We start from the raw sequence: 55,275 nt of genomic DNA, 5'->3' as shown, positions 1-55,275 counted from the left end.
TCGGCGAACCCGAGGTCGTCGAGGATGCGTCGATCGTCGAGAACTCCGCCGCCTGGGCGCAGCTCAAGCAGGCGGCGATCGCCATCCGCGAGCTGCAGATCAAGGACGGCTCGATCCCTGGCGCTTCGACGAGCTCGGCGACCCTGGACCAGGCGACCGCGCTCGTCGGGGAGATCACCGCCGCGATCCGGGCCCTCGCCCCCGCCTTCCCCCACGACGCGGAGTACCTCTCCGCCTCCATCGCCGACTTCGAGCGCTGGGCGGCCGAGGGCTTCGGCGTGCCGGACTTCCTCGACTCGCTCGTGGGCTTCCAGCCGCAGCAGCATCGCGTCGACGGCATCCGCCACCTCGTGGTCTTCCCGATGTACACCCAGAACGGCTCGAGCGACCGCCTGGTCGAGGCGCTCATCGTCGAGACCATCTGGCCGGAGTTCATCGCCGCGCTCGAGGCCGGCGACTACGGCAACAAGCTCTTCGTCTCGCTTCGGCTCGTGGACTTCACGCCCGGCTACGACACGAACTCCGCCGTGCTCTTCCCGGAGACCGTCGCCATGCGCGAGATCCCGACGTTCACCTGGGGCGCGATCTTCCAGGACCGCGAGGCCGCCCGCTACCGCCGCGTGGTCCGTGCGGCCTCGGAGATCACCAACCTCGACCTCCCCGAGCGCGCGGCGGCGATGCTGGAGGACCAGGAGGTCGCCGAGAAGACCTTCGTGATGTGGGACATCATCCACGACCGCACCCACATGCGCGGAGACCTGCCCTTCGACCCGTTCATGATCAAGCAGCGGATGCCGTTCTTCCTCTACTCGCTGGAAGAGATGCGCTGCGACATGACGGCGTTCCGTGAGTCGGTGAAGATCGAGCGGGCGCTGGATGCCCGGGTCGCCGCGGGCGAAGAGCTCACGGAGACCGAGCGGGAGATGCACGAGTACGCGCACCTCGTGCAGTACGCCGTGATCTTCGACCGCATCTTCCGCTTCGCCATCACCGGCACGCGCGTGCGCAACTACGACGCGGTGGGCGGCCAGCTCCTGTTCGCGTGGCTGCACCAGCGCGGCGTGCTGCACTGGACCGACACGGCGCTCGCCTTCGACTGGGAGAACGTGCCGGACGCCGTCGTGGCGCTCGGTGACGCGATCGACGACCTGTACTGGCACTCGATCGACCGCCCCAAGGTCGCGCACTGGCTCGCCGCCTACGAGCTGGTCCGCAGCACGCTGACGCCGCACCCCGCGTCGCAGTGGGCCCGCGGACTGTCGGACGAGATCCTCGCCGGGGCACCGAAGGGCTACACGGACGCGGTCCTGGACGACGAGTTCCCGCTGTCGATGTTCTTCGAGACGCTCGACAAGAAGATGAAGCCGGTCATCGAGTCGACGGTCGGCATCCGCGGCACGGACGACTGATCCGCACCGCTCCGTTGTGACGCTGGGGCGCACCACCTCTGCGGCCGGAGACCCGGATCCCGGGTCCGGCCGCAGAGGCATCTCCGACCGAGAGGACACCGCATGACGACGCCGACGAGCCGGGAAGCGCAGGGCCGCGTGGTCGTGCTGGCGGGGGCCACGAGCGCAGCGGGACTGGCCGCGACGAGGGCCTTGCGCGATGCCGGCGCCCGGGTGGTCGCCACCGGCCGTACGTCCGAGCGACTACGCGCCCTGGCCGAGGCGGGCGCCGAGACGGCGGTCGCCGACGCGACCTCCCTCGCCGACATGACGGCGCTCGCCGGGCGGCTCGAGACGGTCGATGCGGTCGTGCCCCTCGTGGGCGGCTGGCGAGGTGGAGGCGGACTCGCCGGGCAGACCGACGAGGACTTCGCGGCGCTGCTCCCGGCGCTGGAAGCGGTGCGGGCGACGAGCCGGGCCTTCGACGGCCGTCTCCGCGCCTCGGCCGCCGGACGGTTCGCGATCGTGTCGTCCACCGCCGTCGCACGGCCCCTCGCCGGCGGAGCGAACTACGCAGCGGTCAAGGCGGCGAGCGAAGCCTGGACCCGTGCCGTCGCCCAGGGGTACGCCAAGATCGCCCGCGAAGCCGACGAACCGCTGCGCGCCGCTGCCGTCGTGTTCCGCGCCAAGGCGCTCGATCCCGATGCCCTCGCCGCGCGTCTCGTCGGGCTCTGGGACACCAGCGCCGCCGACCTCAACGACCGCGTGCTCGACCTGGGCTGAGTCCCGGTCCGCGCCGTCACCGGGACTCGGGCGGTATCCCGGGGACGATCGGCGGGGCGTCGCGATGCGTGTCCGGCCTGTCCTTCGCCCCTTCCGCGTCGTCGACGGCGGAATCCTGAGCCTGCGCCTCCTCCGGTGCCGGATCCGGGGCGGTGGCGTACAGCTCGGTGAGGGTGCGGTACGACCGGGTGAAGAAGGCCAGGCTCGCGGCGACCACCATGATCAGCCCCGCGAAGAGGCAGATCAGTGCGATGCCCCGCGCCTCGCCTTCGCCGAGGAGCCACCCCCACTGCCGCTGCCCCTGCGCGCTGTCCATGTACGGGATCACGAGGAACTCGGCGATCGGGGCGATGAGGAAGGCGGTGATCGGAGCCGCCGCCGCTTCCATCGCGGCCGCAGTACCGAACACCCGTCCCTGGCGCGCGAACGGCACGACCTTCTGGATCACGGTCTGCTCCGCGGCCTCGACGGGAGGCACGAGCGCCATGTACACCCACATGCCGAGGACGTACAGCGGCCACCACTCGCGCAGCATGAAGATCGCGCCGAGGAGCCCCATCGCGATCACGACGAGGAGCATCGTGCGGACGGGCTTCCTCCCGAGGCCGAACTTGGCCACCAGTCCCCCGCCGATGAGGAAACCTGTCGAGGCGAAGGCCAGGGCGAACCCCCACATCTGCGCGTCGAACAGCGTGAGTCCGTACGGATCCATGAGCGCCATGTAGACGCCGCCGATGAGGTTGTTGAAGGTCGAGAAGACGATGAGCGCGAACAGTCCGGGCGCCTGGCGAATCGCCTGGACGCTGCCGCGGAAGTCCACGGCGCTCTTCGCCTCCGGATCGACCTCGGGCTCCGCCTCCGGGATCCGGATGAACAGCAGGTGCGCGAAGGTGAGGGCCATCGCCGCGATCGCGATTCCCAGCGTCCACCCCATGCCGAGGAAGCCGATCGACAGGCCGGAGAAGACGCTCGTGACGAGGAACGCGATCCCCTGCACGGTGCCGACGAGACCGTTGGCGTTGGCCCGTTTCTCCTCCGGCACCAGCAGCGTCACCGTCGTGGACAGCGCGATGTTGCGGAGCTGCTCGATCACCCCGCCGAACAGGATGACGCCGGAGAAGAGCCAGAACCACGGTCCGCCGAGGTCGAGCAGGGAGGCCTCGGGCTGCCAGAGGTAGAGCACGCCTGCGACGAGGAATGCCGCCGCGGAGATGACGCTCGACAGCAGCATGACGCGGTGCTTGCGGTGCCGGTCGACGATGGTGCCGAACATCATCGCGAAGAACGCGACGAACAGCATGTACGCACCACCGATGATGCCCGTGGCCAGCACGGACCGGGTCTCGATGTAGACCCAGAACGTGAGGGCGAACCACAGGAAGCTCGTCGTGACGTTGGCGATCAACGTGTTGACGAGGACGTTCGCGAAAGCGGTCTTCGCCGCGCTGCGCTCCATGGGTTCGAGGGTAGAGCGGGCTTCCGACATCCGGTAGGGGAAGGCGATTAGGCTTGTCCGGTGAGCATCCCGCACGACCCCGCCATCCGGGGCTTCGCCAGTGACAACTACTCCGGCATCCACCCCGAGGTCCTGGCGGCCCTCGCGGCCGCGAACGGGGGCCACCAGGTGGCCTACGGCGAGGACGCCTACACCGCCCGCCTGCAGGAGGTGTTCCAGGCGCACTTCGGCGACACCGCCGCGGCGTACCCGGTGTTCAACGGCACCGGGGCGAACGTCACCGGCCTGCAGTCGATGCTGCCGCGCTGGGGTGCCGTGATCGCGGCCTCGACCGCCCACATCAACGTCGACGAAGGCGGAGCGCCCGAGAAGATCGGCGGCTTCAAGCTCCTCACCGTCCCCACCGATGACGGCAAGCTCACCCCCGACCTCATCGACCGCGAGGCCTGGGGCTGGGGCGACGAGCACCGCGCGCAGCCGCTGGTGGTCTCGATCACGCAGTCCACCGAGCTCGGCACGCTGTACACGGCGGAGGAGATCCGCACGATCGCCGATCACGTCCATGCGCGCGGCATGAAGCTCCACGTCGACGGCGCGCGCCTGTCGAACGCGGCCGCCGCCCTCGACCTCCCGCTGCGGGCGTTCACGACCGACGCCGGGGTGGACGTGCTGACCTTCGGCGGCACGAAGAACGGCGCGATGCTCGGCGAGGCCATCGTCGTGCTGAACCCGGAGGCCGCCGTCGGCCTCAACTACGCGCGCAAGTTCAACATGCAGCTCTCGTCGAAGATGCGGTTCGTCTCGGCGCAGCTCATCGCCCTGCTCGACGGCGACCTGTGGCTGCGCAACGCCCGGCACGCCAACGCCATGGCGGCCCGGCTCCGCGGGCGGATCGAGGACGGTCTCGCCGACGGGTCGATCGTCGGAGTGGAGTTCACGCAGCCGACGCAGGCGAACGGCGTGTTCGCGACTCTGCCGGAGGGCGTCGCCGATCAGCTCCGCGACGTGTTCCGCTTCTACGACTGGGACGCGGCGCGCCGCGAGGTGCGCTGGATGTGCGGCTTCGACACCGAGGAGTCCGACGTGGACGCCTTCGTCGACGCCCTCGCCCGCCTCACGCGCCCCTGACACCCCGGGTTCGCGTCGAGACCCCGGGGTGCTCGCGCGTCTACGCCGGGGTGTGGGCGCGAAACCGGGGTCTCGGCGGGAGAAGGTCGCCTAGCGCTTCGACTTGCGGTAGCCGGCCTTGACGGCGGCGCTCTCCGTGGAGAAGCACGCCTCCGGCTTCGTCTTCGCGTAGTACGCCCCGCTCCGCACGTGATAGATCATCGACTGCGCGTTGCCCTTGATGGGAGCCCACGCGGGGCAGTTCCAGGTCGAGATCGGCGTGGTGCGCCCCGGATAGACGACGGCGGCCGTCCGAGCCGATGTGCGCGCGGCGGAGATGTAGCCGCTCTTCGTGCCGGTGACCCGGACCGTGATCCTCGCCTTCACCATCGCCGGGGTGACGACGAGTGTCGAGCCGGTCGCACGGGAGATCGCCCGCCCGTTCATGTACCACTGGTAGCTCAGCCGGGTGCCGCTCGTCCAGGTGTACGGCACGGCCGTGAGGCGGGAGCCCACAATCGCGGATCCGGTGATCCGAGGCGTCGGTGCGGACAGGATCCCCTTCACCGCGGCCGTCGGCTTCGAGCGCCGCGATGCGGCGGCGTACCCGGCTTTGGTCCCGGAGACGACGACGGTCACCGTCTTCACGGCCGCCGACGACGGAAGCGTGAACGAGGCCGCGGTGGCTCGTGCGACAGCGGCACCGTTGATGTACCACTGATACGTCAGCCGTGTTCCCGCCGTCCAGGTTCCGGTCCTGACCTTGAGGGTCTGCCCGACGGTGGGCGTGCCGGTGATCGACGGTGTCGGGGCGACGAGCGGGCGGAGCACGGCGGCCGTCGCGGCCGAGGCGACCGTCGCCGACGCGAAGGCGGCCTTCTTCCCGGTCACCCTGACGGTGATGCGCGTCCCCGCGTGCGCCGTCGTCAGCGCGAGGGAGGAGGCCGTCGCCTTGGCGATCGCCTTTCCGTTCGCGTACCACTGGTAGCTGAGCGCGGCACCCGCGGTCCAGGCCCCCGGAAGCGCTCGAAGGGTCTGTCCGACGACGGGCGTACCGCTGATCGTGGGCACCGAGGTCTCCATGCGGTGCAGCGCCTCGAGTGCGGCATCGATCCCCGGCCGCGCCTCCCCTGCAGCCAGCACGAGCGGCCGCGCCTTCTCGAATCGAGGTGCGTCCTGCCACCACTCCGAGACCGCGCCCGCGACCGACGATACGAAGGCGACGCGATACTCGCCCGCCGGCAGCCCTCCGACGGCGAACGTACCGGCGTCCGTCACGACGTTGGCGGCGGCGACCGCGGCTCCGGCTCCGGCCGCCGGGTAGACGGCGACGACGACCCGCTGCCCGGTGATGTCCACGCCGGTCGGCGCGGTGACGCGCCCGGAGACGAGGGCGGAGCGCTCGAGCACCACGTCGCGCACGAACCCGTCGGGCCCCACAGACACGACCTCGCCGACCTGCGGGCCCCCCTGATCGAAGACGGCGCGTCCCTCCGACACCACACCGAGGACGACGTCGCCCTGCGGGACGCGCAGGGAGTACGACCCGTCTGTCACGCCGACGGCCGCGAGCGGGGAACCGGCATCCGCCCCGGGTGCATAGGCCGCGACGAAGGTCCGTCCCGCGCTCAGATCGGTGCCGTCAGGGAACGTGACCTGTCCGGAGACGACGGCGGTGCCGTCCGGATCCGTCTCACCGGGAGCGGCGGCGATCCCCGCGGCCGATTCCACTGCCGTGGGAAGCGCTTCGGCGACCCCGGGGAAGGCCGGGTCGGGCGCAACCGCCGCGCCGGCGGGGGCCGCGACGAAGACGAGCCCGGAGGCGAGGAGCGCGGCGGCGACCGTGACGGCCAGCGCGCGGAGGGTGCGGAGAGGAGCGGCGAACGCCATGAGCATCCTTCGGGACGGACGCGGTCGACGACCGCGCGGATCAGGGCGTTCTGAACAGATCACCTTCGTCATGAATACCGCTCCCGCGCTCCGAGGACAAGCTCGGATTCCTGCCCCTTTCGCCGAGACCCCGGGCCGCCGTCGAAACCCCGCGTTCCGCACGGGTCAAGCCCGGGGTCTCGACGCGAAGCCGGGGTCTCGGCGGGGAGGGCGCGAAGAGGGTCAGCGGAGGAGGCCGAGGCTGGCGAGCGCGTGCCGGATGAGGGTGCCGCGGCCGCCCTCCATCTCGGCGGCGACGGCATCGGAGGCCGCGGCCTCCGGGGAGAACCACGTCACCTCCAGCGCGTCCTGACGCGGCTCGCACGTGCCGGTCACAGGCACCACGAAGGCGAGGGAGACGGCGTGCTGACGGTCGTCGTGGTACGCGCTCACTCCCGGGATCGGGAAGTACTCGGCCACCGTGAACGGCAGGGGCTGCGGCGGCAGGAGCGGAAACGCCATGGGTCCGAGGTCGTTCTCGACATGACGGAACAGCGCGTCGCGGATCGTCTCTCCGAAGCGCACGCGGCCCGACACGATCGTGCGCGTGATCTCGCCGAGCGGGGTGGAGCGCAGCAGCACGCCGATCTCGGTGACCTGACCGGAGCCGTCCGTGCGCACGGGGATCGCCTCGACGTAGAGCATCGGCAGGTGGCGCCGCGCCTCCTCCAGCTCGACGTCGCTCAGCCAGCCGGGGTTCGCGTCCGGGCTCGGCGGGTTCGCGTCGCGGAACGAACCGAGGCCCTCGTCTTCGGGCTCCGGCTCCGGATCGGGTGTGCGCACCGCCATGCCTCCTTTCTACCAGCCGTCCTCGCGGATGGGCAGCATCGGCGCGAGCCCTGGCAGGATGACGGTGTGACCGAGAACCTGACGATCGACGCAGCCGCGACGCGATGGTCGCCCCCTGACCCCGCCGGGCTCCCGCTGCTCGTCCTGCTGCACGGCTACGGCGCCGACGAGCACGACCTCTTCGGCCTCGTCCCGTATCTGCCCTCCGGCATCGCCGTGGCCTCGGTCGCCGCTCCGCTCGCCCCGCCGTGGCCGACCCCCGGTCGCTCCTGGTACCCGATCGAGGGGCTCGACGGACGCAGCTCCGCCGCCGTCACCCTCGCGGCCGAGGCGTTCCTGCGCTGGCTCGACGAGGCCGCGGCGGACGCGCCGTCGGTGGCGCTGCTCGGGTTCTCCCAGGGTGCCGCGGTATCCCTCCAGGCCCTGCGGCTCGCGCCCGAGCGGTTCGGTGCGGTCGTCGCACTGAGCGGGTACGCCGCCCCGGACGCCCTTCCCCAGGACGAGCATCTGGCGGAGGTCAGCCCTCCGGTGTTCTGGGGCCGCGGCACGCACGACGACGTCATCCCCGCACCGCTGATCGCCCACACGGCGCAATGGCTCCCCGCGCACACGACCCTCTCCGGTCGCGTCTACAGCGGTCTCACCCACAGCATCTCCGAGGAGGAGCTCGGCGACGTCCACCGCTTCCTCACGACCTGGGTCGCGGGGATCGACGCGGATCAGGCGGAGGGGCCTCGGCCGTCCTGAGTGTCGTCGCCGGAGTCCGGGCCGTCGACGGCGTCGGCGCCGTCCGACCCTTTCTCGACGCTGCCTCCCGATCCGCGGAAAGCCACGGACAGCGCGATGCCGATGGCGACGCCGAAGACGAGGCCGAGCGCCCAGTTCTGCAACGCGATGCCCATGGAGACACCGATGGCCATGCCGACCGCGAGACCGATGCCGCGGCCGGTCCTGGCGCGCATCTCCTCTGGGCTGGGGTTCCGATCGTCTGCCATGCCTCCACGGTAGAAGCTCGCGAGCGCCCCCGCATCCCCCGCGCGACGGACCCGCGACACGCCCGGGAGTTGCACGACGCGACACGCCCGGGTATCGTCGTGGCGTCCTGTCCGCCGTGTCTGGAAGTCCTTTGATCTGAATCGTCGCCTCCGCGCCCCTCTTCTCGCGCGCTGACCCGACGATCGCCGACTCCCCGGCAGACGCCCTCCTCCGCTTCCGTGACTCCACGGCCCGGCAGGGGCTCGGTGTCAGTGCACCCTCGCACTCGACAGGAGACACCCCATGTCACACCCCTCTTCCTCGCACGCCTCGGTCGTCCTCGACCGGCTCTCCTTCACCTGGCCGGACGGCACGGTCGCGCTCGACGGCGTCTCCGGAGCCTTCGGTGCCGGGCGCACGGGCCTCGTCGGCCGCAACGGCGCCGGCAAGTCCACCCTGCTCCGACTGATCGCCGGGGAACTCGACCCCACTTCCGGATCCCTCAACACCTCGGGCGAGGTCGCCTTCCTCCCCCAGCAGCTCACGCTCGACGTGGACCGCCGGGTGTCCGACCTGCTCGGAGTGACGGCGGCACTCGACGCCGTGCGCGCCATCACGGCGGGCGACGTCGACCCCGCGCACTTCGACGCGGTCGGCGACGACTGGGACATCGAGGCACGGGCGGAGGCCTCCCTCGCGGAGGCCGGGCTCGTCCCCGCGTTCCTCGACCGCACGGTCGGCGAGTTGTCCGGCGGGGAGGCCGTGCTCGTCGCGATCGCCGGGATCCGGCTGCGGCGGGCACCCATCACGCTCCTCGACGAGCCGACGAACAACCTCGATCGCGACGCCAGGGCCACCCTCGCCGCGATGGTGCAGTCGTGGAAGGGCACGCTCATCGTCGTGAGCCACGACCTCGCACTGCTCGAGCTCATGGACGACACCGCCGAGCTCTACGGACGGAACCTCTCGGTGTTCGGCGGGCCGTACTCCGAGTGGCGCGCGTGGCTGGATGCGGAACAGGACGCGGCGAAGCAGGCCGAGGTCGCCGCCGCCCAGGTGCTCCGCAAGGAGAAGCGGCAGCGGATCGAGGCCGAGGTCAAGCTCGCTCACCGGGCCCGCACCGCCAAGAAGGCCGAGGTCGAGAAGCGCGTTCCGAAGATCATCGCGCACGGTCGGAAGATGGCCGCCGAGGTGTCCGCAGGGAAGCTGCGCACCGAGGTCGGCGCGAAGGAGGACGCGGCACGTGCGGCACACGATGCGGCGGGACGGCGGGTGCGGTCCGACGCGTCGATGAAGATCGAGCTTCCGGACCCCGACGTGTCGCGGAGTCGGCGGATCGCCGAGCTGAGCGGGCCCGAGCGGTCGTGGGTGATCCAGGGTCCGGAACGCGTGGCCCTCGTCGGGCGCAACGGCGCCGGCAAGACGACCCTGCTGGAGCGGCTGGTCGACGGGGCCGTGCACAACTCAGGAGCAGAGGCGCCGGAACGTCCGAATCCGACGCCGGAGGCGGAGATCGGGCGCGATCTCCTGAGTTGTGAACGGCCGGAGCTCCGGGCGGAGGCGCTCACTGACCGGATCGGCTACCTCCCGCAGCGCGTCGACGGTCTCGACGAGCGCCTCTCCGTCTTCGCGAACGTCGCCGCCGCGGCACCGCAGGTCCCGGAGAAGGAGCTCCGCAACCGGCTCGCGCGGTTCCTCATCCGGGGCGGGACGGCCGACCGCCCGGTGTCCGCGCTGTCCGGCGGGGAGAGGTTCCGGGTCGCTCTGGCCAGGCTGCTCCTCACGGATCCGGCTCCGCACCTCGTCGTCCTCGACGAGCCGACGAACAACCTCGACCTCGACACGGTCGACCAGCTCGTCGAGGCGCTGCGGGCCTACCGCGGCGCGGTGCTCGTGGTGAGTCACGACGACGCCTTCCTCGCCCGACTCGACCTCGACCTCACGCTCGAGATCGACGCGGACGGCGTGCTGCAGGAGGTCGTGTGACCTCGTCATCCATTCCGTCTGCACGACCCTTGACCGCCCGCACGACCGGAACCACGGTTCGGTCGTGCGGGCGGGACCGGGTCGTGCGGGCGGGAGAGGGGGCTGTCAAGGTCCGAGCCGGATGTCGGTGGGGTCGGGAATGATGGAGGCATGAGCGACGTGCTCGACCGCTTCACCCCGGCCACACAGGACTGGTTCCGGGGTGCCTTCACCGCACCCACACCGGCCCAGGCGGGCGCGTGGGAGGCGATCTCCGCCGGCAAGCATGCCCTCGTCGTGGCGCCGACAGGATCCGGCAAGACGCTGTCGGCGTTCCTCTGGGCCATCGACAGCGTGTTCCGCGAGCGCGCCGACGCGCCGGAGGAGCCGAAGAAGGACGGGTCCCGGACGCGGATCCTCTACATCTCCCCGCTCAAGGCCCTCGGCGTGGACGTGGAGCGCAACCTGCGTTCGCCGCTCATCGGCATCGGGCAGTCCGCCCGGCGGCTCGGCCTCACCGCCCCCGGCATCACGGTGGGCGTCCGCTCGGGCGACACGACATCGAGCGATCGGCGCAAGCTCGTGTCCGATCCGCCCGACATCCTCATCACCACGCCCGAGTCGCTGTACCTGATGCTCACGAGCAGGGCGGGCGAGACGCTGCGCGACGTGCACACCGTCATCATCGACGAGGTGCACGCCGTCGCCGCCACCAAGCGCGGCGCGCACCTCGCGGTGAGCCTGGAGCGCCTCGACGCCCTCCGTCGCTCCCACGGTGCGGAGACCGCAGCGCAGCGGATCGGCCTGTCCGCCACCGTGCGCCCCATCGACGAGGTGGCGCGCTTCCTCGGCGGCGGTGATCCGGTCGAGATCGTCGCCCCGCCGGCATCGAAGACCTTCGAACTCGGTGTCGTCGTGCCGATGGACGACATGACCAACCCGCCGCCGCCACCCGGGGCCCCGCCGGAGGCGCCGGGCATCGACGCGGAGTACACCGAGGTCACCGGGTCGGTGTGGCCGCACGTCGAGGAGGCGATCGTCGACCGCATCCTCCAGAACAACTCGACCATCGTCTTCGCGAACTCCCGCCGCCTCGCCGAACGGCTGACCGGACGGTTGAACGAGATCTACGCGGAACGGAGCGGCGTCGCGCTTCCGGAGCCGACCGTGCCCGCCGCGATGATGGCGCAGGCCGGGTCCACCGCGGGCGCCGATCCCGTGCTCGCCAAGGCCCACCACGGCTCGGTGTCGAAAGAGCAGCGTGCGCAGGTCGAGGAGGAGCTGAAGTCGGGCGTGCTCCGGTGCGTCGTCGCCACGAGCAGCCTGGAGCTCGGCATCGACATGGGCGCCGTCGACCTCGTGATCCAGGTGGAGGCGCCGCCGTCCGCGGCCTCCGGACTCCAGCGCGTGGGTCGCGCCGGGCATCAGGTCGGCGAGATCAGCCGCGCGGCCCTGTTCCCCAAGCACCGCGGCGACGTGCTGCACACCGCGATCGTGACGGAGCGGATGCTGGCGGGGAAGATCGAGGCGATCCAGGTGCCGCGGAATCCGCTCGACATCCTCGCCCAGCAGACCGTCGCGGCCAGCGCCCTCGGCGCCATCAGCGTCGAGGAGTGGTTCGAGACCGTCCGCCGTTCCGCCCCCTTCCAGTCACTCCCCCGTTCCGCCTACGAGGCCACGCTCGACCTGCTGGCCGGCCGTTTCCCCTCCGACGAGTTCGCCGAGCTGCGGCCGCGACTCGTCTGGGATCGCGATGCCGGCACGCTCACCGGCCGCCCGGGCGCACAGCGGATCGCGGTCACCAGCGGCGGCACCATCCCCGACCGCGGGCTCTTCGGCGTCTTCGTGGCGGGCGAGTCCACGGGCGCCCGAGTGGGCGAGCTCGACGAGGAGATGGTCTACGAGTCCCGCGTCGGCGACGTGTTCACCCTGGGGACCACGAGCTGGCGCATCGCCGAGATCACCCATGACCGGGTCAACGTCATCCCCGCCTACGGCCAGCCGGGAAAGGTCCCGTTCTGGCACGGCGACGGCATCGGGCGTCCGTTCGAGCTGGGCGAGGCACTGGGGGCGTTCTCCCGCGAGGTGTCCGCGGCGAAGCCGGAGAAGGCGGAGCAGCGCCTCATCGCCGCCGGACTCGACGAACAGGCGCGCGCGAACCTCCTCGCCCACCTCTCCGAGCAGCGGGAGGCCACGGGCACCCTGCCGACGGACCGCACGCTGACCGTCGAGCGCGGACACGACGAGGTCGGCGACTGGCGCGTCATCCTCCATTCCCCGTACGGCATGAAGGTGCATGCGCCGTGGGCGCTGGCGATCAACGCACGGGTGCGAGAGCGCCTCGGCGTCGAGGGCTCCGCGGTGGCGAGCGACGACGGCATCATCGTCCGCATCCCCGACGCCGAGTCGGAACCGCCCGGCGCGGAGCTGTTCGTCTTCGATCCGGATGAGCTCGAACAGCTCGTCACGCAGGAGGTCGGCGGCTCGGCGCTCTTCGCTTCCCGGTTCCGCGAGTGCGCCGCGCGGGCCCTGCTCATGCCGCGCACGAACCCCAACCGCCGGACGCCGCTGTGGCAGCAGCGCCAGCGCTCGGCGCAACTCCTGGAGGTCGCACGCCGGCATCCCACCTTCCCCGTCATCCTGGAGACCCTGCGCGAGGTGCTGCAGGACGTCTACGATCTGCCGTCGCTGCGCAAGCTCGCGACGAGCATCGCCGACCGCCGCATCCGCCTCGTCGAGACGCAGCCGGGGCAGCCGTCGCCCTTCGCGCGCGACCTCCTCTTCGGCTACGTCGGGGCGTTCATGTACGAGGGCGACTCACCGCTCGCGGAACGCCGCGCCGCCGCTCTCTCCGTCGACCCGGCGCTGCTGGGCGAGCTGCTGGGCACGGTCGAGCTGCGCGAGCTCCTCGACCCCGACGTCATCGCCCAGTTCGAGCGCGAGGCCCAGCGGCTCGATCCGGAACGCCGGGCGCGCGGCCTGGAGGGCGTCGCCGACCTGCTCCGGCTGCTCGGCCCGCTCGATGCCGACGAGGTCGCCGCGCGCCTCGATCCCGACTCCACCGCCGGGGCGACCGCGGCGGCACTGCTCGACGACCTCGTGACCGCGCGGCGGGCCATCCCGGTCACGATCGCCGGGGTGTCCAGGGTCGCCGCGATCGAAGACGCAGGGCGCCTGCGAGATGCGCTCGGGGCCGCCCTGCCGACCGGCATCCCCGTCGCGTTCCTCGAGCCCCTGGCGGATCCCCTCGGCGACCTCGTGGCCCGTCATGCCCGCACCCACGGCCCCTTCACGACCACGGCCGTCGCCGAGCGGTTCGGCCTCGGCGCCGCCGTCGCCCGGCACACCCTGCAGCGCCTGGAGACGAACGGCCGCCTCACGAGCGGGTACTTCCTCCCCACCGCGGCCGGCAGCGGCGACGACCTCGAGTGGTGCGACACCGAGGTCCTGCGGCGGCTGCGGATGCGGTCGCTCGCGGCGATCCGCGGATCCGTCGAACCCGTCTCGCCCGAGGCGTACGCGCGATTCCTTCCGGACTGGCAGCATCTCGGTCGCCCCCTGGAGGGCATCGACGGCGTGCTCACGGTGATCGAGCAGTTCGCCGGCGTCCCGATCCCGGCCAGCGCCTGGGAGTCGCTCGTCCTGCCATCGCGGGTGCGCGACTACTCCCAGGCGATGCTCGACGAGCTCACGGCCGCGGGCGAGGTGATCTGGTCCGGACACGGCACGCTCCCCGGGCGTGACGGGTGGGTCTCGCTGCACCCCGCCGATCTCGCCCCGTTCACGCTGCCCGATCCGGACGCGGAGATCGCCGCGGAGTCGCTCGAAGCGCGCCTCCTCGCGGCCCTCGCGGCGGGCGGCGCCTACTTCGCGGCGCAGCTCAAGGAGATGACCGGCGCCGATAACGAGCAGTCCGTGCTGGAGGCGCTGTGGTCTCTGACCTGGTCGGGGCATGTGACGAACGACACGTTCGCGCCGATCCGCTCGCTGCTGACCGGCGGCTCCCAGGCCCATAAGGTCAAGCGCCGTGCTCCGCGTGCGCGCACCTATCGCGGCATGTCCCTCACGCGCACGGCTCCTCGACCGACCTCGATCGGCGGACGCTGGTCGTTGCTCCCCGAGGTCGAGACCGACCCGGCGCGCCGCGCGACCGTCACCGCCGGCCTGCTCCTCGACCGGTATGGCGTCGTCACCCGCGGGGCCGTGCAGTCGGAGGGCGTGCCAGGCGGGTTCGCGCAGGCATACCGTGTGCTGGCCGGGTTCGAGGAGGCGGGGCACTGCCGCCGCGGCTACGTGATCGAGAAGCTCGGCGCCGCACAGTTCGCGGCATCGGCCACGGTCGACCGTCTGCGGACCTACGCCGGTCTCGCCGATCCGCCGCCGCGGAAGGCCGTCACCCTGGCGGCCACCGACCCCGCGAACCCCTACGGCGCGGCGCTCGGGTGGCCGAAGCTCGAGGGCGTCTCGCATCGCCCGGGGCGCAAGGCCGGCGGGCTCGTGGTGCTCGTCGACGGCGCGCTCGTTCTGTCGCTCGAGCGCGGCGGACGGACCGTGCTGTGCTTCACGGACGACGAGGAGGTGCTGCAGGCCGCCGCCGCCGACCTCGCGACGACAGCCAGGGACCGCCGCCTCGACACCCTGACCGTCGAGAAGGTGAACGGCGAGGGGGTGTACGGCACGATCCTCGGGCGGGCTCTGCAGGAGGCGGGCTTCGTGCAGACGCCGCGCGGCTTCACCCTCCGCAAGGCCGTCTGACCCGGCCTCACCACGACCACCACCGATCCACCCCTACCCTGGAGCCATGATCCGAGAGTTCGCCGCCGGCGTCCGCACCCTGTTCCGCGGGTTCGGCGTGTGGCGCACCCGTCCGGGGCTGATGGCGCTCGGACTCGTCCCCGCGATCATCGCGCTCGTCCTCCTCGCCGCCGTCCTCGTGCCGCTGATCCTGTCGATGCCCTCGCTGACAGCCTGGCTCACCCCGTTCGCCGACGGCTGGGTGGAGCCCTGGCGCGGCGTCCTGCGGACCGCGGTCGGCCTCGTCGTGGTCGCCGCCGCACTCGCTCTGGCCAGCTCCGTGTTCAGCGCTCTCACCCTCACGATCGGCGACCCGTTCTACCAGCGCATCTGGCACGCCGTCGAGAAGGACCTCGGCGACCCGCCTCCTGCGGATGGCGGCAGCTTCTGGACGACCGTCGGCGAGGGCCTCCGGCTCGTCGTGCTCGGCATCCTGATCGCGCTCCTCGTGCTCCTCATCGGCCTGGTGCCCGGCGTCGGCGGTGTCCTCGGAGCGGTCTCCGGTGTCGTCCTCACGGGCCGCCTGCTGGCGCGGGAGCTGACCGGTCGCGCCTTCGACGCCCGTGACCTCAGCCCCGCCGCCCGGGCCGCGCTGTTCTCCGGCAGTCGCGCCCGCGTGCTGGGCTTCGGCGTCGCGACCCAGCTGTGCTTCCTGATCCCCGGGGGTGCCGTCGCCGTGATGCCGGCCGCGGTCGCGGGGAGCACGATGCTGGCGCGAGACATGCAGGCACGCACCCCACTCGCCGCCGTCCAGCCGACGGCGAGTGCGGCCGTGCCGCACGACCGCACACCCGGGATCGCCTGATGCCCGAGGGCGATACCGTCTTCCGCACCGCACGCCGCCTGGACGAGGCCCTCGCCGGCGGGCAGGTCACGCGCTTCGACCTCCGCGTTCCGCGCTTCGCGACCCTCGATCTGACCGGCCAGCGGGTGCAGGGCGCCGTCCCCCGCGGGAAGCACCTGCTGCTGCGGATCGGCGAGAGCACGCTGCATTCGCATCTGCGCATGGACGGTGCGTGGTTCGTGTACCGGCCCGGTGAGAAGTGGCGGCATCCCGCGTTCAAGGTGCGGGCGATCGTCGGCACGGCCGAACGCGAGGCCGTGGGCGTGGACATCGCCGAAGTCGAGGTCGTCCCCACCCGCGACGAGGACGACCTCGTCGGCTACCTCGGCCCCGACCCGCTCGCGGCCGACTGGGACCCGATCGAGGCCGCACGGCGGCTCGGCACCGACACCCGGGCCATCCACGTCGCCCTGCTCGATCAGCGCAACGTCGCGGGGTTCGGCAACGAGTACGCGGCAGAACTCCTGTTCCTCCGGGGAATCCTGCCGACCACGCCGACTCCCGAGGTCGACGTGGCCGCCCTCCTCGACCTGGGCGTGCGGACCATCCGCGCGAACCGCGACCGCCGCAACCGCACCTTCACCGGCATCGACCGCCCGGGACAGTCCACGTGGGTCTACGGACGCGCCGGACGCCCCTGCCGACGCTGCGGAACGCTCATCCGTCGCGGGGAGCTGGGGGCGGATCCGACCCGTGAGCGGATCACGTTCTGGTGCCCTCGGTGCCAGCGCTGAGCGGTATCCATCCGCGGGAATGAATCTCCCCCTCTCGTGGTTGTTGATATATCCGGAGAACTCCGGAGCACGGGAGGAATCGTGGGCAAGAACTACGTCGACATCGAGAACGACCACGGAGCGACGCTGCGGTACCGCAAGCACGCCAACGGTCGCGGTCTCGTCGCGCATGGCGCCAAGGTGCATCCGAAGGCGCACATCGAGGCGGGGGCCTACATCGAACCGGGAGCACGCGTCGGAGCGGGGGCCATCGTCGCCCGCGGTGCGTGGGTGGACGAGGACGCCGTGATCGGCGAGGGCGCGTACATCGACGCCCACGCGCACGTCGGCCAGGGCGCGGCGGTCGGCGACCACGCGCACGTCGGGGTCCGCACCGACATCGGGGCCGGGGCCCGCATCGTGCGGGGCGCCCGCATCGGCGACGACGAAACGGTCGCGGCGGGGCTCACCGTCGCCACCGATCAGAAGGGTCTCTGGCTGGCGGCCTGACCGCTCTCAGAGCAGGCGCCGCTCCGACGCCCACGCGGTGAGCTCGTGGCGGGAGGAGAGCTGCAGCTTGCGCAGCACCGACGACACGTGCGTCTCGACGGTCTTGATCGAGATGAAGAGGGCGGTGGCGACCTCCTTGTACGCGTAGCCGCGGGCGATCAACCGCATCACCTCCTGCTCGCGCGAGGAGAGGCGGTCGAGTTCGTCGGTCGCGGTGGCGGTCTCGCCGGCCACGGCGCCGAACGCGTCGAGCACGAATCCCGCGAGCCGCGGCGAGAACACCGCGTCCCCCTCGGCGACGGCGTGCACGGCGGCGCTCACCTCGCCGCCTGACGAGCCCTTCGTGATGTAGCCACGCGCCCCGGCCCGGATGACCCGCACGACATCGGCCGCGGCATCGGAGACGCTGAGGGCCAGGAAGCGCGTGGTCGTCGGTCCCGTCCCTCGGATCACGGCTTCCCCGCCGGTCGCGTCGTCACCCTCGCCGCCCGGAAGGTGCACATCGAGGAGCACCACGTCGGGCGCCGTCTCCGCGATCACGGCGATCGCCGTGGGCACGTCTGCGGCCTCCCCCACGACCTCCACGCTCGCATCGAGGTCGGCCCGCAGGCCTGAGCGGAAGATGGAGTGGTCGTCGACGATCACGACGCGGAGACGGTCAGCCACGGGGCTCCTGTCGGCCGGCGCCCCGCTCCGGGGACGAGACGGTGGGCAGGCGCAGATGCACCTCGGTACCGGCGTCGTCGCTGCGCACCGAACCCGTGCCACCCGCGCGACGCAGGCGCCCGATGATCGACTCCCGCACACCGAGGCGATCGCCGGGCACGTCGGCGAGCCGGAACCCGGGACCGCGATCCCGGATGAACACGTCGACCCCGTCGATGCGCCCCTCGATGTACACCGAGATCTCGCCGCCGGCGTGCCGGGCGGCGTTCAGCATCGCCTCCCGGGCTGCGGCCGCCAGCTCGCCGCTCGCCCGCTCCGCAGACAGCCCGGCCGAGACCACGTCGATCCGGACCGGGTGGTCGATCTCCAGCGCCGCTGCGTAGTCGCGCAGGTCGGTCGGCAGGTCGCTGTCCGCCGGGGCGTCCCCGTCGTAGAGCCACGCGCGCAGCTCCCGCTCCTGCGCCCGGGCCAGCCGTGCCGCCTCGCTCGATGCCCCGGCCCGGTTCTGGATGAGGGCGAGCGTCTGCAGCACCGAGTCGTGCAGGTGGGCGGCCATCACGCTGCGCTGCTCCTCCCGGATGCGGCGCACCCGCTCTCCGGCCAGCTCCCGCCAGCGCGGAATGAGGGCCGAAGCCACCACCGCGACCAGCCCGGTCAGCGGGAGCAGCACGAGCACGACGCCCGAGCGGGCGATCGGCCACGAGAGGAGCAGGAGGACCACGAGGCCGAGGATGAGCACCGCGAGGATGCGGACGGTGGTGGTGTGCCGGGGGCCGCGCGCCGTGTCTGTGCGATCGATGAGCGTCGCCCACAGCCCGGAGGCGGTCGCGCACAGCGTGGTCCCGCCGACCACCACGGCCGCCGTCCCCGGAGGGATCGAGCCGTTCAGCCAGTCGCTGCCCCCGCGCCACACCACGATGACGAGGGCGCCGACGGCCGCGGGGACCAGCAGGAGCCAGGCGACCGGGAGGCGACGCGTCGGCGCCGTCGTCCCCTCCGTCCACGGCATGAAGGTCCAGCACCAGGCGTACAGGAGCACGCCCGCACCCCCGCAGAGCGTCAGGGCGACGAACAGCGCCCGCACCAGGCCCACGTGCACTCCGAGGTGCCGCGCGAGCCCGGCGCTCACTCCGGTCACGAGAGCGTCGCGGTCGCGGGTCAGCGCCGGACGCACGGTCGCCGGCGCGGGGCCGGGGAGCGTGGAGACGGCGGAGGACATACCGTCATCCAATCATCCTGTCCCCCGCTCGGGGTCCTCCCCGGCGCGGAATCAGGGTGCGCTCAGGGGATCCCCCCATGGCCTCACGGCGCCGGCGACCGCGAGGATCGACTCATGACGATTCCGACCGCTCCGCCGCCGCCCGCCGAGCCCGCCCCGTCGACGCCGGACACCCCTCGCGCACCGCGCGGCGCCGACCGCTTCCTGCTGTGGGTCGCCGGCCTCGGCGTCGTCCGCACCGACGGGTGGCTCGGCGGCGTGGCCGCGGGCATCGCGATCCGGCTGCGCATCGATCCGCTGATCGTGCGCGGGGTCCTCGTCGTCGCGGCCCTCTTCGGTCTTCCGGCCCTGTTCCTGTACGCCCTCGCCTGGGCCGTGCTGCCGGACGTCGACGGCCGCGTGCACCTGCGCGATCTGCTGCAGCGCCGGTACGACCCCGTGCAGCTCGGCATCCTCGCCCTCGCCGTGATCGGCCTCTTCCCGACGGCCCCGCTCACCGGGCGCCTGTTCGGACTCGGCTACGACGGCTGGTCGGCACTGTCGACCTTCACCTGGGTGGTCGGGCTCGTGCTCGCCGCCGCCTTGCTCTTCCTCATCGTGCGTGCCGCGCGCCGCACCCCGGGCGCTTCCGCGCCGGATCTGCCGGGGGCTTCCGCAGATCCGGCGGCCCCGGCCGCGTCCGCCCCCCTCGCGGGTTCGGGTCCCGCCACGGGGGCGGACGCCACTCCTCCCCCGGCGGCGGACGCGCCTCCCCCGCTTCCGCTCGCCGACGCCGTCGGGCACGACGTCCTCGCCATCCCCGCGCCTCCGGCCCCCCTGCCACCCGGCACGCAGGACCCCGCCGCGCTGGAAGCCTGGCGCGCCCAGCACGCCGCCTGGAAGGAGCAGGATCAGGCGTGGCGCCGTCAGCAGCAGGATGCGGAGCGCGCCGCACGCGACCAGCTCCGCCGGGAGCGTCAGGCCGAAGCCGCCGTGTTCGCCGCCGAGGCCGCGGAGCGCCGACGCCTTCGCCGCGCATCGAACCCGCGAGCCGGCTTCCCGTTCGTCATGACCGCCCTCGGCCTCGCCATCGTCGTCGGCGCCGGGGTGGGACTCGCCGTCGGAGAACCCGTCGGTGGGGCGCTGGGGCTGTTGTCCGGCGCACTGGTCCTGGCCCTGGCGATGATCACGGCCGGAGCCCTCCGTCGCCGCAGCGGCGCCCTGGCCTTCCTCACCGTGCTGACGCTGGCCGCGGGTCTCCTCACGGGCTTCCTGTCCACGATGCCCGGTCTCACCCTCGGGTACGCCTCGCTCACGAACAACCAGGAGGCGCACGTTCGACAGCCGTTCGGTGATCTGTACCTGCAGCTCCACCCGCACGACGGCGGCCCTCGCCCCATCGAGATCGAGAAGGGGTCGGGGCGGACCGAGATCTTCGTGGCTGCAGGCGTGCAGCTGCAGCTCCGCGGCACCGTCGGCGACGACGTGGAGGTGAGCTGGCTCCGCGTCGATCCGGACGATCCGATGGTCATGGACACCGGCGTCATCTCGACCCGGCCACGGGGCGAGGAGAACGTCCTCACCGCGAACATCTCCGCCGAGGAGGGCAGCCCCTCCACGATCCAGCCCGTGACCATCGACCAGTCGAGCGGCGTCATCGTCGTGACCCTGCAGGAGCCCGAGGAGGGCCAGGAATGAGCACCGAGACCATCACCGCACCACGGGTGCGCTGGGCATCCATCATCTGGGGCACGACCTTCGCCGCGATCGCCGCGGGGGCGCTGTGGTTCCTCGGCGACGCGGATCGCCGCGCCGCGCTGGCCGACGGCGTGGGGACGATGACTCCCGCCACCCTGCTCACGATCGTGCTCCTCACCGCGGGAGCTCTGTTCCTCGTGGGCGGTGTCACCGGGCTGGTCCGCCGGACTCAGCGGAACTCCCCCGCCGAGGACTCGGAGGACCCCGAGTAGCCTGGATCCCATGGCGCACCAGGGACGACGACCCGCGAAGGGCTCCGGCAAGGGCTCACCCGCCCACCGGGGCCGTGCCGCGGGCGGCGGCTCACGCCAGGGGAAGCCGGCTCCGCGCCGCTCGCCCCGCGCCGAGAAGGTCGTGTTCGACGCTCCGACCGCCGCACCCGAGGAGCCGCGGACGTTCCGCCTCGGCGCCGTGCCCGGAGCGACGCCGGGCAAGTGGATCGACACGTGGAAGCGGCGCCTGCCCCACGTGGCCCTCGAGCTCGTCGCGATCGAGGTCGCCGCGCAGCGAGAGGCGCTCGACGATCTCGACGCCGCCCTCGTGCGCCTCCCGCTGGACGACGACGCCCTGCACGTCATCCCGCTGTACGACGAGGTCCCCGTCGTCGTGGCCTCGACCGATTCGCACCTGCTCGCGGCGGACGAGCTGACGACCGCCGACCTCGACGGCGAGGTGCTGCACTCCCTGTCCGACGACGTGCTCGGGCCGGTGGAGGTGCCGGGCACCATCCCTGCACGCGTCGGACCCCTGTCGACCGCCGACGCGATCGCCACGGCGGCGACCGGTGTGGGCGTCGTCCTCGTCCCGATGTCACTGGCCCGACTGCACCACCGGAAGGACGCCGACTATCGGGTCCTCGCCGACGGCCCGGTCTCGACCGTGGCCCTCGCCTGGCCGCGCGACCGAACCACGCCTGACGTCGAGACCTTCGTCGGGATCGTCCGAGGACGCACCGCGAACTCGTCCCGCTGAGCCGTCGGGCCGGGACGCTCCCCCTCGTTAGACTCGCCTGATGGCCTCGCTTCTCTACGTCTGCGTGCGACCCGAGACCGGGGCGGCGGATGCCGAGCACGCTTCGTTCCGGCGGGCCCTCGGGGTCGACGTGGTCGATCGTCTCGACCTGCTCCACGAGCCGCTGACCGCGGCCCACCTGGATCGCTACCGCGGCGTCGTCATCGGCGGTTCGCCGTTCAACGTCACGGACGTCGAGAAGACCCCGGTGCAGCGGCGCGTGGAGGCCGATCTGGAGACGCTCGCCCGCGCCGCACGGGAACAGCGGATCGCCGCCTTCTTCACGTGCTTCAGCATCGGGGTGCTCACCCGCCTCCTCGGCGGCGAGGTCGTGACGACCATGCCGGAGGCGGCGAGCGCGACCGTCATCGACACGACGCCGGAGGGCGCCGTCGATCCCGTGTTCGGCCCGTCCGGTCCGGCACTCACCGTCTTCACCGCGCACAAGGAGAGCGCCGCCTCGACTCCGCCGGGAGCCGTGCTGCTCGCCACCAACGCGACCTGCCCCGTGCAGGCCTACCGGGTGGGGACGCACCTGTACGCCGCGCAGTTCCATCCCGAGCCGACGCCGCGCGACTTCGCCGACCGCATGACGTTCTACCGCACGACGGGGTACTTCGATCCGGCCCAGTTCGACGCGGTGCAGCAGGAGGTCCTCGCGGCCTCGGTCACCGAGGGTGCCGCCCTGCTCCGCCGCTTCGCCGAGCTGTTCGGCTGAATTCAGGTCGGCGCGTCGCCGCGGAGCAGCGGGACGCGCTCGCGCAGGTAGGCGTCCAGCGGCATGAAACCACCCGCCTGACTCCAGCGCACCGACGGCACGCCGTCGATGAGCGCGAGCGGACCGGAGGAGCCTCCGGCATCCACCGCGTCGACGTCGATCACGCTCCACCCGACGTGCACGACATCCCCCTCATGGAAGCCGCCCCGGAGCGCGAGGGCCCGGCGCTCGGCCCGTGCCCGCGCCGACTCGGCGGTGTATCCCCGACGCCCCGGGTCCGCCGCGCGGAGCACCTCCGCCGTCGCCAGGGCATGCGTGTCGGTGAGCAGGATGACGCCGAGGTGCCAGGCCTCGCCGACACGGACGATCCGCCGCCCGCGCCAGCGCGAGTCCTTCTCCTCGCCGAGGCCCTCGCGGGGTGCGCCGGCGAGCTCCTGCACGGCCTGGGTCAGCAGGGCGGAGGCGGTGGTCACAGCTCCCCCAGCGTGGTCTGGTCGGCGAGGCGCGGGCCCGCGACCTGCGCACGATCGCCCCGCAGCGTCATCCCGATCAGCGGGTACAGGAGCACCGACAGCATGCCCGCCCCGACGAGCGCGGCCGCGGTCCCCGAGTCGAGCATGTCCTGGTCCACGCCGATCGCGGTGACCGCGACGATGATCGGCAGCCCGGTGGCCGCGAGCAGGCCGAGGGCGGCACGGTCGCGTCCGCTCGCGCCCGCCGGGGCGGACAGCTGGGCGGCCGATCCGCGGATCACCAGGAGCGCCAGCAGGAACACCGGCACCAGGGACATCGCCGAGGGAGACGTCAGCAGCGCCTGCAGGTCGAAGGTCACGCCCGTGTAGAGGAAGAACACCGGGACGAGGAAGCCGAACGCGAGCCCCTCGATCTTGCTCTCGACCTCGGCCGCGTCCTTCTCGGGTGCCCGCGCCATGATGATGCGCCAGATGGCCCCCGCGACGAAGGCGCCGAGGAGCATGTCCAGGTCGAGCATCACGCTGAGGCCGACGAGGGCCGCGATGAGGAGGATCACGAAGCGCACCCCGAACTGGTCGGAGGTGTGGAGGGTCGCGCGCACGATGCCGTGCAGGCGCCCGTGCGGCACCCGGTGCGCGACGAGGACGGCGAGCCCCGCCAGCACGACGAAAGTCAGCAGCACCGCCGTGGCCAGGGGTGTCGTCCGGGTGCTCAGGAAGATCGAGATCGCGATCAGCGGCAGGAACTCCCCCACGGCGCCGATCGTGCTGATGGCACGGCCGAACGGGGTGTCCAGCTCCTTCGCATCGCGCAGGATCGGCATCAGCGTGCCGAGGGCGGTCGAGCTCAACGCGATCCCGATGACGACCATGCCCTCCCCCGGGGCGAAGAAGAAGCCGAGTCCGATGCCCAGCACCACGCTGAGCAGCCAGCCCAGCGACGCCCGCGCGAGCGGCTTGCCCGCCACCTGGCGGAAGTCGATCTCGGAGCCCGCGACGAAGAACAGCACGGCCAGGCCGAAGTCGCTGAGCTTCTCCAGGAGGGGCCCTGGCTCCACCCAGCCGAGCACGGCAGGACCGACGAGGATGCCGAGGACGAGCTCGAACACGACGATCGGCACCCGGACGAGCGGACGGACGCCGCGTGCGAGAAGCGGTGCGGCCACCGCCAGCAGCGGGATCAGCACCAGTCCGACGTCGCTCGCATCCACGGTCTCAGGGTAGCGACGCCGCGGGCGATTCGCTCCCCGCCCGCGCGACACGGCAGAATCGATGCACACCCCGAGGAGCAGCCATGACCCAGCCCGATACCGCCCGACTGCTGATCGCCTGCGACGACCAGCCCGGCATCGTCGCCGCGGTCGCCGGCGTGCTCGCCCGGCACGGGGCGAACATCATCTCGCTCGACCAGCACTCGACCGACTCCGAGGGTGGCCGATTCTTCCAGCGGACGGTCATCCACCTCGACGGCCTGTCCGCCGCGCGCCCCGCCCTGGAGGCCGACATCGCGGCGGTCGCGGAGCGCTTCGGCATGGAGTGGTCGCTGCACGACGTCGCCCGGCGCAAGCGCGTGGCGATCTTCGTCTCGAAGTACGACCACTGCCTCATGGAGCTGCTCTGGCGCACGCAGCGGGGGCAGCTCGACATCGACATCACCATGGTCGTCTCGAACCACCCCGACCTCGCCGAGGCGGTCCGCTCCTTCGGAGTGCCGTTCGTGCACATCCCCTCGACGGACAAGCAGGCGATGGAGGAGCGTCAGCTCGACCTCCTCCGCGGCAACGTCGATCTCGTCGTGCTCGCCCGGTACATGCAGATCCTCAGCGACGACTTCATCACGCGCCTCGAAGCCCCGGTCATCAACATCCACCACTCGTTCCTGCCCGCCTTCATCGGCGCGAACCCCTACGCCAGGGCGAAGGAGCGCGGCGTGAAGCTGATCGGTGCCACGGCGCACTACGCCACAGCCGACCTCGACGAGGGGCCGATCATCGAGCAGGACGTCACGCGGGTCACGCACTCCGAGTCCGCGGCCGAGCTGCAGAGCCGGGGCGCCGACGTCGAGCGTCTGGTGCTCGCCCGTGCCGTGCAGTGGCATGCCGAGGACCGCGTGATCGTGCACGGCCGCTCGACCGTCATCCTCTAGCGCACCGGCCGCTCAGCGGTCGGCGTTCCTCACCGGCCGGGGACTCCGGCGGCGAGCTCTGCGAAGACCTCGGCGGCGGTCGTCCCGCGCGCGAGCGGGGCGGCCTGCCCCATCCACAGCGACTGCAGCTCGCCGAGATTCTGCTCTCCTGCCGCCGCGCGGAAGCGTCCGGTGAGCCAGTTCTGCATCGGGAACGGGGCGATCGTGTCGCTCGCCTCGATCGCCCGCACCGCGCGATTGCGGGCTCCGCGGGCGAGGCGTCCGCTCATCGCCTTCGTCAGCACGGTCTCGTCGGCGGCAGTGGTCCGGATGGCGTCGCGGTGCGCTGCGGTCGCGGCGGACTCGGCGGTCGCGAGGAACGCCGTCCCCACCTGCACGCCGGAGGCACCGAGGGCGAAGGCCGCAGCGACCCCACGGCGGTCGGCGATCCCGCCGGCGGCGATGACCGGCACGTCGACGGCGTCCACGACCTGGGGCACGAGCGCGATGGTGCCGACGAGCGACTCGGTCGCGGGGCGCAGGAACGACACGCGGTGCCCGGCCGCCTCGGCTCCGGACGCGACGACGGCATCGACACCGGCTTCGGCGAGCGCGACCGCTTCGGCGACCGTGGTGGCGGTGCCGACGACCCGGATGCCGCGGTCGCGGGCCTCGGCGACGACGGCGGGCGACGGCACCCCGAACACCACGCTCAGCACGGCGGGGGCGACCTCCCAGACCGCGTCGAGCTGCTCGTCGAGGTCGGGCATGTAGCGCTCGGGGCGTGCCGGCACCGGAACCCCGACGGCCTCGTAGAACGGCTCCAGCGCCTGCGCGAAGACCGTGTGCTGCGGGTTCGGCACGGCCTCGTCACCCAGGGGCAGCCAGATGTTCAGCGCGAAGGGGCGGTCGGTGGCGCGGTGCAGCTCGGCCCCGACCTCCCGGATCCGGTCCCCGTCGTAGCCGTAGAGACCGTAGGATCCGAGCCCGCCGGCCGCGCTCACCGCCGCCGTCAGCTCCACCGACGAGGTCCCCCCGAACGCCCCCAGCACGATCGGATTCTCCACTCCCAGAAGTTCTTCTGTCGCCATACCCCGACGGTACGCCTTCGAATCGCCTGAATGGCTCCATCGGCGGCCCGGATACAGCGATTCAGGCGATTCGAACGGGGTAAGCTCGCGGCATGAGCGAGTGGTTCGGGCAGATGCTCGGCTTCGTCGCGGCCGCGATCGGCCTTGTGACGATGCCGGATGCCGCCGCGCTCGGGCTCGCGATCGCGCTGCTCGCCGTCACCGTCCTCACGCTCGCGCTCGTGCTGAGCGTGCGCCACCAGGCCTCCGCCGATGCCCCGCACCCGCTGCGGGCGATCGATGTCGGAACGCTCCTCCCGCAGAGCGATCCGGATGCCGCCGGGCACCCTCGTCCGCGAGCGCCGGGAGTCGCGACCGCCGCGTAGTCCGTCCGACCGGGACCGCGCGGCCTTCGCCGACCCTTCCCGACCTCATCGAACGGACCTTCCCGTGGACATCTTCGCCTTCCCTCCGCTCGCCGCGCTCCTGGACGCCGCCTACGGTGCCTTGAACGGCCTCTCCACCCTTCTCGAACCCCTCGCCGGCCCCTCCGCCGCCGCCCTCGCCGTGGTCCTGGTGACCCTCCTCGTGCGCGCCCTCCTCATCCCTGTCGGCATCTCCCAGGCCCGAGCCGAGCAGACCAGAGCCCGCCTCGCCCCGAAACTGCGCGCGCTGCAGCAGCGCCACCGGAAGAACCCGGAGCGCCTGCAGCAGGAGATGATGGCGCTTTACCGGGCCGAGAACACCTCGCCCTTCGCGGGGATGCTGCCCGTGCTGGCGCAGGCACCCGTCGTCGGGCTGCTGTACACCCTGTTCCTGCGACCGGAGATCGCCGGACACCCGAACGAGTTGCTCACCCACGACCTCTTCGGTGCCCCGCTCGGCACGAGCCTGGTGTCGGCCCTGTTCGGCGGCACCGCGACCCCGGCGACGTTCGCGGTCTTCGGCGTGCTGCTGGCCGTGATGATCGCCGTCGCCGAGGTCACCCGGCGGGTGTTCCGGCCGGTCCCCGTCGAAGGCGACGACTCCCCGCTCAGCTCCCCCGGCATGCTGCGGATGATGTCGGCGCTGCACTATCTCACCGCGGTGTTCGCGGCCTTCGTCCCCCTGGCCGCCGCGCTCTATCTCACGGTCACGGTGGTGTGGACCCTCGTGCAGCGGGTGATCCTGCGCCGCCGCTACCCGCTGCCGCAGCCGGCCGTCGTCCGGGCGTGAGAGCCGCTCGGCCGGAGGGGTCAGTCCGGAAGCGGGATCGGAGCGGTGAACGGTCCCGCGGCACCGTCGCCCCTCCGGTCGCGGCGCACGCCGAGAGTGGTCCCGACGCTCGCCGCGATCACGAGCGCCACCGCGAGCAGCCGCAGCGGCGTGGCGTCCTGTCCGAGGATGAGCCACCCGGCGAGGGTCGCGAACGCCGGCTCGAGGCTCAGCAGCACCCCGAACACCCGCTGCGGCAGCCGTCGGAGCGCCGCGAGCTCGAAGCTGTACGGGATGACGGACGAGAGCACCGCGGTGACCGCCGCGAGCAGGAGGAGCTGCGGGTCCAGCGCCACGGTGGCCGCCGCGGGCACACCCACGGGGATGAGGAGCACGGCCGCGACGACGAGCCCCATCGCGAGCCCACTGCTGCCGGGGATGAGGGCGCCGACGCGCGCGCTCATCCTGATGTACATGACCCAGAATCCGGCCGCGATGAGGATGAAGACCACGCCGAGCGGGTCGAGGGGCTCGGCGCCGACGAGGCCGTCCAGGCCGAGCAGCGCCATGCCGAGCAGGGCCACCCCCACCCACACCGCATCCCGGAGACGACGGGTCAGCACGGCGGCGAGCACGAGCGGCCCGAGGAATTCGATCGCCACCGCGGGTCCCAGAGGGATGCGGTCGATGGCGGCGTAGAAGAATCCGTTCATCGCGGCCAGCGACACCCCGAACAGCACGGCGGCGAGCCACTGCGACCGGGTCCAGGCGCGGGGCCGCGGTCGCACGATGACGACCAGCAGCAGCGCGGCGATCGCGACGCGGAGCGATGTCACGCCCCACGGCCCGAGGACGGGGAAGAGCTGCGCGGCGACGGCGGCGCCGAACGGCAGGGAGAGGCAGGATCCGATGACGAGGGCGACGCCCACGAGGGGTCCGGATGTCGCGGGTCTCTGCACCAGACAAGCTTAGGCGGCGGGGTCCTGCCTCCCCGCCGCCTGCGCCCTCCTCACGCGGATCAGAGCGGCTTGCCGCCCGTCACTGCGAGGACTGCTCCGGACACGTACGACGACTCCGCCGAGGCGAGGTACACGTAAGCTCCGGCGAGTTCCGCGGGCTGGCCGGCGCGCCCCAGCGGCGTGTCCTGCCCGAACGTCTCCAGGCGCTCCGGCCCCCATCCGGTCGCGGGGATCAGCGGCGTCCAGATCGGACCGGGCGCGACGGCGTTGACGCGCACGCCCCGCGGCCCCGCCTCCTCCGCGAGCGCCTTGACGAACGCGACCTGCGCCGCCTTCGTCATGGCGTAGTCGATGAGCCCCGGCGACGGCTGCGCGGACTGCACCGACGACGTGACGATGATGCTCGACCCGGGCTCGAGATCGGGGAAGGCGGCCCGTGCCGAGAAGACGAGACCGGCGAGGTTCGTGTCGAACACGCGACGCATCTTCTCGGTGTCCAGGTTCTCGAAGCCGTCGATGTCGTGCTGGTAGGCCGCGTTGAGGACGAGCACGTCGAGTCCGCCGAGTTCGCGGCGCGCGCGGTGCACGGCGTCGGTCGCGAAGGCCTCCTCGCGGACGTCGCCGGGGATGCTGACACCGGTGCGACCGGCCTCGCGGACGAGCGCGAGCGTCTCCTCCGCATCCTCCTGCTCCTCGGGCATGTGCACGATGGCCACGTCGGCGCCCTCGCGGGCGAAGGCGATCGCGACGGCACGCCCGATCCCCGAGTCGCCGCCGGTGATGAGGGCACGCCGCCCCTCGAGCCGCCCGTGGCCGACGTAGGACTGCTCGCCGTGGTCGGGCTCCGGGGTGGTCTTCTCGGTGAGGCCCGGCTGGTCCTGGCTCTGCGCCGGGAACCCGTCCTCGTGGTGCGCGTGTCGGGGGTCGGTGAGGCCGCCGTCGCGGGTGGTGTCGGTCATTTCCGCTCCTCCTGTCATGGGGCTGACGATCAGGTCGTGATCGAGCCTCGCGGCTTCGGAGGGCGGACGGCAGGGGGTTGACAGCCCCGGGCGGTCTCCGGGAAACCGGCCTCAGCCGGCGGAGGGGGCGTCGCCGTGCGGGGGCTCAGCGTTCTCGGCGGGCTCGGGAACCAGGTAGAGCCCGGTGGGAGCGTTGGCGGTGAAGGCGAGCGCCTCGATCCAGGCCCGGTTGACGGCGGGCTGCCGGCTGCCGAAGTACTTGAAGACGAGCGAGCTGCCCGGCTGGATCCAGACGGTGGTCCGGCCGCCGCCCACGCTGGCGTCCTCACGCCAGCTGAACGGGAACGGCTCGCCGCGGCGCAGCTTGGCCGTGATCACGAGCTGCAGGTGCGTGAGCGCCCGATCCTCGATCTCGGTCTTCACGCTGCCTTCGTAGATGAACTTGCCCATCGGGTGATGCTCCTCGGTCGGGTGGTCCTCAGCCCGGCGGACACTGCCGGGATCGGCCTATGGGTAGAGGGTAAGCCCTCGGACGGGGCGCGCGGCAAATCGGCCTCGAAGGGCGACGTGGGCGTCGAAGTCAAGGCCCTGCGCACGATCCGCGCGGGGGTTAGCCTCGAATCATCGACACCCGAGGAGGGCACCGCCATGACTGAACGCCACATCGACGACCGTCCCGAGGAGGGCTACACGCCCGGCACCACCCACGCCGAGCGCGGCGCGGGCAACCCGCGACTGCGCGTGCGGCGCGACGACGAGCGCACGGAGTTCGCGCTCGACATGGAGGAGGTGCGCATCGGTTCCGCCGCAGGGAACGAGCTGCGCCTCGCCGACACCGAGCCCGTGCACGCGACGGTCGTGCACGACGACCGTGACGAGTACGTGGTGACCCTGCACGCCGACGGCGAGATGAACTCCAACCCCGACGCGGACGCCACCCACCCCGGCGAGCGCACCGAGACGCTGCGCACCGGATCCCGCTTCACGGTGGGCCCGTGGGAGCTGGTGTTCGCCCGCGAGGAGTTCGCCGACCACGGCCGGCCCTTCGGCGGACGCCTCGGTGGCGAGTTCTCCGACCAGCCGCTGCAGGAGGCGCGTCCGGGCTACGACGCCGACGACGAGCGGCTCTCGCAGGCCGACGTCAACGACGAGCTCTCTCAATCGGACTCCAAGGCCGACTGATGGTGCGGGGTGCCGACGGGCTTGGACTCCGCTGACCCCCGCTGCCGGAGGTAGATCGCGAACGCGACCATCGTCCCGACCGCGAGGAACTCGGACTGCCAGTTCTGCAGCGTCCGGTCCCAGAAGTCCGAGCTGGTCACGTAGTCGGCCCAGGTGATCGCGGCGACGCCGTGCATCGCGTTCTCCTCGTTCATGACGACCGTGCCGGCGAGCGACTGCGCGAACCAGGACAGCACGAACACCGCCCCCATCACGATCAGCAGCGAGTTGCCGAACACGGCGGCTCGCCATCCGCCCGCCCGGGCCCACCGCGGCGAATCCGGGCGGGCGTGCGGGCCGACGAGCTGATCCGCATCGCTGCCCGGCCCCTCATCGCCGGGCTTCTTCGACTCCGGCGATCCCTTCTGCACGAACCAGATCGTCGCAGCGATGAAGAGGAAGAACTGCAGGAACTCCGACTGCCAGTTCTCGGCGACGTCGACGGCGAAGTCGGACGACCAGAGGAAGTCCCCGAAGCCGATCGCCCGCTGCCCGTGGTCGAGGAGCTCCTCGTTGTTGCGGAGGTAGCCCGCGAGCGCCTGGCCCCCGAGCGCGAGCGCGAACAGCGCGAGGAAGAAGAGGCTGAGGGCGTGGTCCTTGATCCGCGAGCGCATCGTCATCGCCCTCCCAGCGGTAGGCCGATCATCACGGCGAGACCGACGCCGATGATCCCCGCCCAGATCCAGAAGACTGCCCGCATTCCCGCGGTGTCGCGCGCATCCTCCGCCATGTCCGCCTCCTTCGTCGGTGTGACCACGGTCCGACGATGGCGCGCAGGATGAGTGCCCTCCAGGGGCTTGACGCGGCCACGGTTGTCAATCCCCTCCATCAGGGCTCCGCGGCACCCGTAGCCTGGCGGAACCGATGAGAGGAGCGCCCGATGACCGCACCGAACGAGACCCCCGACCTCGAACGCCTCGGCGAGCTCGCCCGCAGCCGAGGCCTGCGCGTGAGCGTGGCCGAGTCGCTCACGTCCGGACGCCTCGCGAACACGATCGGCGCCGGCGAGGGGGCCTCCGGCTGGTTCGCCGGCGGCATCGTCGCGTACTTCACGGAGGTGAAGGAGCGGGTGCTGGGGCTGACCCCGGGGACGGACCCCACCTCCGCGGCCTGCGCCGAGCAGCTCGCCGCGGGAGCGCGGGAGCTCTTCGACGCCGACATCTGCGTCTCCACCACCGGCGTGGGCGGGCCGGGTCCGGAGGGCGGTCACCCCGCGGGCACGGTCTACCTGGGCTGGGCGACCGCCGACGACGCGGGGCACCGGAGGCTGGCGCTGACCGGCGATCCGGACGAGATCCTGTCGGCGAGCGTCGACGCCGCGGTGCGACTGCTCGCCTTCCACGCCGAGGGGCTGCACCCTGCGGGGCCCCGGCGCACCGGGTCCGACTGAGAGCTCAGCGCCCCGGCACGAGGCCGACCCGCAGCGGGGCTCCCGGCGCTGTCGCCTCGGTGAGGGCGGCGTCGATGTCGAGGAGCGATCGCACCGCCCCCACGGCCTCGCCGAACGGATACGCGCGCCCGCGCCCCGCGAGAAACGACGCCGCTGCCGCGAGATCGTCGGCACCGTAGTTGTGTACCCCCGCGACCGTGATGAGTCGGCGGACGAGATTCTCCGCGTCCAGCGGGACCGGGGCTGCAGGGAACACGCTGCCGACGAGGACCGCCGTCCCGCCGACGGCGACGCCCGCGAGGGCCTCCCCGACGGCATGCCCTGAGGCTTCGATCACCACGTCCGGGTCACGATCGAGCGCGGTGGCCCCGAACCGGGAGGCGAAGGCGCGCCGGTCGTCGTCCGGATCGCGCACCTCGACGACGGCACCGTGCTCGGCGGCGATCGCGGCGGCACTGATCCCCACGAGACCCGCGCCGTGGATGCGCACCGCGGCGCCGTCGAGGTCGATGTCACGGGCGGCACGCGCCACCGCGGCCCACGCGGTCGCTGTCGCGCAGGCGGCAGGCGCCAGCACCGCAGCGGGCAGCGCCTCCGGCACGCGCACGATCGCGGTGCCCGCCCGCAGCTGCACGTGGCTGGCGAACGCCCCTGTCAGGTCGCCGTGGGCGCCGACACGGTCGTGGCCGTACTTGCCGAAAACACGGCACTTCTGCGTGAGGCCGCGCCGACAACGGTCGCAGGTGCCGCACGACACCGTCACCGACCACACCACACGGTCGCCGATCCGCAGCGGCGTGCCGTCCACCGCGTCCGCACCGTCATCGCCCATCGCGAGGACGCGACCGACGCTCTCGTGCCCGAGGACGAGCGGCGCCGGCGCGGACCGGCGCCCCTGCACGGTGTGCACGTCCGACCCGCAGATCGTGGACATCTCCACGGCGACGAGCACGTCCTGATCGCCGAGCGCGACCCCCGGGACCGCGATCGTCTCGTGCGGATGCCCTTCGCCGACCCAGACCATCGCGGTGGCCGCGGGGCGCAGCGCGACGTCCCTCCGGTGTCCGGGCGGGCGGATCAGCAGCGTTCCCATGACTCGACTCTCAGACGGAGGCGACGGCAGCGGGAAGGAGCTCTCGCTGGGCCAGAGCCCCCCGCAGCGCCGTGACGTCGGGGAGCACGGCGTGGGCGCCCGCTCCGCTCAGAGCCGCGCGATCGTGGGCGCCGGTGAGCACTCCTGCGACGAAACCGGCACCCGCGCGGCGGCCCGACTCGACGTCGCTCACGGTGTCGCCGGCGACGGCCACAGCCTGCACCGCGGACGCTCCCGTGCGCAGAAGGGCGGTGAGGACGAGGTCGGGCGCGGGGCGTCCGCGGCCGGCGTCGACCGGGGAGAGCGCGAGGTCGATGAGCCCTCCCCACCCGAGGCCGTCGAGGATCGCCTGTCGGGTGACCGGCGCGAACCCGGTGGTCAGTGCGACGGTGAGCCCGGCGTCCTTCAAGCCCTGGATCGCGTCCGCCGCCCCGGGGATCTCCGCGACGCCGTCTTCGGCGACGATCTCGGCGTACGCGGCCTCGAACGCCGCGGTGGCCTGCCGTGCCGCGACCGCATCGCCGTCGGCCAGGTGCAGGAAGACATCGAGCTTGGACTGTCCCATGGTCTTCCTGACATAGCCGAGGGCATCGTCCCAGGGCAGCCGTGCGGCGACGCCGGTGCGTTCGGCGGCGCGCTGGAACGCCTGCTCCACCACGCCGTCGTCCACGACGGTGGTGCCGGCCATGTCGAGGACGACGAGTTCGATGGGAGTGGTCATGGGGTTCCTTCCAGAGCAGGGGTGCCGCCGAGGGCGGCGGTGAGGTGCAGGTCGGCGAGCCCGAGGCCGCAGGTCATGCCGATGCCGGTGGTGGCGGCGAGCACGAGCGCACCGTCGTCTCCGCGGTCGACGAGGAACTCGCCGTGGGCTTTCGCGTACACGCCCTGCCACCGCTCGATGACCCGCGGTGCACCCCACTCGAACAGGGCCTCGGCCTCGCTGAGGAACGCGGTGAACGCGGCCTCGGGCTGGAACGGCGAGGGGGCGGCGGCGGTGGCATGCGAGTCGCCCAAGATGAGCGTGCCGTCGGGAAGCTGCGTGTACATCTGGTTGAGGTCGAGGGCCGCGAGGTCGGGGCGCTCGGCGTGCAGACGCTCGCGCAGGACTCGGGCCTCCGGTCCATCGGCGAACCGCCCGTACCGGATGAGGGACCAGCCGGTCAGCAGGGGCGCGGTCAGCGGTCGCGGGAACGAGACCGCCGCCCGCATCATGTCGAGCGCACAGCGCATCACGCCGTGGCGTTCGGCGACCTCGGGCAGGAGCTGATCGATGTCGTGGTTGACCGCCACCACGACGGCCCCGGCGTCGATCCCACCGCGCGTGGTCTCCACCCGCCCTGCGCCGAGCGCCGTCACCGCGGTGCGGAAGCGGAACTCGACGCCCCGGGCCGTCAGGTGCCGCACGATGGCCGTCGCCGCGGTCCGCGGGTCCGTCTGCAGGTCGGCCTCGATGAGGGCGCCGCCGACGAGGCCGTCCCGACGCAGCGGGGCACGGCGGAGGAGCTCATCGGCCTCCAGCATCCGGATGCCGCCGTCCTGCGCCGCCGCGGTCATCACGGCGAGCTCGTCCTCATGCCGGGCCGCGACGAGCGTGCCCGACTCTCGGATCCAGAAGCCCGCGTCCCTGGCGAGCTGCAGCCAGAGATCGCGCGAGGCATCCGCGTATCGCCGCGCCTCCCCGCCCTGCGCGCCGATGCAGAGGTGACCGAAGTTCCGGATCGTGGCGCCGGTCGGGGCCGCGCTGCGGTCGACCACGACGACGCGGAGCCCCCGGCGCACGGCCGCGTACGCGGCCCCGAGTCCGACGATGCCTGCACCGACGACGACGACGTCGGGGTTCTGCTTCGCCCCGTTCATCGGAACACCTTCCTCATCCACATCGCGAGCCCCTCGACGGCGAGCACGGTCACGAGGATCATCAGCACGATCGCGGTCACCGTCTCGTAGCGCGAGCCCTGGCTGGCGTTCAGCAGGTAGTAGCCGACCCCGCCGCCGCCGACGATGCCGAGGATCGTGGCTGCGCGGATGTTGGTGTCGAGCATGTAGAAGCTGTGCCCGATGAGCGCGCGGGTGCCCTGCGTCAGCGTGGCCGACGTGTACGTCTGCATCCGGGTGGCGCCCACCGCCCGCAGAGCGCGCTCGGGCCCGCGGTCGACCTCCTCGAAGGAGTCGGCGATGAGCTTGCCGAGCAGTCCGATCCCGCCGATCGCGAGAGCGATGACGCCGGCCTGCGCGCCGAGACCCGTGATGACGACGAGGACGATGGCGAGGATCAGCTCCGGGATGCCGCGGATGCCCACGAGGAGCAGACGGGCGGTGCCGCGCCCTGCGGCATGCGGGGCCACGTTGCGCGCGGCGAACGAGCCGAGCAGCAGCGACGGCAGGAGGGTGAGGACGGTGGCCGCGAGCGCGATCGCGACGGTCTCCCGCATGGCCTCCAGCATCGCGACCGTGTCGTAGCTGCCGAACGACGGCGGCCAGAACCGGGCGGCGACGTCGGGCAGCTTCGCCCAGAAGGTGAAGAGATCCGACCAGGTGATCTGGCTCACGACGACGCTGCCGACCACGACGAGGACCGCGACGATCCCGGCGGCCGTGTGACGCACCCGCTGGGCGGTCCACGGACGGCGCACCGCGGTCTGCGGGCTCTCCGCCCACGCGGGGCGATCGGCGGCGGAGGCGGACGGCCGCCGGCGCATGCGCGGATGCACGATCCGGTCCATCCAGGACCGCGTCTGCTTCTGCTCGCCGAGCATCGCGCCGCGCACCGTGCTCGAGACGATCTCCATCACGATGCAGAGCACGAAGATCACGAGCGCGATCCCGAGGCCCTTGCCGTAGTTCAGCGACTTGAAGGCGTAGGACATCTCGAGCCCGAGGCCGGCGACGCCCACGTAGCCGAGCACGACGCTCCCGCGCAGATTGATGTCGTTGCGGTGCAGCACTGTGGCCACCCAGCTCGGCAGCACCTGCGGGAGGATGCCCGCCGTGAACTCCTGCAGCTTCGAGCCCCCCGCGGCGCGGATCGCGAGACGTGGCCCTTCGTCGATCTGCTCGATGGCGTCCGCGAACATCTTGGAGATCATGCCGATCGAGTGGATGCCGATGGCGAGGATGCCGGGCAGCGTGCCGAGCGAGAACATGAGCACGAACGCCATGGCCAGCACCACGTCCGGGAGCGCGCGGGTGAGGACGCCGATGAATCGGGCGGCCGCGCGCCAGCCCGCGCCCGGGGTGGTGTTGGCGGCGGCGAGGTAGGCGATGGGCACGGAGAGCACGGCCGCGAGCAGCGTGCCGACGAGCACGAGGCCGACGGTCAGCGCGATGAGCCAGGCGAGGTCGGCCGGCGCGGGGAAGGAGAGCCCGCCGACGCGGCCGAGGAAGTTCTCGGCGTTGCCCCAGCTCTGGACCATCGCCGGGATCGAGATCCCCACGTCGCGCACCGCGAGGATGCCGAGCACGACGAGGACGAGGAGAGTGAGTCCCGCTGCGATGCGCTCCGCGGACAGCGGCCGCTTCGGCGCCCGCTCCGCGACGCTCCCGCCACCCCGGGCCACTGAGCCGCCGCCCTGGGTCGCTGAGCCGCCGCCCTGGGTCGCTGAGCCTGTCGAAGCGCCCCGTGTCGACGCCCCCACCGCCGTCATGACGCCCCCACCGCGGTCACGGCGTCGACGAGCTCCACCTGCACGGCACGGATCTCCGCCGTCGTCGTCGCGACGCGGCCGTAGATCTCCATCACCTCGGCTTTGGAGAGTCCGTCCGTCGGGGTGTCCAGGACGACCTCGCCGTGTCGGAGACCCACGATCCGGTCGGCCCAGCTGATCGCGAGGTCGACCTGGTGGAGGCTGCACACGACAGTGAGTCCTTCGTCGGCGGCGATCTCGCGGATGAGGGCCATCACCTGCTCGCTCGACTCCGGATCGAGCGAGGCGACGGGCTCGTCGGCGAGGAGGATCGCCGGCTTCTGCATGAGCGCCCGGGCGATCGCCACCCGCTGCTGCTGACCCCCGGACAGGGTGTCGCTGCGCTGATAGGCACGGTCGAGGAGGCCGACGCGGTCGAGATGCTCCAGCGCGGTCAGCTTCGCGGCGCGGGGGTAGCTCCACAGCCCGAGCCGCGGGCCGCGCATCCGCGACAGCGATCCGGTCAGCACGTTCTCCAGAACGGTCAGGGAGGGCACGAGCTCGAACTGCTGGAAGATGAAGCCCACGCTGCTGCGGAGTTCCCGCAGCGCCCGACCTTTCGTCGAGGGAACGGATGCGCCGAGCACCGCGACCGACCCGGAGCTGGGGAGCTCCAGGCCGTCGAGATGGCGCAGCAGCGTGGACTTGCCGGAACCGGAGAGCCCGAGCAGCACGACGATCTCTCCCCGCGCCACCTCGAGCGTGACGTCCTTCAGGGCGGTGGTGCTGCCGAAGGTCTTGGTGACGCCGGCGAGGCGGATGAGGGTGTCGGATGCCGCGGTCATGGCTTCTCCTGTCGTCAGGCGCGGGGCGTCAGCCCTGGCACTGCTCGGCTTCGGTCTCGGCGCAGATGTCGCGGATGAGGTCGTAGTAGGCGTCGTCCACCGGCTTGGTGGCGAAGAACACGCTGCGGAACGCGTCGGAGTCCGCGCTGTCGATGCCCGCCGCGATGATGTCGTCGATCGTGACCTCGCCGAGGGCGTCGACGAGCTGCTTCGCCACGTCATCCGGCAGGGACGAGGAGTAGACGAGCGGAGCACCCGGGACCATGGTCTCGGCGATGACCTTCACCTTGTCGGACTTCTCGACCTCGGAGTCCTCGGCGAAACCGGCCTCGCACTCGACGCCCTCGCCGACCTTCTGCACGCTCACGTCGTGCTTGCCCGCGAACACGGGGGTGATGTCGGACTTCGGGTCCACGCCCGCCTCGATGAGGTTGTACGACGGGAAGAGGTAGCCGGAGGTGGACGAGGGGTCCACGAAGCACACCTTCTTGCCCGCGAAGTCCTCGAGGCTGGAGATGTCGCTGTCCGCCGGGACGATCGCCTGCGAGTAATAGCCGGGCTCCTGGCCCTCCTCGGTGACGATGGACGAGATCGGGGTGAGCTTCGCGCCGTTGTTGGTCGCGGTGACGTAGGTGAATCCGGAGAACGAGGCGACGTCGACCTTCCCGGCGACGGCGGCCTCGATGAGCGCGGCGTAGTCGGTGGACTCGTGGTACTCGACGGTCTTGCCGGTGACCTCGGCGATGTAGTCCATGAGCGGCTGGTAGTTCGTCTCGGTGTCCACCGAGTCGGGGACGACGCCGAAGACGAGGGTGTTCTCGTCGACGGCGAATCCACCGGCCGACTGTGCGTCGCCGGGGGCGTCGGTGGCATCGGCCGATCCGGAGCAGGCGGCGAGGCCGAACGCGAGGATCGCAGCGCCGGCGAGGGCGGGGAGAGCGCGGAGCTTCATGAGGACCTTTCAGGGTGGGAGGAGTGATCCACGGACGACTCTCCCAGCAGCCTCGCTGAGATGTATACCTATCTCAGAAGAGTTCAGTCGGCGTTCACCCGCCATTCGCCTGGATGAACAGCGCCACAACACCCTCGCGACCCTGTGACCGGACGAAGTAATGTACCTATGTGGCCGAAGCTGTGTACACCCAGATCGCCGACGACCTCCGTTCGCGGATCGCGGACGGCACGCTCCGCCCCGGCGATGACGTGCCCACGGAAGCCGAGCTCGCGGAGCACTGGCGCACGTCGCGCGGTCCGATCCGCAACGCGCTGGCGGCCCTTCGCGCGGAAGGCCTCATCGAGACGACCCGCGGCCGGCCGGCGCGCGTGGTGGCGCGCAAAGCGAATCAGGCCGTGGACGTCTCCGTCCCGTTCACCCGATGGGCGCGCGACCTCGGCGTCACCCCTGGCGCGCAGACACAGGAGCTGAGTCTGCGGCGCGCGGGCGATCTCGGCCCGGCGCTGGGTGTCGGACGCGACGACACCATCGTGAGCGTGGTGCGCCTGCGGCTCCTCGACGGCCGTCCCACGATGCTGGAGCGCCTCGCGTACACCGAGGACGTCGGCCGTCGGCTGTTCGAAATCGACCTCGACGCGGTGTCGATCACGGAGTACCTCGCGTCGGTCGGGCATCCGATCGTCGCGCTGCAGCACGTCATCGACGCGGTCGCCGCCGACGATCAGGACGCCGCGCTTCTCCGCGTGCCGCGAGGAACGCCCATCCTGCGGCTCACGCGCACGTCGCGGGACGCCGAGGGGCGCATCTTCGAGGCATCGGAGGACCGCTACCTCAGCGAGGTGGTGCGCTTCACCGTGGCGGCGTCCGGGATATCCACGGACGGACACTACATGAGAGCAGTGGGCGGCTGAGGCCGGAGACAGATTCGCGACCGCGGGCGCGGGAGTGTAAGAAGCCAGAAAGATCGCGCCCGCGATCGCAGCGCTGGGGACGCTTTATCTGGGGAGCCTTCAGGATATGTCGGCGCCGCGAAGCCTCTGAAGTGCCGAATGTCGAGACACTCGTAGACTTTCGTCTACGGCCTCGGGGGCGGAATCACGGGCGTCGTCTCAGGATACGCGGGGCTCAGACCACCGGCAACACGGCGGACACGAGCCAGTGTCCGTCCACCTCCCCGGCGCTGAACTCGCCGCTGGCGCCCATCACGCGTTCGGCCATCCGCCCCAGGCCGGTCCGACTGGAGGAGAGCTCCCGACGCGGCGTCGTGGGGAGCGGACTGCGCAGTGAGAGGTGCGCCTTGTCGTCGTCCACCGCGAGACGGATCTCGACGGTTCCGGGGCCGGCATACTTCAGGACGTTCGTGGCCGACTCGCGCACGATGCGCGCGAGCACGATCTCGACCGCGCGGGGAATGCGCTCGTCGCCGGGGTCGCCGTCGAGGATGACGTCGTGCCCGGCCGCTTCGAATTCGGTCCGCGCTTCCTCGACCGCGGCGACGAGGTCACCGGTCGGCATGCCCGCAGCGCGCGGGCCGTCGTCGGCGAGGTCGATCACGAAACGGAGGTCTGTCATGGCCTTGCGGGCGGCGACGCGGATCGCCTCCCGGGAGCCATCGCTGGCGTCGGGGTCTTCGAGCATCTGTACGTGCAGCGACACCACGGTGAGGTGGTGCGCGATGCTGTCGTGCAGCTCGCCGGCGATCCATCGTCGCTCGGCGAGGACGGCTTCCCGTTCCTGCTCAGCCGCTGCCTCCAGCTCGTGCTCGAGGCGACGTCCGCGGTCGAAGGCCAGCCGGAGTCCGAGGCCGATGGCCCCGGCGACGGTGGCCGCGATCAGGTAGATGCCGACGTTGACCGGGACGTCCGAGTCGCCGTACGCCATGACGGACGCAGCGACGAGAAAGACTCCCGTGTAGGAGAGGACAAGAGGGGTCCACCCCAGGCGCATGACCAGCGCAGACGCCAGGGCGGCGGTGATGAGGACCTGCGATTCGGTCCCCGTGAAGAACGAGGCCACCAGAACGATGCCGATCGCACAGGTGGCGATCAGAGGCGACCAGAGGAACAGAGCGGTAGCGAGAGTCGAGGCGATGCTCACCGCGGAGGCGAGGGGATTCACGGTGGGGTCCGTGAAAAGAGTGAAGACGTCGATCGCAACCATCACGCTGATGATCGCGAGGATGACGATGCTCTCTACGCGTGTGAGGCGTTCGCCGCGTGCGAGTCGGAAAATATCAGGCACCGCCCGTTTTGACTGGTCTAAGGCCATGGTGCACTGTCTCCTATTCGCCAGCTATCCTAGCGAGTGAAACCGAAAAGCTTGCCAACCTGCTGCCAGAAAGTCATTACATTCACCTCCGTTCTAGTGCCGTTTGTCGATGTCTGTATTCATCTTCTCGGCGGCGCGCGGAGCGCACATCTGGCCTTCGTCCAGACCTCGATAGCCAAAGGTCTACATCCTCAGAGCGCCCGCTTCACGCCGTTAGGCTTCCTCCATGCAGGAAATCCGCGTCGTGATCGTCGATGACGATCCTCTGGTCCGCTCCGCGCTGTCGCACTTCGTGTCGCGCGCGCCCGAGATCACGGTCGTGGCGCAGGCGGAGGACGGCCTGGAGGCCCTCACGACGGTCGAGCGCGAGAAGCCGGACGTCGTGATGATGGACGTCCAGATGCCGGAGATGAACGGCATCGAAGCGACCGCGGCGATCGCCGAACGATGGCCGGACGTCCGCATCCTCGCCGTCACCACGCTCGACGGCAGCGACACCGTGCTGCCCATGCTGAGCGCCGGCGCCTCCGGCTACCTGCTGAAGGATTCCAGCGCGGAGGAGATCGTCACGGGTGTTCGCGAGGTGTTCGCCGGAGCGAGCTCGCTGTCGCCCCGCATCGCGTCGATGTTGATCCGCCACGTGCGCGACTCCACTCCCACCGCAGCCGCGGAGACCCTCGAACCGCTCACCGAGCGCGAGGAGGAGGTGCTCCAGTGCCTCGCGAAGGGCATGTCCAATGCCGAGATCGCGAAGGCGCTCATCGTCTCCGAGGGGACGGTGAAGGCCCACCTCGGCCGCATGATGTCGAAGTGGCACCTGCGCGACCGCGTGCAGATCCTCGTCACGGCCGCCCACGCCGGACTCGTCACCTTCCGCTGAGCCGCGGCCTCAGAGCGCGAGCAGCACGATCCCGACGAGGACGATCAGCGAGGCGCCGATCCGCCATCCCGGCCGGGACTCGCGCAGGACGAAGGCGCCGAACAGGCTCACGAGCACGACGCTGACCTCCCGCAGCGGTGCGACGAGGGCCACGGGAGCGATCTGGATGGCGGTCAGCACGAGGATGTAGGACAGCGGCGACAGGATGCCGAAGGCCAGGATGCGGCGCCACTGCGTGCGCCCCAGCGCCACGACCGCACCCCATCGTCCGCGCACCGCCACGGAGTAGAACGGCACCTGCAGCAGCGTGGTGCCGACCATGAACGCCACGGGTGACAGCTCCCACTCGCGCACGGCGTGGGCGTCCCAGATCGTGTAGACCGCGATCGCCACGCCGGTGAGGGCGCCGAACAGCAGACCGGGGTCGATGCGGCGCCCGCTCCCTGTCGGCCGGCGGTCGACGAACCCGATCGCGACGACCCCGACGATCACCGCGGCGACGCCGACGAGCGCCAGGGCCGAGGGGCGTTCCCCCAGCAGGAGCACGGCGACGATGACCGAGAGGAAAGGCCCGGTGCCCCGCGCCGTCGCGTAGACCGTCGACAGACTGCCCTCCCGGTAGCCGCGCTGCAGCACGGCCATGTAGGCGACGTGCAGGACCGCGGAGACGGAGACTCCGAGCGCGAACGAGCCGAGGTCGGCCGCACCGAGTCCGCCCGTGAACGGTACGGCCCCGATCCAGACGACCGTGCTGGCGACGGCACCCCACCACAGGAACGGCGAGCCGGCGCGGCTGATGCCGTGCGCGATGACGTTCCAGGACGCGTGGGCGATCGCGGCGGCGAGGACGAGGACGAGAGCGACGGCGGACACGGCAGACCCTTCCCTCCGCCGCGGGCGCGACGAATCGGGTCCTCCGGGCTTTTGTCCTGTCAGATGACGACCCTCCTGCGGAGGAGGACCGTGGCGCCGCTCGGACCAGACGGGTGCGGACCCCGGAACCCTAGGCGCTATCGCCACCACCCTATCCCCGACCGGGAAGGCCGCGAGACGGGGTGCGTGACGGGGCGCGACTACGCTCGAAGGACACCCCGCGCAGGAAGGTCACGCCATGCCCGTCACCCCGGACGCCCTCGCCCACGCCGAGGACCTCGCCGACTTCGTCGCCGCCTCCCCGTCGAGCTATCACGCAGCCGCCGAGACGGCCCGCCGTCTGGAGGAGGCCGGATTCACACGGTTGCAGGAGGAGGACGCCTGGCCCGCGCGGCCCGGAGGCCGGTACCTCGTCGTGCGCGACGGCGCGACGATCGCGTGGGTGGTGCCGGAGGGGGCGACCGCCACGACGCCCGTGCAGGTGTTCGGGGCGCACACCGACTCCCCCGGCTTCAAGCTCAAGCCACAGCCGACCACCGGAGCCCGCGGCTGGCTGCAGGCCGCCGTCGAGGTGTACGGCGGTCCGCTGCTGAACTCCTGGCTCGACCGGGAGCTGCGCCTCGCCGGCCGGCTCGCCCTCGCCGACGGTCGGGTCGTCCTCGCCGACACCGGAGCCCTGCTGCGCCTCCCCCAGCTCGCCATCCACCTCGATCGGGGGGTCAACAACGGCCTCGCGCTCGACAAGCAGACCGAGACGCAGCCGGTGTGGGGTCTCGGCGACCCGACCGAGGCCGACGTGCTGGCCGAGCTCGCGGCATCCGCCGCCGTGGACCCCGCAGAGATCCGCGGCTACGACGTCGTCGTCGCCGATGCCGCGCGGGGCGCGGTGTTCGGCAAGGACGACGCGTTCTTCGCCTCCGGCCGGCTCGACGACCTCGCCTCCGTGCACGCGGGCGTGGTGGCCCTCGCGGCCCATGAGCCCGAGGCGGGAGCCCCCGTCGCGATCCTCGCCGCGTTCGACCACGAAGAGCTCGGCTCCGAGTCGCGCTCCGGCGCCGCGGGCCCCTTCCTCGAGGATGTGCTGGAGCGGCTCTACGCAGGGCTCGGGGCCGACGGCTCCGCCCGCCGCCAGGCGTACGCGTCGTCGTGGTGCCTGTCCAGCGACGTCGGGCACTCCGTGCACCCGAACTACGTCGGCCGACACGACCCCGTCGTTCAGCCCGTGCTCGGCTCCGGGCCCATCCTCAAGCTCAACGCCAACCAGCGCTACGCGACCGATGCGGTCGGCGCCGCGTCCTGGCGGAACTGGTGCGATCGGGCCGGGGTGGTGACGCAGGAGTTCGTCTCGAACAACAGCGTGCCGTGCGGCTCGACCATCGGACCGATCACCGCGACACGGCTCGGCATCCGCACGGTCGACGTGGGGATCCCCATCCTCTCGATGCACTCCGCGCGCGAGCTCGCCGGGGTCTCGGACCTGCACGACCTGACGCGCGTGGCCGGGGCTTTCTTCGCCGGCTGAGCCGCGCGCCCGGCGCGGTGCCCTGATCCACGTCACGAGTGCGCTCGCGGAGTGCCAGGATGTGAGGATGACCGACATCAGGCCGGCTCTCATCGAGCGCGCAGGCATCGAGATCATCCCCGAGTCCGAGCGGACCGCCACGCCCCGCGACCTGTTCTGGCCGTGGTTCGCGGCGAACGTCTCGGTGTTCGGGATGTCCTACGGCTCGTTCGTGCTCGACTTCGGCATCTCCTTCTGGCAGGCGACTTTGGTCTCAGTCGTCGGCATCGTCGTGTCATTCCTGCTGTGCGGACTCATCGCGATCGCGGGCAAGCGGGGGTCGGCGCCGACGATGGTGCTCTCCCGGGCCGCGTTCGGCGTCCAGGGGCAGAAGGTCCCCGGGATCGTGTCCTGGCTCACGTCGATCGGCTGGGAGACCTTCCTCGCGATCATGGCGGTACTGGCGACGGCGACGGTCATCACGCAGCTCGGCGGCGACGGGGACAGCCTCTGGCTGAAGATCCTCGCGACCGTGATCGTCGCGGCACTCATCGTCGCCGCCTCGGTGCTCGGCTACCACACGATCATGCGGCTCCAGTCGGTGCTGACCTGGATCACGGGCGTCGTGACGGTGGTGTACATCATCCTCGCGGCGCCGAGTATCGACCTCGCTGCGGTGATGGCCCGTCCCGACGGCGGCATCGGCCAGGTCGTCGGCGCGCTCGTGATGGTGATGACCGGGTTCGGACTGGGGTGGATCAACATCGCCGCGGACTGGTCGCGCTACCAGAAGCGCACCGCGTCCGACGGGGCGATCGTCGCCTGGAACACGATCGGCGGCTCGGTGGCACCGGTCATCCTCGTCGTCTTCGGTCTGCTCCTCGCGGGATCGGACGCCGAGCTCATGGACGCGATCGCCGCGGACCCGATCGGCGCGCTGGCGAGCATCCTGCCGGTGTGGGTCCTCGTGCCGTTCCTGTTCACGGCCGTGCTCGCGCTCGTCTCCGGCGCGGTGCTCGGCATCTACTCCTCCGGCCTGACCCTGCTCAGCCTCGGCATCCGCATCCCGCGGCCGTCGGCGGCGGCGATCGACGGCGCGATCCTCACGGCGGGCACCATCTTCGTGGTGTTCTTCGCGACCGACTTCCTCGGCCCGTTCCAGAGCTTCCTCATCACCCTCGGCGTGCCGCTGGCCTCCTGGGCCGGCATCCTCATCGCCGACATCCTGCGCCGTCGCAAGGACTATGACGACGAGGCCCTCTTCGACAGCCGCGGACGCTACGGCGCCTGGGACTGGACGTCCATCGGCACCATGGTCGTCGCGAGCGTGATCGGCTGGGGTCTCGTCCTCAACGGCTTCGCGGACGCCGCGCCGTGGAACAACTGGCAGGGGTACCTCCTGTTCCTCGTCGGCGGGACGGACGGGGACTGGGCGTACGCGAACCTCGGGGTGTTCGTGGCGCTGGTGCTGTCGTTCCTCGTGACCTGGTTCGCCCGGGCGGGGAAGATCCGGCGGCAGGAGTCGTGAGCCCTTCGACAGGCTCAGGGACCCGGGAGGCGGCAGACTCAGGGACCGAGAAGGCGGCAGGCTCAGGAACCCAGGAGCCGGCAGGCTCAGGGACCGAGAGCTGGCTCGTGGTGATCGATCCGCAGGTGATCTTCGCGTCGCCCGACTCCGCCTGGGGCTCGCCGTTCTTCGCTGAGGCGATGGCGAACATCCGTCGGCTCGCGGAGGCCTTCGGCGAGCGCGTGCTCGTGACCCGGTGGCTTCCGACGGCCGACCGCTCCACCTCCTGGGGCGAGTACTTCGCGGCGTGGCCGTTCGCCGACCGGTCCGCCGACGACGCGCTCTATGCACTGGTCCCCGAGGCGGAAGGCCTGTCTCCTCATCCGACCGTCGACCTGCCCACGTTCGGCAAGTGGGGCCCGGAGCTCGAGGCGATCGTCGGGCACGGTGGCCGTATCGTGCTGGCGGGGGTGTCGACGGACTGCTGCGTCGTGTCCACCGCTCTCGCCGCCGCCGATGCCGGAGCACGGGTGACGCTCGCCGCCGACGCCTGCGCCGGCTCCACGGCCGGGAACCACGCCGCCGCCGTCCAGGTCATGAGCCTGTATCCCCCGCAGATCACCGTGACCGACACCGCCACCCTCCTCTCTCCCTGACCCGGCCCCATCCGTGCCCGTGCCCCCGGCCCCGCGCCCGTGCGGGACGGAAATCGCACCTTCGCGCGCCCCATCCGGCCCGTTTTCGATCCCGGCACGAGGTGCAGTCCGGCCGCGGGACGGATTCCACTCCTCGAGAGGGTCCATCGGGAACGGTTTCGATCCCGCGCGGAGTGTCCGTCGCGGGACGCGAAACGCACCTCCGCCGCGCGACTGCGGTGCGGTATCGATCCGGCACTGGGGTGTGGCGTTCGGGCGGGACGCGAAGCGCACCTCGGCAGCCGCGGGGAGGAGCGTTCTTGAGCTCGGCAGGGGCAGCGGGTCAGGCGTGGGCGCGGACCGCGGCGGCGATGTCGGCGGGAGTTCCGCGCCAGGGAGCACCATGACCGGGGAGGACCCACGCGGCGTCAAGTGCCGCAAGGCGGTCGAGCGAGGCCAGGGCTTCCGTGGGCTCGTCGGTGAACGGGGCGGGTTGCGCGCCCTCCTCCCCCGTGAGCACATGCCGCGTGGTCAGGGCATCGCCGACGAATACCGCGCCGACCGCCGGGACATGCACCGCGATGCTCCCCGGCGAGTGCCCCGGAAGCCCCACGACGACCGGAGCCCCGGGGAGGTCGAGCACATCACCGTCCGCGACCTCGGAGACCTCGGTGACGTGGCGCGTGCGGAGGGCGCTCTTGCGGAGACCGTAGGCGAGGAAGCCGAGCATCGGACCGGGCCGTGCAGGGCCCATCGGAGTCTTCGGCTTCTCCCCTGTACGCACGCGGTGAGCATCGGCGCCGTGGATGTAGACCGGAACGCCGGCCTCGCGGCGCAGCCGTTCCGCGAAACCGATGTGGTCGCTGTCGCCGTGGGTCAGCACGAGTCCGCGGATGTCGGACAGCGGTCGGCCGATCACGGCGAGCTCTCGCTGAAGGTCGTTCCAGTGCCCGGGCAACCCGGCGTCGACGAGGGTGATGCCCTCGGGCAGGTCGATGAGATACGAGGCGACGATGTCGTTGCCGAGGCGGTGGAGGTGGGGAGCGAGCTTCATGATGATCCTCTCGGGCGGTTGCGATGGCTACGTTACGTAGCTATCATGGCTACTGTCAATAGCCATCGAGGAGGATCCGTGCCCACCCCCGAACGCACATCGATCGATGCCATCGTCGCGGCCGGCCAGGAGATCCTCGAGGCCAACGGCCCTGCGGGACTCACGATGCAGGCGGTCGCGGAGCGTGTGGGCGTGCGTGCCCCCTCCCTCTACAAGCGCGTGCGGGATCGTGAAGCCTTGCGTGTCGCGGTCGCCACGGCCTCCGTCGATGCCCTCGCGACCCAGCTCGAGGCGGCGGGCGACGACCTCTCCACCCTCGCCCGGACCTATCGCACCTTCGCTCACGCGCACCCGGAGGGCTTCCGCCTCATGTTCAACACCGCGGTCTCCCATCAGACTCTGGAACGCTCCGCCGCTCCCATCATCCGTGCCTGCACCACCGCGGTCGGCGAGGCGGACGCCCTCGACGCCGCACGCCTCTTCACCGCCTGGGCCACCGGATTCCTGCAGATGGAGCTGTCCGGGGCGTTCCGACTCGGCGGTGACGTCGACCGCGCATTCGACTACGGCCTCCGGCGCCTCATCGCGAGCCTCGCCGATTGACGACGCTGGTCATTCCCTGTCCACGACGGCGGATACTGGCACACTGAGGCCGTGGAAGACTCCCGCAGCACCGCCGGTACCGTGGCCGCGAAGACCGGCCGGTCGCCCTGGCGTCGCACGAAGATCGCCGTGGGCGTCCTCGCCGCGGTCGCCGCCGTCGTCGCGATCATCGGGGCGCTCACGCCGTGGCCATCCGCGATGATCATCCGCTCGGTGTTCACGAAGGGCGGCGACGAGACCGCGGCGGAGATGACGAAGCACGTCCCGGACACGCCTCTCGACGAACGGAAGGACATCGCCTACGGGGATGCCGGCGCGGACACGACGATGGACGTCTTCCGCCCCGCCTCCGCCGACAGCGCGTTGCCGACTGTCGTGTGGATCCACGGAGGTGCCTGGGTCTCGGGCTCGAAGGAGGACGTCGATCCCTACCTCCGCATCCTCGCCGCGGAGGGCTACACGACCATCGGCGTGAACTACACCCGCGGACCCGAGGGCGTGTACCCGCTCGCCGTCCACCAGCTCGACGGGGCCCTCGCCTACATCGACGCGCACGCAGCGGAACTGGGCGTCGACCCGCGTCGCATCGTGCTGGCGGGGGACTCCGCGGGCGCTCAGCTCGCCAGCCAGATGGCCACACTCATCACGAATCCGGACTACGCCGAGATTCTCGGTATCCGCCCGTCGATCCGCGCCGACCAGCTCGTCGCGACCATGCTGAACTGCGGCGTCTACGACCTCGCCGCGCTGGCCGAGCTCGACGGAGTCCCGGGGTGGGGCTTCAAGTCGGCGATGTGGGCGTACTCCGGGACGAAGACCTGGGCGGAGGACTCGACCGGCGCCACGATGTCGACCGTGGACTGGGTCACCTCAGACTTCCCCGCGACGTACATCTCGGGCGGCAACGGTGACGGACTCACCTGGCTGCAGTCGATCCCGATGGCGAAACGGCTGGAGGAGCTCGGCGTCGATGTGACGCCGGTGTTCTGGCCCGCGCCGCACGAGCCCGCCCTCCCGCACGAGTACCAGTTCCACCTCGATCTGCCCGAGGCTCGGAAGGCCCTGGCCGACACCATCGCCTTCCTCGACGCGCACACCCGCTGACCCGGCCCCTTTCGTCCGGCGGGGCTGCCACGGTCGCACGATCCCGACACGACGGCACGACTCGTTCGGCCGGACGTCTGTTCATCCGTTCCCCGGTCGTGCAGGCGGACCTCGGCACGGGTGGAGACGGACCCGGCACGGGTACACGACCCGGGCACGGGCGCACGACCCGGGCACGGGTGCACGACCGAATCCGGGAGATACCCGTGCCCCTGGCGCCGGGTCGTGCAGGCGGGGCGGGATCTGGACATAACATGTCTGTGACGATCGGCACGGAAGTGATATGTTCGCGGGATGCACACGGAGAACGAACGCGCACTCGAGTCGGGGATCGTCACGGATCTCTCCGGGCGTATGACCTACGGCTCGTACCTCGCGCTCGACCAGCTCCTCTCGGCACAGCATCCGGTGAGCGACCCGCAGCACCACGACGAGATGCTGTTCATCATCCAGCACCAGACGACGGAGCTCTGGCTGAAGCAGCTGCTGCATGAGCTCAGCTCGGCGCGGGAGCTGCTCGCGGCGGACGACCTGCGCGAAGCCCTCAAGCGCATCGCCAGGGTCAAGCGGATCCAGGACGTGATGACGCAGCAGTGGTCGGTGCTCGCGACGCTGACCCCGACGGAGTACGCCCAGTTCCGCGGCGCCCTCGGCAACTCGTCCGGCTTCCAGTCGGTGCAGTACCGGGCCGTCGAGTTCGCGCTGGGCAACAAGAACGAGAAGATGCTGAGCGTCTTCCGCGACCACCCGGCGAACCTCGCGCTCCTCACGGCCGAGTGGGAGAAGCCCACGCTGTACGACGAGTTCCTCCGCTACGCCTCTCGCCGCGGCCTCCCGATCCCCCGCGAGATCCTGGACCGCGACGTGCGGGAGCCCTACCGCGAGACCCCGGACCTCGTACCTGCCATCCGTGCGATCTACCAGGACCCGCGCACCCACTGGGACCTCTACGAGGCCTGCGAGGACCTCGTCGATCTCGAGGACAACTTCCAGTTCTGGCGCTTCCGTCACCTCAAGACCGTGTCCCGCACCATCGGGATGAAGGTCGGCACGGGCGGGTCGAGCGGCGTCGGCTTCCTGCAGCGCGCCCTCGACCTGACCTTCTTCCCCGAGCTCTACACCGTCCGCACCGAGATCGGTTCCTGATGCTCACGGCGACGTTCTTCGACGGCGAGCGCTGGCGGGACGGCGTCGTCGGACTCGGCGAGGACGGGCGCCCCCGGCTCCGTGAGGAGACATCCGCGCCGGGGGGCCCGGTCCTCTCCGGCCGCATCGTCGGGGGCTTCACGGACCACCACGTTCACCTGCAGCTCGTCGACCACGCGTTCCTGGCCTCGTCCCGCCTCGGACGAGTTGTCGACCTCGGCGGCGATCCGTCCACGGTGGCGCGGATCGCCGTTCACAACTCAGGAGTTTCGACCGGCGGAGGCGCTTCCGAGGCGGTTCCGGGTGTGCCTGGGCCGGATTCTCCTGACTTGCGAACCGTCGACTTCGCCGGCGCGTTCCTCACGCCTCCCGGTGGATACCCCTCGGACCGCGCCTGGGCGCCGGCGGGTTCGGTGCGGGAGATCGCCGACCCCGCGGCAGCGGCGACCGCGGTCAAGGAGATGGCAGCGGCCGGTGTCTCCTGCGTCAAGGTCGCGAGCAACAGCACCGCCGGCCCGGTCTTCTCCGACGCCCTCTTCCGCACGATCGCCGACCTCGCCGCAGCCCGAGGCCTCCCGGTGATCGCCCATGCGGAGGGCTCCGGCGAAGCGCAGCGCGTCGTCCGCCTCGGAGCGACGCAGCTGGCCCACGCCCCGTTCTCCGAGCGCCTGGACGACGAGGAGATCGCGGAGCAGGCCGCCCGCACCTCCTGGATCAGCACCCTCGCCATCCACGACTCCCACGCGCGGGCCATCGCGATCGACAACGTCGCCCGCTTCCACGCCGCCGGCGGCACCGTCCGCTACGGCACCGACATGGGCAACGGCCCGACCCCCGTCGACCTGAACCCGGCTGAGGTCGCCGCCCTCCGCACCGCTGGCCTCGACGACGACGCCCTCCTCCGCGCCCTCGCGCCCGTCGACCCGCTCGATCCCCGCTCTCTCCTCCTCCTGCTGCCACCCGGATCCGCCGATCCTCTGGCCGCCCGCCCCCTCACCCCCGCCGACCTGAAGGTGTGACATGACCGACCGCTCCGCCGACACCGCCCTCCTCGATGCCGCCCGCGCCCTGGACGCGTCCGACCCCCTCGCGGCCCACCTCGACGCCTTCGTCGAGGCCCCGGGCGTCACGGCCTACCTCGACGGCAACTCGCTCGGCCGCCCGCTGCGCGACGTGCCGGAGAAGCTCGCCGCGTTCGTGCGCGAGGACTGGGGCACCCGCCTCATCCGCTCCTGGGACGAGCAGTGGATGGCGCTGCCGATGGAGCTCGGCGACCGCATCGGCGCCGTCGCCCTCGGCGCGGGCGCGGGGCAGACGGTCGTCTCCGACTCCACGAGCGTCCTCATCTACAAGCTCATGCGGGGCGCCCTTCGACAGGCTCAGGGACCCACGGGCGCGGCTCAGGGACCCACGGGCGCGGCTCAGGGACCCACGGGCGCGGCTCAGGGACCCACGGGTGCGGCTCAGGGCCCCACGGGGCGGACGGAGCTCGTGATCGAGGAGGGGAACTTCCCCACCGACCGGTTCCTCGCCGAAGGCGTCGCGGCGGAGATGGGGGCCACGCTGCGCTGGATCACGCCCGATCCGGTGCACGGCGTCACGGTCGACGACGTCGCGGCCGTGGTCTCGGAGCGGACGGCGCTCGTCTCGCTCAGCCACGTCGACTACCGGTCTGGCGCCCTCGCCGACATGCCGGGCATCACCGCCGTCGTCCACGAGGCCGGGGCACTGATGATGTGGGACCTCTGCCACTCGGCGGGTGTCGTGCCGATGCAGCTCGACGACTGGGGCGTCGACATGGCGGTCGGCTGCACGTACAAGTACCTCAACGGCGGCCCGGGGTCGCCCGCGTTCGCCTACCTCCGCCACGACCTGCAGGGCGTGCTGCGGCAGCCGATCCAGGGCTGGTGGAGCGCCGCCGACATCTTCGCCATGGGCCCCGAGTACGTCCCGGCGGACGGCATCCGTCAGCTCCTCAGCGGCACGCCGCCGGTGACCTCGATGCTCGCGATGCAGGGCATGATCGACCTCATCGAACAGTCGGGGATCGACGGCGTGCGCGCGAAGTCGGAGTCGCTCACCGCGCTCGCGGTCCGGGCGTACGACGAGCTGCTCGCGCCCCTGGACGTCCGCCTGCTCAGCCCTCGCGACCCCGCGCTGCGCGGCGGACACATCACGATCGGCCACCCGGACTTCCGGGAGGTCACCCGGAGACTCTGGGCCGACGGCGTCATCCCCGACTTCCGCTTCCCGGACGGGATCCGGCTCGGGCTGTCGCCGCTGAGCACGTCGCACGCCGAGACCGTCGCCGGGGTGCTCGCGGTGAGGGACGCACTGGAGTCCGGTGTCTCCTGACCCCGCGGCACCGGTGGTGCTCGATGACATCGACGCCCGCCCCGGCAGCACCGCCTCGCTCCTGCGCACCCTGATCGGCCTGTATCTGCGCCCGCTCGGCGGCTGGATCTCGGCTGCCGATCTCGTGGCGCTGGCCGGCGACCTCGGAATCCCGGCGGCTCCCGCCCGGACGGGCATCGCCCGTCTCAAGCAGAAGGGTCTGCTCCTCCCCGAGCGCCGCGACGCGATCGGCTACCGCCTCAGCCCTGCGGCGGTGCCGATGCTGGAGCGGGGCGACCGCCGGATCTTCCGGATGCGGGAGATGACCGACGACGATCCGTGGTGTCTCGTGTCGTTCTCGATCCCGGAGAGCGCGCGCAGCGTGCGCCATCAGCTGCGGCGCCGACTGCACTGGATCGGCGCCGGCGTCGTCTCCCCCGCCCTGTGGATCTGCCCCGGACATCTCCGGGAGGAGGCGGAGCAGATCCTCGACGAGCTGGATGCCCGGCGCTGGGCGACCCTGTTCGACGCATCGGCCCCGGCCCCGGCAGGGACCCTGGCCGAGGCCGCCGCGGCGTGGTGGGACCTGGACGGGCTGCGCGCCGAGCACGAGGCCTTCCAGACATCGCTCGCGGCCCTGCCCGACGCGCCGTTCCCGGCCTACGTGCACCTCATCGACCGGTGGCGGGTGCTGCCCTACACGGATCCCGGGCTGCCCCCGGCGATGCTGCCGGCCGACTGGCCGGGCGGACGCAGCTTCGGGGCGTTCGCCCGGCTGTCGGCGGCGTGGGAGGCACCCGCCCTCGCCCACGTGCGCGCCGTGACGGCCTAGAGGGTCAGACCGGCGACCTCGCGGACGAACCCGGTCACGTGCTCCTGCAGCCGCAGGATCCGCATCTCGCGCGCGAGCTCGCGGTCGTACCCCGGATAGGCCAGCGGCGGGAGCCTGCGCACCGCGACATTGCACCCGAACTCCGCACACGCCAGCACGCCGACGGTGTCGCCCTTGCGACCGGCGGCCCCGGCGCGGCGGGCGACGTACAGCTGCACGTCGTTGCGGAGCGTCACGTCCTCGCACCAGGAGCACTGCGCGCGGGCGAGCACGCGCTGCTCGGCGCGCTGCAGCACGACGCCGACCGGCTCGTCGTCGATCCACGTGACGACGTAGGAGCGACGAGGCAGCTTCGGGTCGACCCAGCCGAGGTAGTCGAGCCGGTCGAAGTCCGTCTCGGCGAAGCCGGGCGGCAGGGTGATGTCGGAGATCTCCTTGCGAGAGGCGTTGCGGAAGGAGGCGCGCAGAGCGCGCTCGTCGATGGGACGCATGGGGGAAGAGCTTTCGGTGTGATCGCCGGAACGGCGAGACGGATCGGAGGATCACCCGGACGGTACCGGGGTACGACGCAGCACCGGGGACGGGATTCCGCCTCCGGCCGGTCCTCAGCCTCTGCCTGCGGCGCTGAAGGCGCCTGCAGCTCCGCTCCGCGCCCCGAGGGCGCTCATCGACGACAGCACCCGGCGAGCCTACACCCGTTTGTTTCGTCGCGTGTCGGGGGCGCTGCGGGATCCCGACCCGGTCGACGTACTCTGGCGGGACGCCGATCCGAAGGAGTCCCCGTGTCCACGCCGCTGCACCGCCGTCCGCCCCTCGAGGTGCGTGAGCGTGCGACGTGCATGTGCGGGAACGGCGGCCGCTGCTCGTCGTCGGCCCCCGGCCATGCCCTGCATCTGATCCAGGAGCGCCTCGCGGCGGCGACTCCGGCAGGGTGGGCGGACGCGTTCGTGACCGCGGCGGATCCGGTCGCCGGAGACCTCGTCGTCCGCACGCTCGACGGCACCACGCACACGCTGTGGAACGGCTCCGGCGCCGCGCTGGAGGCCGCGATCGGCAGCCCGGTCGCCCTCCACCTCGACTACGCCGTCCTCGCCGTCGGGCGCACCCGCTTCAACGTCGCCGTCGTGTGACGATGCCCTGATCCCCTCGGGTCAGGCGCTCGCCATCATCATGTCGCGGACCGCCATGCAGGCGTTCATGCAGGCCTGACACGCCTGAGCGCAGAGCCGGCAGACGTCGCTGTGATCGGCGTGCTGCATGCACTCGTCCATGCACATCTGGCACATCGCGATGCAGGCGTCCAGCATCGCCATCATCGTGGCCGGCGTCATCCCCTGCATGCGGAGCATCGACCGCATCATCGTGTGACACATGTCCGCGCAGTTCATGCAGGCCGGAGCGCAGTCCATCTCCTGGGTCGCGCACACGGTGCAGGCCTGCTCGCAGGCGGCGCAGGCATCCATGCAGGCCTGCAGCACCGACATGTCCATCATCGCCATGTCCGGCATCGACTCCATGTTCTTGGACATGGCACCCATCATCATCGCGTCCATCGCACACCGCTCCCTTCGTCGAGGACGACGGGCAGGACACCCGCCTGGCGCCAGGCTAACCCCTGCGCGGACGGGAGTCGATGGTCGCGGGACGCTGACACGCCGCTGCGCGAATGTCAATCCCGTGGACGGTGCGGAGGGCTGGTGGGAGGCTCGAAGAGCAATCGATCCGTCAAGGAGAGGAGCCTCTTATGAGTGGCGCAGATGACATGAAGAACTCCGCCGAGAAGCTGGGTGGCAAGGCCAAGGAAGGCTTCGGCAAGCTGACCGACAACGAGAAGCTTGAGGCCGAAGGCCAGGCGGATCAGGTGAAGGCCGACGCGAAGCAGGCCGGCGAGAACGTCAAGGACGCCGCGGGCAAGGCCGGCGACAGCGTCAAGGACGCGTTCAACCGCTGATCCCCCACCCGCTGAACCCATGAAGAGGGGGAGGCTCGCCGATGGCGAGCCGACACCCCCCACCCCCGGGGCAAAC

General features: G+C 71.6%; 55 protein-coding genes (1 of these 55 only partly in view). 31 read left to right on the top strand and 24 right to left on the bottom strand.

Features of this window, described 5'->3' with window-relative positions; all coding sequences use genetic code 11:
* Nucleotides 1-1,409, top strand: partial view of a DUF6421 family protein gene (locus tag M4D53_RS12635; protein ID WP_259954329.1) — the 3' portion only. 43 nt of this gene lie to the left of the window's left edge; 1,409 of the gene's 1,452 nt are visible here — the last part of the coding sequence; the start codon falls outside the window, past its left edge; it ends in the stop codon at nt 1,407-1,409.
* Nucleotides 1,410-1,511: 102 nt separating this feature from the next.
* Nucleotides 1,512-2,171, top strand: coding sequence for an SDR family NAD(P)-dependent oxidoreductase (locus M4D53_RS12630; RefSeq protein WP_187662307.1), 660 nt, complete (start codon nt 1,512-1,514; stop codon nt 2,169-2,171).
* A gap of 16 nt (nt 2,172-2,187) precedes the next feature.
* Here the strand turns inward: M4D53_RS12630 and M4D53_RS12625 are convergent, their stop codons facing one another.
* Nucleotides 2,188-3,627, bottom strand: a complete 1,440-nt coding sequence (locus M4D53_RS12625) for an MFS transporter (protein WP_259954328.1) — start codon at nt 3,625-3,627, stop codon at nt 2,188-2,190.
* Between the two features lie 60 nt (nt 3,628-3,687).
* Here M4D53_RS12625 and M4D53_RS12620 point away from each other — a divergent pair, with 60 nt between their 5' ends.
* Entirely contained in the window at nt 3,688-4,755 is a 1,068-nt protein-coding gene (locus tag M4D53_RS12620) for a threonine aldolase family protein (protein WP_187662309.1), read from the top strand.
* A gap of 90 nt (nt 4,756-4,845) precedes the next feature.
* On the opposite strand, the gene M4D53_RS12615 is transcribed toward M4D53_RS12620, so the two are convergent.
* Both M4D53_RS12615 and M4D53_RS12610 read right to left on the bottom strand, forming a co-directional pair.
* On the bottom strand, nt 4,846-6,624 hold the full coding sequence (locus M4D53_RS12615) for a sunset domain-containing protein (RefSeq protein ID WP_187662310.1): 1,779 nt from the start codon (nt 6,622-6,624) through the stop codon (nt 4,846-4,848).
* A 222-nt stretch (nt 6,625-6,846) separates the two neighbouring features.
* On the bottom strand, nt 6,847-7,452 hold the full coding sequence (locus M4D53_RS12610) for a DUF4916 domain-containing protein (RefSeq protein WP_259954327.1): 606 nt from the start codon (nt 7,450-7,452) through the stop codon (nt 6,847-6,849).
* Between the two features lie 66 nt (nt 7,453-7,518).
* Between M4D53_RS12610 and M4D53_RS12605 the strand changes: the two genes are divergently transcribed.
* The gene (locus M4D53_RS12605; RefSeq protein ID WP_187662312.1) at nt 7,519-8,199 is read left to right on the top strand and encodes an alpha/beta hydrolase; all 681 of its coding nucleotides are present in this window, start codon (nt 7,519-7,521) and stop codon (nt 8,197-8,199) included.
* Here M4D53_RS12605 and M4D53_RS12600 read toward each other — a convergent pair.
* Complete coding sequence (locus M4D53_RS12600; protein ID WP_259954326.1) at nt 8,172-8,447, bottom strand: hypothetical protein; 276 nt, start codon at nt 8,445-8,447, stop codon at nt 8,172-8,174. The two genes, M4D53_RS12605 and M4D53_RS12600, sit on opposite strands and share 28 nt — an antisense overlap.
* 283 nt (nt 8,448-8,730) lie before the next feature.
* Here M4D53_RS12600 and M4D53_RS12595 point away from each other — a divergent pair, with 283 nt between their 5' ends.
* From M4D53_RS12595 to M4D53_RS12575, 5 genes are all read left to right on the top strand, one after another.
* Complete coding sequence (locus tag M4D53_RS12595; protein ID WP_259954325.1) at nt 8,731-10,413, top strand: ABC-F family ATP-binding cassette domain-containing protein; 1,683 nt, start codon at nt 8,731-8,733, stop codon at nt 10,411-10,413.
* 150 nt (nt 10,414-10,563) lie between these two features.
* Entirely contained in the window at nt 10,564-15,147 is a 4,584-nt protein-coding gene (locus M4D53_RS12590) for an ATP-dependent helicase (protein WP_259954324.1), read from the top strand.
* 46 nt (nt 15,148-15,193) lie between these two features.
* Nucleotides 15,194-15,991: an EI24 domain-containing protein gene (locus M4D53_RS12585; RefSeq protein ID WP_259954323.1), complete on the top strand. Its 798-nt coding sequence runs from the start codon at nt 15,194-15,196 to the stop codon at nt 15,989-15,991.
* Nucleotides 15,991-16,764 carry a DNA-formamidopyrimidine glycosylase family protein gene (locus M4D53_RS12580; RefSeq protein WP_187662317.1) on the top strand — a complete coding sequence of 258 codons (774 nt, stop codon included), beginning with the start codon at nt 15,991-15,993 and terminating at the stop codon, nt 16,762-16,764. Before M4D53_RS12585 ends, M4D53_RS12580 begins: the two co-directional genes overlap by 1 nt.
* An 81-nt stretch (nt 16,765-16,845) precedes the next feature.
* The gene (locus tag M4D53_RS12575) at nt 16,846-17,253 is read left to right on the top strand and encodes a DapH/DapD/GlmU-related protein (RefSeq protein WP_025102471.1); all 408 of its coding nucleotides are present in this window, start codon (nt 16,846-16,848) and stop codon (nt 17,251-17,253) included.
* A gap of 6 nt (nt 17,254-17,259) precedes the next feature.
* On the opposite strand, the gene M4D53_RS12570 is transcribed toward M4D53_RS12575, so the two are convergent.
* Complete coding sequence (locus tag M4D53_RS12570; RefSeq protein WP_187662318.1) at nt 17,260-17,919, bottom strand: LuxR C-terminal-related transcriptional regulator; 660 nt, start codon at nt 17,917-17,919, stop codon at nt 17,260-17,262.
* Entirely contained in the window at nt 17,912-19,138 is a 1,227-nt protein-coding gene (locus M4D53_RS12565) for an ATP-binding protein (protein WP_259954322.1), read from the bottom strand. The genes M4D53_RS12570 and M4D53_RS12565 overlap by 8 nt, the downstream gene beginning before the upstream one ends.
* 114 nt (nt 19,139-19,252) lie before the next feature.
* On the opposite strand from M4D53_RS12565, the gene M4D53_RS12560 reads away from it, so the two are divergent.
* The 4 genes from M4D53_RS12560 to M4D53_RS12545 are packed head-to-tail and all read left to right on the top strand — an operon-like array spanning nt 19,253 to nt 22,604.
* Complete coding sequence (locus M4D53_RS12560) at nt 19,253-20,815, top strand: PspC domain-containing protein (protein ID WP_259954321.1); 1,563 nt, start codon at nt 19,253-19,255, stop codon at nt 20,813-20,815.
* The gene (locus M4D53_RS12555; RefSeq protein ID WP_259954320.1) at nt 20,812-21,087 is read left to right on the top strand and encodes a hypothetical protein; all 276 of its coding nucleotides are present in this window, start codon (nt 20,812-20,814) and stop codon (nt 21,085-21,087) included. Before M4D53_RS12560 ends, M4D53_RS12555 begins: the two co-directional genes overlap by 4 nt.
* Before the next feature lie 10 nt (nt 21,088-21,097).
* Nucleotides 21,098-21,847, top strand: a complete 750-nt coding sequence (locus M4D53_RS12550; RefSeq protein WP_259954319.1) for a substrate-binding domain-containing protein — start codon at nt 21,098-21,100, stop codon at nt 21,845-21,847.
* A gap of 40 nt (nt 21,848-21,887) precedes the next feature.
* Nucleotides 21,888-22,604, top strand: coding sequence for a glutamine amidotransferase-related protein (locus M4D53_RS12545; protein ID WP_259954318.1), 717 nt, complete (start codon nt 21,888-21,890; stop codon nt 22,602-22,604).
* Nucleotides 22,605-22,606: 2 nt separating this feature from the next.
* On the opposite strand, the gene M4D53_RS12540 is transcribed toward M4D53_RS12545, so the two are convergent.
* Nucleotides 22,607-23,077, bottom strand: a complete 471-nt coding sequence (locus M4D53_RS12540; protein WP_259954317.1) for a glutaminase — start codon at nt 23,075-23,077, stop codon at nt 22,607-22,609.
* Nucleotides 23,074-24,288, bottom strand: a complete 1,215-nt coding sequence (locus tag M4D53_RS12535; RefSeq protein WP_259954315.1) for a cation:proton antiporter — start codon at nt 24,286-24,288, stop codon at nt 23,074-23,076. The genes M4D53_RS12540 and M4D53_RS12535 overlap by 4 nt, the downstream gene beginning before the upstream one ends.
* A gap of 83 nt (nt 24,289-24,371) precedes the next feature.
* On the opposite strand from M4D53_RS12535, the gene purU reads away from it, so the two are divergent.
* Nucleotides 24,372-25,223 carry a formyltetrahydrofolate deformylase gene (purU, locus tag M4D53_RS12530; protein WP_187662325.1) on the top strand — a complete coding sequence of 284 codons (852 nt, stop codon included), beginning with the start codon at nt 24,372-24,374 and terminating at the stop codon, nt 25,221-25,223.
* Nucleotides 25,224-25,252: 29 nt separating this feature from the next.
* Here the strand turns inward: purU and M4D53_RS12525 are convergent, their stop codons facing one another.
* Nucleotides 25,253-26,293: an NAD(P)H-dependent flavin oxidoreductase gene (locus M4D53_RS12525; protein WP_259954312.1), complete on the bottom strand. Its 1,041-nt coding sequence runs from the start codon at nt 26,291-26,293 to the stop codon at nt 25,253-25,255.
* A 92-nt stretch (nt 26,294-26,385) separates the two neighbouring features.
* Here M4D53_RS12525 and M4D53_RS12520 point away from each other — a divergent pair, with 92 nt between their 5' ends.
* Together M4D53_RS12520 and M4D53_RS12515 are read left to right on the top strand one after the other, a co-directional pair.
* Nucleotides 26,386-26,658 (top strand): DUF6412 domain-containing protein, encoded by a 273-nt coding sequence (locus M4D53_RS12520; protein WP_085606466.1) that lies wholly within the window; start codon nt 26,386-26,388, stop codon nt 26,656-26,658.
* A 64-nt stretch (nt 26,659-26,722) separates the two neighbouring features.
* Nucleotides 26,723-27,487: a YidC/Oxa1 family membrane protein insertase gene (locus M4D53_RS12515; protein ID WP_259954310.1), complete on the top strand. Its 765-nt coding sequence runs from the start codon at nt 26,723-26,725 to the stop codon at nt 27,485-27,487.
* Nucleotides 27,488-27,507: 20 nt separating this feature from the next.
* On the opposite strand, the gene M4D53_RS12510 is transcribed toward M4D53_RS12515, so the two are convergent.
* From M4D53_RS12510 to M4D53_RS12500, 3 genes are all read right to left on the bottom strand, one after another.
* Nucleotides 27,508-28,425, bottom strand: a complete 918-nt coding sequence (locus M4D53_RS12510) for an EamA family transporter (protein WP_259954308.1) — start codon at nt 28,423-28,425, stop codon at nt 27,508-27,510.
* Between the two features lie 59 nt (nt 28,426-28,484).
* On the bottom strand, nt 28,485-29,384 hold the full coding sequence (locus M4D53_RS12505) for an SDR family oxidoreductase (RefSeq protein ID WP_259954306.1): 900 nt from the start codon (nt 29,382-29,384) through the stop codon (nt 28,485-28,487).
* A gap of 111 nt (nt 29,385-29,495) precedes the next feature.
* Nucleotides 29,496-29,834, bottom strand: coding sequence for a DUF7882 family protein (locus M4D53_RS12500; RefSeq protein ID WP_187662330.1), 339 nt, complete (start codon nt 29,832-29,834; stop codon nt 29,496-29,498).
* A 198-nt stretch (nt 29,835-30,032) separates the two neighbouring features.
* Here M4D53_RS12500 and M4D53_RS12495 point away from each other — a divergent pair, with 198 nt between their 5' ends.
* Nucleotides 30,033-30,566 carry an FHA domain-containing protein gene (locus M4D53_RS12495; RefSeq protein WP_259954304.1) on the top strand — a complete coding sequence of 178 codons (534 nt, stop codon included), beginning with the start codon at nt 30,033-30,035 and terminating at the stop codon, nt 30,564-30,566.
* Here M4D53_RS12495 and M4D53_RS12490 read toward each other — a convergent pair.
* Nucleotides 30,542-31,219: a DUF6766 family protein gene (locus tag M4D53_RS12490; protein WP_259954344.1), complete on the bottom strand. Its 678-nt coding sequence runs from the start codon at nt 31,217-31,219 to the stop codon at nt 30,542-30,544. The genes M4D53_RS12495 and M4D53_RS12490 overlap by 25 nt on opposite strands.
* A 266-nt stretch (nt 31,220-31,485) precedes the next feature.
* Between M4D53_RS12490 and M4D53_RS12485 the strand changes: the two genes are divergently transcribed.
* Nucleotides 31,486-31,995, top strand: coding sequence for a CinA family protein (locus M4D53_RS12485; protein ID WP_259954303.1), 510 nt, complete (start codon nt 31,486-31,488; stop codon nt 31,993-31,995).
* 4 nt (nt 31,996-31,999) lie between these two features.
* Here M4D53_RS12485 and M4D53_RS12480 read toward each other — a convergent pair whose 3' ends face one another.
* The 6 genes from M4D53_RS12480 to M4D53_RS12455 are packed head-to-tail and all read right to left on the bottom strand — an operon-like array spanning nt 32,000 to nt 38,508.
* Entirely contained in the window at nt 32,000-33,088 is a 1,089-nt protein-coding gene (locus M4D53_RS12480) for an alcohol dehydrogenase catalytic domain-containing protein (protein WP_259954302.1), read from the bottom strand.
* Nucleotides 33,089-33,098: 10 nt separating this feature from the next.
* On the bottom strand, nt 33,099-33,809 hold the full coding sequence (locus M4D53_RS12475) for an HAD family hydrolase (RefSeq protein ID WP_187662334.1): 711 nt from the start codon (nt 33,807-33,809) through the stop codon (nt 33,099-33,101).
* The gene (locus M4D53_RS12470; RefSeq protein WP_259954301.1) at nt 33,806-34,945 is read right to left on the bottom strand and encodes a TIGR03364 family FAD-dependent oxidoreductase; all 1,140 of its coding nucleotides are present in this window, start codon (nt 34,943-34,945) and stop codon (nt 33,806-33,808) included. The genes M4D53_RS12475 and M4D53_RS12470 overlap by 4 nt, the downstream gene beginning before the upstream one ends.
* A complete protein-coding gene (phnE, locus tag M4D53_RS12465) occupies nt 34,942-36,732 on the bottom strand; it encodes a phosphonate ABC transporter, permease protein PhnE (RefSeq protein WP_259954299.1) in 1,791 nt (596 codons plus the stop codon). The genes M4D53_RS12470 and phnE overlap by 4 nt, the downstream gene beginning before the upstream one ends.
* Nucleotides 36,729-37,556 (bottom strand): phosphonate ABC transporter ATP-binding protein, encoded by an 828-nt coding sequence (gene phnC, locus M4D53_RS12460; RefSeq protein WP_259954297.1) that lies wholly within the window; start codon nt 37,554-37,556, stop codon nt 36,729-36,731. The genes phnE and phnC overlap by 4 nt, the downstream gene beginning before the upstream one ends.
* A gap of 28 nt (nt 37,557-37,584) precedes the next feature.
* Nucleotides 37,585-38,508: a phosphate/phosphite/phosphonate ABC transporter substrate-binding protein gene (locus M4D53_RS12455; RefSeq protein ID WP_187662337.1), complete on the bottom strand. Its 924-nt coding sequence runs from the start codon at nt 38,506-38,508 to the stop codon at nt 37,585-37,587.
* Nucleotides 38,509-38,678: 170 nt separating this feature from the next.
* On the opposite strand from M4D53_RS12455, the gene M4D53_RS12450 reads away from it, so the two are divergent.
* A complete protein-coding gene (locus tag M4D53_RS12450) occupies nt 38,679-39,422 on the top strand; it encodes a GntR family transcriptional regulator (protein ID WP_232089093.1) in 744 nt (247 codons plus the stop codon).
* A gap of 214 nt (nt 39,423-39,636) precedes the next feature.
* On the opposite strand, the gene M4D53_RS12445 is transcribed toward M4D53_RS12450, so the two are convergent.
* Nucleotides 39,637-40,671: a sensor histidine kinase gene (locus M4D53_RS12445; protein WP_259954296.1), complete on the bottom strand. Its 1,035-nt coding sequence runs from the start codon at nt 40,669-40,671 to the stop codon at nt 39,637-39,639.
* A gap of 334 nt (nt 40,672-41,005) precedes the next feature.
* Between M4D53_RS12445 and M4D53_RS12440 the strand changes: the two genes are divergently transcribed.
* Complete coding sequence (locus M4D53_RS12440) at nt 41,006-41,659, top strand: response regulator (protein ID WP_232089094.1); 654 nt, start codon at nt 41,006-41,008, stop codon at nt 41,657-41,659.
* A 9-nt stretch (nt 41,660-41,668) separates the two neighbouring features.
* On the opposite strand, the gene M4D53_RS12435 is transcribed toward M4D53_RS12440, so the two are convergent.
* Entirely contained in the window at nt 41,669-42,532 is an 864-nt protein-coding gene (locus tag M4D53_RS12435; protein ID WP_259954295.1) for an EamA family transporter, read from the bottom strand.
* Between the two features lie 238 nt (nt 42,533-42,770).
* Here M4D53_RS12435 and M4D53_RS12430 point away from each other — a divergent pair, with 238 nt between their 5' ends.
* From M4D53_RS12430 to M4D53_RS12420, 3 genes are all read left to right on the top strand, one after another.
* Nucleotides 42,771-44,054, top strand: coding sequence for a M18 family aminopeptidase (locus tag M4D53_RS12430; RefSeq protein ID WP_259954294.1), 1,284 nt, complete (start codon nt 42,771-42,773; stop codon nt 44,052-44,054).
* A 67-nt stretch (nt 44,055-44,121) separates the two neighbouring features.
* The gene (locus tag M4D53_RS12425; RefSeq protein ID WP_259954293.1) at nt 44,122-45,561 is read left to right on the top strand and encodes a purine-cytosine permease family protein; all 1,440 of its coding nucleotides are present in this window, start codon (nt 44,122-44,124) and stop codon (nt 45,559-45,561) included.
* A gap of 107 nt (nt 45,562-45,668) precedes the next feature.
* Entirely contained in the window at nt 45,669-46,196 is a 528-nt protein-coding gene (locus tag M4D53_RS12420) for a cysteine hydrolase family protein (protein ID WP_259954342.1), read from the top strand.
* Between the two features lie 322 nt (nt 46,197-46,518).
* Here the strand turns inward: M4D53_RS12420 and M4D53_RS12415 are convergent, their stop codons facing one another.
* Nucleotides 46,519-47,229, bottom strand: a complete 711-nt coding sequence (locus M4D53_RS12415) for an MBL fold metallo-hydrolase (protein ID WP_187662342.1) — start codon at nt 47,227-47,229, stop codon at nt 46,519-46,521.
* A gap of 78 nt (nt 47,230-47,307) precedes the next feature.
* Between M4D53_RS12415 and M4D53_RS12410 the strand changes: the two genes are divergently transcribed.
* The 6 genes from M4D53_RS12410 to M4D53_RS12385 all read left to right on the top strand — a co-directional run bounded on the left by M4D53_RS12410 (nt 47,308) and on the right by M4D53_RS12385 (nt 53,248).
* Entirely contained in the window at nt 47,308-47,832 is a 525-nt protein-coding gene (locus tag M4D53_RS12410; protein WP_259954292.1) for a TetR/AcrR family transcriptional regulator, read from the top strand.
* 51 nt (nt 47,833-47,883) lie between these two features.
* Nucleotides 47,884-48,936 carry an alpha/beta hydrolase gene (locus M4D53_RS12405; RefSeq protein ID WP_259954290.1) on the top strand — a complete coding sequence of 351 codons (1,053 nt, stop codon included), beginning with the start codon at nt 47,884-47,886 and terminating at the stop codon, nt 48,934-48,936.
* A 294-nt stretch (nt 48,937-49,230) separates the two neighbouring features.
* Nucleotides 49,231-50,082 (top strand): tryptophan 2,3-dioxygenase, encoded by an 852-nt coding sequence (locus M4D53_RS12400; RefSeq protein WP_259954289.1) that lies wholly within the window; start codon nt 49,231-49,233, stop codon nt 50,080-50,082.
* Nucleotides 50,082-51,101, top strand: coding sequence for an amidohydrolase family protein (locus M4D53_RS12395; protein ID WP_259954287.1), 1,020 nt, complete (start codon nt 50,082-50,084; stop codon nt 51,099-51,101). The genes M4D53_RS12400 and M4D53_RS12395 overlap by 1 nt, the downstream gene beginning before the upstream one ends.
* Before the next feature lies 1 nt (nt 51,102).
* Complete coding sequence (locus tag M4D53_RS12390; protein ID WP_259954285.1) at nt 51,103-52,437, top strand: kynureninase; 1,335 nt, start codon at nt 51,103-51,105, stop codon at nt 52,435-52,437.
* On the top strand, nt 52,427-53,248 hold the full coding sequence (locus M4D53_RS12385; protein WP_187662348.1) for a PaaX family transcriptional regulator: 822 nt from the start codon (nt 52,427-52,429) through the stop codon (nt 53,246-53,248). The genes M4D53_RS12390 and M4D53_RS12385 overlap by 11 nt, the downstream gene beginning before the upstream one ends.
* Here M4D53_RS12385 and M4D53_RS12380 read toward each other — a convergent pair.
* Entirely contained in the window at nt 53,245-53,739 is a 495-nt protein-coding gene (locus M4D53_RS12380; RefSeq protein ID WP_187662349.1) for an FBP domain-containing protein, read from the bottom strand. The genes M4D53_RS12385 and M4D53_RS12380 overlap by 4 nt on opposite strands.
* 291 nt (nt 53,740-54,030) lie before the next feature.
* Here M4D53_RS12380 and M4D53_RS12375 point away from each other — a divergent pair, with 291 nt between their 5' ends.
* On the top strand, nt 54,031-54,378 hold the full coding sequence (locus tag M4D53_RS12375; protein ID WP_259954283.1) for a hypothetical protein: 348 nt from the start codon (nt 54,031-54,033) through the stop codon (nt 54,376-54,378).
* A gap of 21 nt (nt 54,379-54,399) precedes the next feature.
* On the opposite strand, the gene M4D53_RS12370 is transcribed toward M4D53_RS12375, so the two are convergent.
* Nucleotides 54,400-54,801, bottom strand: coding sequence for a four-helix bundle copper-binding protein (locus M4D53_RS12370; protein WP_025102514.1), 402 nt, complete (start codon nt 54,799-54,801; stop codon nt 54,400-54,402).
* 191 nt (nt 54,802-54,992) lie between these two features.
* On the opposite strand from M4D53_RS12370, the gene M4D53_RS12365 reads away from it, so the two are divergent.
* On the top strand, nt 54,993-55,199 hold the full coding sequence (locus M4D53_RS12365) for a CsbD family protein (RefSeq protein WP_101848342.1): 207 nt from the start codon (nt 54,993-54,995) through the stop codon (nt 55,197-55,199).
* Nucleotides 55,200-55,275 lie beyond the last annotated feature (76 nt).

The sequence above is a fragment of the Microbacterium meiriae genome, from assembly GCF_025143875.1.
Classification (GTDB): domain Bacteria; phylum Actinomycetota; class Actinomycetes; order Actinomycetales; family Microbacteriaceae; genus Microbacterium; species Microbacterium meiriae.
This window is presented reverse-complemented; position numbering and strand designations above follow the sequence as displayed.

What these genes read in the sequence shown, in the direction of transcription:
- M4D53_RS12630 (WP_187662307.1), top strand. Translation starts at nt 1,512, where the DNA reads ATGACGACGCCGACGAGCCGGGAAGCGCAGGGCCGCGTGGTCGTGCTG.
- M4D53_RS12625 (WP_259954328.1), bottom strand. Translation starts at nt 3,627, where the DNA reads ATGGAGCGCAGCGCGGCGAAGACCGCTTTCGCGAACGTCCTCGTCAAC.
- M4D53_RS12615 (WP_187662310.1), bottom strand. Translation starts at nt 6,624, where the DNA reads ATGGCGTTCGCCGCTCCTCTCCGCACCCTCCGCGCGCTGGCCGTCACG.
- M4D53_RS12610 (WP_259954327.1), bottom strand. Translation starts at nt 7,452, where the DNA reads ATGGCGGTGCGCACACCCGATCCGGAGCCGGAGCCCGAAGACGAGGGC.
- M4D53_RS12600 (WP_259954326.1), bottom strand. Translation starts at nt 8,447, where the DNA reads ATGGCAGACGATCGGAACCCCAGCCCAGAGGAGATGCGCGCCAGGACC.
- M4D53_RS12595 (WP_259954325.1), top strand. Translation starts at nt 8,731, where the DNA reads ATGTCACACCCCTCTTCCTCGCACGCCTCGGTCGTCCTCGACCGGCTC.
- M4D53_RS12590 (WP_259954324.1), top strand. Translation starts at nt 10,564, where the DNA reads ATGAGCGACGTGCTCGACCGCTTCACCCCGGCCACACAGGACTGGTTC.
- M4D53_RS12585 (WP_259954323.1), top strand. Translation starts at nt 15,194, where the DNA reads ATGATCCGAGAGTTCGCCGCCGGCGTCCGCACCCTGTTCCGCGGGTTC.
- M4D53_RS12580 (WP_187662317.1), top strand. Translation starts at nt 15,991, where the DNA reads ATGCCCGAGGGCGATACCGTCTTCCGCACCGCACGCCGCCTGGACGAG.
- M4D53_RS12565 (WP_259954322.1), bottom strand. Translation starts at nt 19,138, where the DNA reads ATGTCCTCCGCCGTCTCCACGCTCCCCGGCCCCGCGCCGGCGACCGTG.
- M4D53_RS12560 (WP_259954321.1), top strand. Translation starts at nt 19,253, where the DNA reads ATGACGATTCCGACCGCTCCGCCGCCGCCCGCCGAGCCCGCCCCGTCG.
- M4D53_RS12555 (WP_259954320.1), top strand. Translation starts at nt 20,812, where the DNA reads ATGAGCACCGAGACCATCACCGCACCACGGGTGCGCTGGGCATCCATC.
- M4D53_RS12550 (WP_259954319.1), top strand. Translation starts at nt 21,098, where the DNA reads ATGGCGCACCAGGGACGACGACCCGCGAAGGGCTCCGGCAAGGGCTCA.
- M4D53_RS12545 (WP_259954318.1), top strand. Translation starts at nt 21,888, where the DNA reads ATGGCCTCGCTTCTCTACGTCTGCGTGCGACCCGAGACCGGGGCGGCG.
- purU (WP_187662325.1), top strand. Translation starts at nt 24,372, where the DNA reads ATGACCCAGCCCGATACCGCCCGACTGCTGATCGCCTGCGACGACCAG.
- M4D53_RS12525 (WP_259954312.1), bottom strand. Translation starts at nt 26,293, where the DNA reads ATGGCGACAGAAGAACTTCTGGGAGTGGAGAATCCGATCGTGCTGGGG.
- M4D53_RS12520 (WP_085606466.1), top strand. Translation starts at nt 26,386, where the DNA reads ATGAGCGAGTGGTTCGGGCAGATGCTCGGCTTCGTCGCGGCCGCGATC.
- M4D53_RS12505 (WP_259954306.1), bottom strand. Translation starts at nt 29,384, where the DNA reads ATGACCGACACCACCCGCGACGGCGGCCTCACCGACCCCCGACACGCG.
- M4D53_RS12500 (WP_187662330.1), bottom strand. Translation starts at nt 29,834, where the DNA reads ATGGGCAAGTTCATCTACGAAGGCAGCGTGAAGACCGAGATCGAGGAT.
- M4D53_RS12495 (WP_259954304.1), top strand. Translation starts at nt 30,033, where the DNA reads ATGACTGAACGCCACATCGACGACCGTCCCGAGGAGGGCTACACGCCC.
- M4D53_RS12490 (WP_259954344.1), bottom strand. Translation starts at nt 31,219, where the DNA reads ATGCGCTCGCGGATCAAGGACCACGCCCTCAGCCTCTTCTTCCTCGCG.
- M4D53_RS12485 (WP_259954303.1), top strand. Translation starts at nt 31,486, where the DNA reads ATGACCGCACCGAACGAGACCCCCGACCTCGAACGCCTCGGCGAGCTC.
- M4D53_RS12480 (WP_259954302.1), bottom strand. Translation starts at nt 33,088, where the DNA reads ATGGGAACGCTGCTGATCCGCCCGCCCGGACACCGGAGGGACGTCGCG.
- M4D53_RS12475 (WP_187662334.1), bottom strand. Translation starts at nt 33,809, where the DNA reads ATGACCACTCCCATCGAACTCGTCGTCCTCGACATGGCCGGCACCACC.
- M4D53_RS12470 (WP_259954301.1), bottom strand. Translation starts at nt 34,945, where the DNA reads ATGAACGGGGCGAAGCAGAACCCCGACGTCGTCGTCGTCGGTGCAGGC.
- phnE (WP_259954299.1), bottom strand. Translation starts at nt 36,732, where the DNA reads ATGACGGCGGTGGGGGCGTCGACACGGGGCGCTTCGACAGGCTCAGCG.
- phnC (WP_259954297.1), bottom strand. Translation starts at nt 37,556, where the DNA reads ATGACCGCGGCATCCGACACCCTCATCCGCCTCGCCGGCGTCACCAAG.
- M4D53_RS12455 (WP_187662337.1), bottom strand. Translation starts at nt 38,508, where the DNA reads ATGAAGCTCCGCGCTCTCCCCGCCCTCGCCGGCGCTGCGATCCTCGCG.
- M4D53_RS12445 (WP_259954296.1), bottom strand. Translation starts at nt 40,671, where the DNA reads ATGGTTGCGATCGACGTCTTCACTCTTTTCACGGACCCCACCGTGAAT.
- M4D53_RS12440 (WP_232089094.1), top strand. Translation starts at nt 41,006, where the DNA reads ATGCAGGAAATCCGCGTCGTGATCGTCGATGACGATCCTCTGGTCCGC.
- M4D53_RS12430 (WP_259954294.1), top strand. Translation starts at nt 42,771, where the DNA reads ATGCCCGTCACCCCGGACGCCCTCGCCCACGCCGAGGACCTCGCCGAC.
- M4D53_RS12425 (WP_259954293.1), top strand. Translation starts at nt 44,122, where the DNA reads ATGACCGACATCAGGCCGGCTCTCATCGAGCGCGCAGGCATCGAGATC.
- M4D53_RS12415 (WP_187662342.1), bottom strand. Translation starts at nt 47,229, where the DNA reads ATGAAGCTCGCTCCCCACCTCCACCGCCTCGGCAACGACATCGTCGCC.
- M4D53_RS12400 (WP_259954289.1), top strand. Translation starts at nt 49,231, where the DNA reads ATGCACACGGAGAACGAACGCGCACTCGAGTCGGGGATCGTCACGGAT.
- M4D53_RS12395 (WP_259954287.1), top strand. Translation starts at nt 50,082, where the DNA reads ATGCTCACGGCGACGTTCTTCGACGGCGAGCGCTGGCGGGACGGCGTC.
- M4D53_RS12390 (WP_259954285.1), top strand. Translation starts at nt 51,103, where the DNA reads ATGACCGACCGCTCCGCCGACACCGCCCTCCTCGATGCCGCCCGCGCC.
- M4D53_RS12380 (WP_187662349.1), bottom strand. Translation starts at nt 53,739, where the DNA reads ATGCGTCCCATCGACGAGCGCGCTCTGCGCGCCTCCTTCCGCAACGCC.
- M4D53_RS12370 (WP_025102514.1), bottom strand. Translation starts at nt 54,801, where the DNA reads ATGGACGCGATGATGATGGGTGCCATGTCCAAGAACATGGAGTCGATG.
- M4D53_RS12365 (WP_101848342.1), top strand. Translation starts at nt 54,993, where the DNA reads ATGAGTGGCGCAGATGACATGAAGAACTCCGCCGAGAAGCTGGGTGGC.